The 57,671-nt window shown below is 36.0% G+C and carries 51 protein-coding genes, 2 tRNA genes, 7 pseudogenes and 1 riboswitch (1 of these 61 running past the window's edge); of the genes and pseudogenes, 18 read left to right on the top strand and 42 right to left on the bottom strand.

Annotated elements, in window-relative coordinates; genetic code table 11:
* From HUB92_RS00285 to HUB92_RS00275, 3 genes are all read right to left on the bottom strand, one after another.
* Positions 1–2,024, bottom strand: the 5' portion of a protein-coding gene (locus HUB92_RS00285) for a hypothetical protein (RefSeq protein WP_209472823.1). The gene continues 655 nt to the left of window position 1, outside the view; 2,024 of the gene's 2,679 nt are visible here — the first part of the coding sequence; its start codon is at positions 2,022–2,024; the stop codon falls past the left edge of the window.
* Positions 2,025–2,176: 152 nt separating this feature from the next.
* Positions 2,177–2,335, bottom strand: coding sequence for a hypothetical protein (locus HUB92_RS00280; protein WP_153296804.1), 159 nt, complete (start codon positions 2,333–2,335; stop codon positions 2,177–2,179).
* A gap of 35 nt (positions 2,336–2,370) precedes the next feature.
* A complete protein-coding gene (locus tag HUB92_RS00275) occupies positions 2,371–3,714 on the bottom strand; it encodes an alanine:cation symporter family protein (RefSeq protein ID WP_038198671.1) in 1,344 nt (447 codons plus the stop codon).
* Between the two features lie 375 nt (positions 3,715–4,089).
* Here HUB92_RS00275 and HUB92_RS00270 point away from each other — a divergent pair, with 375 nt between their 5' ends.
* The gene (locus HUB92_RS00270; RefSeq protein WP_209472821.1) at positions 4,090–5,046 is read left to right on the top strand and encodes an IS5 family transposase; all 957 of its coding nucleotides are present in this window, start codon (positions 4,090–4,092) and stop codon (positions 5,044–5,046) included.
* A gap of 643 nt (positions 5,047–5,689) precedes the next feature.
* Here HUB92_RS00270 and lepA read toward each other — a convergent pair.
* The 5 genes and pseudogenes from lepA to HUB92_RS00245 form a co-directional block, all read right to left on the bottom strand.
* Positions 5,690–7,486: a translation elongation factor 4 gene (lepA, locus tag HUB92_RS00265; protein ID WP_209472819.1), complete on the bottom strand. Its 1,797-nt coding sequence runs from the start codon at positions 7,484–7,486 to the stop codon at positions 5,690–5,692.
* 75 nt (positions 7,487–7,561) lie between these two features.
* A complete protein-coding gene (locus HUB92_RS00260; protein ID WP_209472817.1) occupies positions 7,562–8,956 on the bottom strand; it encodes a malonyl-CoA decarboxylase in 1,395 nt (464 codons plus the stop codon).
* 1,247 nt (positions 8,957–10,203) lie between these two features.
* Entirely contained in the window at positions 10,204–10,896 is a 693-nt protein-coding gene (locus HUB92_RS00255) for a thiamine diphosphokinase (protein WP_209472815.1), read from the bottom strand.
* Complete coding sequence (locus tag HUB92_RS00250; protein WP_006280002.1) at positions 10,877–11,152, bottom strand: SWEET family sugar transporter; 276 nt, start codon at positions 11,150–11,152, stop codon at positions 10,877–10,879. The genes HUB92_RS00255 and HUB92_RS00250 overlap by 20 nt, the downstream gene beginning before the upstream one ends.
* Positions 11,141–11,243: riboswitch (TPP riboswitch) on the bottom strand. It overlaps the preceding gene by 12 nt.
* A gap of 34 nt (positions 11,244–11,277) precedes the next feature.
* Positions 11,278–11,553 (bottom strand): annotated as a pseudogene (locus HUB92_RS00245) (hypothetical protein); the annotation flags it as partial.
* A gap of 63 nt (positions 11,554–11,616) precedes the next feature.
* On the opposite strand from HUB92_RS00245, the gene HUB92_RS00240 reads away from it, so the two are divergent.
* Positions 11,617–12,383, top strand: a protein-coding gene (locus tag HUB92_RS00240; RefSeq protein WP_410543339.1) for an IS5 family transposase whose coding sequence is annotated in 2 segments (ribosomal slippage) — positions 11,617–11,944 and positions 11,944–12,383 — 768 coding nt in all. Because the reading frame shifts where the segments join, the coding sequence is not laid out codon by codon here.
* An 18-nt stretch (positions 12,384–12,401) separates the two neighbouring features.
* On the opposite strand, the pseudogene HUB92_RS00235 reads toward HUB92_RS00240, so the two are convergent.
* The 6 genes and pseudogenes from HUB92_RS00235 to pgsA all read right to left on the bottom strand — a co-directional run.
* A pseudogene (locus HUB92_RS00235) lies at positions 12,402–13,085 on the bottom strand (SPFH domain-containing protein); the annotation flags it as partial.
* 7 nt (positions 13,086–13,092) lie between these two features.
* A complete protein-coding gene (locus tag HUB92_RS00230; RefSeq protein ID WP_209473325.1) occupies positions 13,093–14,031 on the bottom strand; it encodes a M23 family metallopeptidase in 939 nt (312 codons plus the stop codon).
* Positions 14,032–14,034: 3 nt separating this feature from the next.
* Positions 14,035–14,769 (bottom strand): YebC/PmpR family DNA-binding transcriptional regulator, encoded by a 735-nt coding sequence (locus HUB92_RS00225; protein WP_209472813.1) that lies wholly within the window; start codon positions 14,767–14,769, stop codon positions 14,035–14,037.
* A gap of 60 nt (positions 14,770–14,829) precedes the next feature.
* A complete protein-coding gene (bamD, locus tag HUB92_RS00220; RefSeq protein WP_209472811.1) occupies positions 14,830–15,537 on the bottom strand; it encodes an outer membrane protein assembly factor BamD in 708 nt (235 codons plus the stop codon).
* Positions 15,538–15,597: 60 nt separating this feature from the next.
* Positions 15,598–16,539 carry a hypothetical protein gene (locus HUB92_RS00215; RefSeq protein ID WP_209472809.1) on the bottom strand — a complete coding sequence of 314 codons (942 nt, stop codon included), beginning with the start codon at positions 16,537–16,539 and terminating at the stop codon, positions 15,598–15,600.
* 120 nt (positions 16,540–16,659) lie between these two features.
* A complete protein-coding gene (gene pgsA / locus HUB92_RS00210; RefSeq protein WP_209472807.1) occupies positions 16,660–17,193 on the bottom strand; it encodes a CDP-diacylglycerol--glycerol-3-phosphate 3-phosphatidyltransferase in 534 nt (177 codons plus the stop codon).
* A gap of 134 nt (positions 17,194–17,327) precedes the next feature.
* On the opposite strand from pgsA, the gene HUB92_RS00205 reads away from it, so the two are divergent.
* Positions 17,328–18,650, top strand: a complete 1,323-nt coding sequence (locus tag HUB92_RS00205; RefSeq protein WP_077188090.1) for a malic enzyme-like NAD(P)-binding protein — start codon at positions 17,328–17,330, stop codon at positions 18,648–18,650.
* Positions 18,651–18,664: 14 nt separating this feature from the next.
* Here HUB92_RS00205 and HUB92_RS00200 read toward each other — a convergent pair whose 3' ends face one another.
* Positions 18,665–19,573 (bottom strand): P44/Msp2 family outer membrane protein, encoded by a 909-nt coding sequence (locus HUB92_RS00200; RefSeq protein WP_244663070.1) that lies wholly within the window; start codon positions 19,571–19,573, stop codon positions 18,665–18,667.
* A 129-nt stretch (positions 19,574–19,702) separates the two neighbouring features.
* On the opposite strand from HUB92_RS00200, the gene HUB92_RS00195 reads away from it, so the two are divergent.
* Positions 19,703–19,921 (top strand): BolA/IbaG family iron-sulfur metabolism protein, encoded by a 219-nt coding sequence (locus HUB92_RS00195; protein ID WP_006280012.1) that lies wholly within the window; start codon positions 19,703–19,705, stop codon positions 19,919–19,921.
* Between the two features lie 15 nt (positions 19,922–19,936).
* Positions 19,937–20,260 (top strand): Grx4 family monothiol glutaredoxin, encoded by a 324-nt coding sequence (grxD, locus tag HUB92_RS00190; protein ID WP_006280013.1) that lies wholly within the window; start codon positions 19,937–19,939, stop codon positions 20,258–20,260.
* Positions 20,261–20,454: 194 nt separating this feature from the next.
* On the opposite strand, the gene fumC is transcribed toward grxD, so the two are convergent.
* From fumC to murC, 5 genes are all read right to left on the bottom strand, one after another.
* Positions 20,455–21,849 (bottom strand): class II fumarate hydratase, encoded by a 1,395-nt coding sequence (fumC, locus tag HUB92_RS00185; RefSeq protein WP_209472803.1) that lies wholly within the window; start codon positions 21,847–21,849, stop codon positions 20,455–20,457.
* A gap of 426 nt (positions 21,850–22,275) precedes the next feature.
* On the bottom strand, positions 22,276–23,226 hold the full coding sequence (locus HUB92_RS00180; protein WP_209472420.1) for an IS481 family transposase: 951 nt from the start codon (positions 23,224–23,226) through the stop codon (positions 22,276–22,278).
* 45 nt (positions 23,227–23,271) lie between these two features.
* Positions 23,272–24,282: an Obg family GTPase CgtA gene (gene cgtA / locus HUB92_RS00175; protein WP_209472801.1), complete on the bottom strand. Its 1,011-nt coding sequence runs from the start codon at positions 24,280–24,282 to the stop codon at positions 23,272–23,274.
* Positions 24,270–25,544, bottom strand: coding sequence for a phosphopyruvate hydratase (eno, locus tag HUB92_RS00170; RefSeq protein WP_010082238.1), 1,275 nt, complete (start codon positions 25,542–25,544; stop codon positions 24,270–24,272). The genes cgtA and eno overlap by 13 nt, the downstream gene beginning before the upstream one ends.
* A gap of 4 nt (positions 25,545–25,548) precedes the next feature.
* Entirely contained in the window at positions 25,549–27,045 is a 1,497-nt protein-coding gene (gene murC, locus HUB92_RS00165; protein WP_038250394.1) for a UDP-N-acetylmuramate--L-alanine ligase, read from the bottom strand.
* A 26-nt stretch (positions 27,046–27,071) separates the two neighbouring features.
* Between murC and HUB92_RS00160 the strand changes: the two genes are divergently transcribed.
* The 3 genes from HUB92_RS00160 to HUB92_RS00150 all read left to right on the top strand — a co-directional run bounded on the left by HUB92_RS00160 (position 27,072) and on the right by HUB92_RS00150 (position 31,564).
* A complete protein-coding gene (locus HUB92_RS00160) occupies positions 27,072–27,746 on the top strand; it encodes a septal ring lytic transglycosylase RlpA family protein (protein ID WP_209472799.1) in 675 nt (224 codons plus the stop codon).
* A gap of 831 nt (positions 27,747–28,577) precedes the next feature.
* Entirely contained in the window at positions 28,578–29,942 is a 1,365-nt protein-coding gene (locus HUB92_RS00155) for an ankyrin repeat domain-containing protein (RefSeq protein WP_209472797.1), read from the top strand.
* 119 nt (positions 29,943–30,061) lie between these two features.
* Positions 30,062–31,564, top strand: a complete 1,503-nt coding sequence (locus HUB92_RS00150) for a type II secretion system protein GspD (protein ID WP_209472795.1) — start codon at positions 30,062–30,064, stop codon at positions 31,562–31,564.
* 7 nt (positions 31,565–31,571) lie between these two features.
* Here HUB92_RS00150 and HUB92_RS00145 read toward each other — a convergent pair whose 3' ends face one another.
* From HUB92_RS00145 to HUB92_RS06900, 4 genes are all read right to left on the bottom strand, one after another.
* Positions 31,572–32,483, bottom strand: a complete 912-nt coding sequence (locus tag HUB92_RS00145) for a P44/Msp2 family outer membrane protein (RefSeq protein WP_209472793.1) — start codon at positions 32,481–32,483, stop codon at positions 31,572–31,574.
* 66 nt (positions 32,484–32,549) lie between these two features.
* A complete protein-coding gene (gene mtaB / locus HUB92_RS00140; protein ID WP_010082135.1) occupies positions 32,550–33,776 on the bottom strand; it encodes a tRNA (N(6)-L-threonylcarbamoyladenosine(37)-C(2))-methylthiotransferase MtaB in 1,227 nt (408 codons plus the stop codon).
* A 240-nt stretch (positions 33,777–34,016) separates the two neighbouring features.
* Positions 34,017–35,330, bottom strand: a complete 1,314-nt coding sequence (gene ltrA, locus HUB92_RS00135; protein WP_006280268.1) for a group II intron reverse transcriptase/maturase — start codon at positions 35,328–35,330, stop codon at positions 34,017–34,019.
* Positions 35,293–35,421, bottom strand: coding sequence for a hypothetical protein (locus HUB92_RS06900; protein ID WP_255324786.1), 129 nt, complete (start codon positions 35,419–35,421; stop codon positions 35,293–35,295). The genes ltrA (HUB92_RS00135) and HUB92_RS06900 overlap by 38 nt, the downstream gene beginning before the upstream one ends.
* 661 nt (positions 35,422–36,082) lie before the next feature.
* Between HUB92_RS06900 and gatA the strand changes: the two genes are divergently transcribed.
* A complete protein-coding gene (gene gatA, locus HUB92_RS00130) occupies positions 36,083–37,552 on the top strand; it encodes an Asp-tRNA(Asn)/Glu-tRNA(Gln) amidotransferase subunit GatA (protein ID WP_010962643.1) in 1,470 nt (489 codons plus the stop codon).
* 361 nt (positions 37,553–37,913) lie between these two features.
* Here gatA and ltrA (HUB92_RS00125) read toward each other — a convergent pair whose 3' ends face one another.
* The 6 genes from ltrA (HUB92_RS00125) to HUB92_RS06885 all read right to left on the bottom strand — a co-directional run bounded on the left by ltrA (HUB92_RS00125) (position 37,914) and on the right by HUB92_RS06885 (position 43,152).
* Positions 37,914–39,227, bottom strand: a complete 1,314-nt coding sequence (ltrA, locus tag HUB92_RS00125) for a group II intron reverse transcriptase/maturase (RefSeq protein WP_006280268.1) — start codon at positions 39,225–39,227, stop codon at positions 37,914–37,916.
* Positions 39,190–39,318, bottom strand: a complete 129-nt coding sequence (locus HUB92_RS06895; RefSeq protein WP_255324786.1) for a hypothetical protein — start codon at positions 39,316–39,318, stop codon at positions 39,190–39,192. The genes ltrA (HUB92_RS00125) and HUB92_RS06895 overlap by 38 nt, the downstream gene beginning before the upstream one ends.
* Positions 39,319–39,830: 512 nt before the next feature.
* Positions 39,831–41,144, bottom strand: a complete 1,314-nt coding sequence (gene ltrA / locus HUB92_RS00120) for a group II intron reverse transcriptase/maturase (RefSeq protein ID WP_006280268.1) — start codon at positions 41,142–41,144, stop codon at positions 39,831–39,833.
* The gene (locus tag HUB92_RS06890; RefSeq protein WP_255324786.1) at positions 41,107–41,235 is read right to left on the bottom strand and encodes a hypothetical protein; all 129 of its coding nucleotides are present in this window, start codon (positions 41,233–41,235) and stop codon (positions 41,107–41,109) included. The genes ltrA (HUB92_RS00120) and HUB92_RS06890 overlap by 38 nt, the downstream gene beginning before the upstream one ends.
* Positions 41,236–41,747: 512 nt before the next feature.
* Positions 41,748–43,061: a group II intron reverse transcriptase/maturase gene (gene ltrA / locus HUB92_RS00115; RefSeq protein WP_006280268.1), complete on the bottom strand. Its 1,314-nt coding sequence runs from the start codon at positions 43,059–43,061 to the stop codon at positions 41,748–41,750.
* Positions 43,024–43,152: a hypothetical protein gene (locus HUB92_RS06885; RefSeq protein WP_255324786.1), complete on the bottom strand. Its 129-nt coding sequence runs from the start codon at positions 43,150–43,152 to the stop codon at positions 43,024–43,026. Before HUB92_RS06885 ends, ltrA (HUB92_RS00115) begins: the two co-directional genes overlap by 38 nt.
* 650 nt (positions 43,153–43,802) lie before the next feature.
* Between HUB92_RS06885 and HUB92_RS00110 the strand changes: the two genes are divergently transcribed.
* Positions 43,803–44,629, top strand: a protein-coding gene (locus HUB92_RS00110; protein WP_209472530.1) for an IS5 family transposase whose coding sequence is annotated in 2 segments (ribosomal slippage) — positions 43,803–44,190 and positions 44,190–44,629 — 828 coding nt in all. Because the reading frame shifts where the segments join, the coding sequence is not laid out codon by codon here.
* Here the strand turns inward: HUB92_RS00110 and HUB92_RS00105 are convergent.
* Positions 44,622–44,978, bottom strand: a complete 357-nt coding sequence (locus tag HUB92_RS00105; RefSeq protein ID WP_244663068.1) for a hypothetical protein — start codon at positions 44,976–44,978, stop codon at positions 44,622–44,624. The genes HUB92_RS00110 and HUB92_RS00105 overlap by 8 nt on opposite strands.
* 85 nt (positions 44,979–45,063) lie before the next feature.
* On the opposite strand from HUB92_RS00105, the gene HUB92_RS00100 reads away from it, so the two are divergent.
* Positions 45,064–45,348: a transposase gene (locus HUB92_RS00100; RefSeq protein ID WP_038198869.1), complete on the top strand. Its 285-nt coding sequence runs from the start codon at positions 45,064–45,066 to the stop codon at positions 45,346–45,348.
* Positions 45,349–45,504: 156 nt separating this feature from the next.
* Here the strand turns inward: HUB92_RS00100 and HUB92_RS00095 are convergent.
* Positions 45,505–46,337 (bottom strand): annotated as a pseudogene (locus HUB92_RS00095) (IS5 family transposase).
* A 50-nt stretch (positions 46,338–46,387) separates the two neighbouring features.
* Here HUB92_RS00095 and HUB92_RS07200 point away from each other — a divergent pair.
* Positions 46,388–47,076 (top strand): annotated as a pseudogene (locus HUB92_RS07200) (IS3 family transposase); the annotation flags it as partial.
* Between the two features lie 46 nt (positions 47,077–47,122).
* On the opposite strand, the pseudogene HUB92_RS00080 reads toward HUB92_RS07200, so the two are convergent.
* The 3 genes and pseudogenes from HUB92_RS00080 to HUB92_RS00070 all read right to left on the bottom strand — a co-directional run.
* Positions 47,123–47,501 (bottom strand): annotated as a pseudogene (locus HUB92_RS00080) (IS4-like element ISWosp8 family transposase); the annotation flags it as partial.
* Between the two features lie 221 nt (positions 47,502–47,722).
* Positions 47,723–48,586 (bottom strand): gamma-glutamyl-gamma-aminobutyrate hydrolase family protein, encoded by an 864-nt coding sequence (locus tag HUB92_RS00075; protein ID WP_209472789.1) that lies wholly within the window; start codon positions 48,584–48,586, stop codon positions 47,723–47,725.
* A gap of 218 nt (positions 48,587–48,804) precedes the next feature.
* Positions 48,805–48,877, bottom strand: a tRNA-Phe gene (locus HUB92_RS00070).
* A 79-nt stretch (positions 48,878–48,956) separates the two neighbouring features.
* Here HUB92_RS00070 and coaD point away from each other — a divergent pair.
* Together coaD and HUB92_RS00060 are read left to right on the top strand one after the other, a co-directional pair.
* Positions 48,957–49,463 (top strand): pantetheine-phosphate adenylyltransferase, encoded by a 507-nt coding sequence (coaD, locus tag HUB92_RS00065; protein WP_006279325.1) that lies wholly within the window; start codon positions 48,957–48,959, stop codon positions 49,461–49,463.
* Positions 49,464–49,531: 68 nt separating this feature from the next.
* Positions 49,532–49,723, top strand: a complete 192-nt coding sequence (locus tag HUB92_RS00060; protein ID WP_209472782.1) for a zinc-finger domain-containing protein — start codon at positions 49,532–49,534, stop codon at positions 49,721–49,723.
* A gap of 16 nt (positions 49,724–49,739) precedes the next feature.
* Here HUB92_RS00060 and HUB92_RS00055 read toward each other — a convergent pair whose 3' ends face one another.
* From HUB92_RS00055 to rpsB, 7 genes are read right to left on the bottom strand one after another with little or no spacing between them, the layout of a single operon-like run.
* Positions 49,740–50,366 carry a phosphatidate cytidylyltransferase gene (locus HUB92_RS00055; protein WP_209472786.1) on the bottom strand — a complete coding sequence of 209 codons (627 nt, stop codon included), beginning with the start codon at positions 50,364–50,366 and terminating at the stop codon, positions 49,740–49,742.
* Positions 50,356–51,051 carry a polyprenyl diphosphate synthase gene (gene uppS, locus HUB92_RS00050; RefSeq protein WP_006279327.1) on the bottom strand — a complete coding sequence of 232 codons (696 nt, stop codon included), beginning with the start codon at positions 51,049–51,051 and terminating at the stop codon, positions 50,356–50,358. The genes HUB92_RS00055 and uppS overlap by 11 nt, the downstream gene beginning before the upstream one ends.
* Positions 51,052–51,057: 6 nt before the next feature.
* A complete protein-coding gene (locus HUB92_RS06675) occupies positions 51,058–51,321 on the bottom strand; it encodes a hypothetical protein (RefSeq protein WP_010962657.1) in 264 nt (87 codons plus the stop codon).
* Positions 51,322–51,326: 5 nt separating this feature from the next.
* Positions 51,327–51,884 carry a ribosome recycling factor gene (gene frr, locus HUB92_RS00040; RefSeq protein WP_209472780.1) on the bottom strand — a complete coding sequence of 186 codons (558 nt, stop codon included), beginning with the start codon at positions 51,882–51,884 and terminating at the stop codon, positions 51,327–51,329.
* Between the two features lie 7 nt (positions 51,885–51,891).
* On the bottom strand, positions 51,892–52,629 hold the full coding sequence (gene pyrH / locus HUB92_RS00035) for a UMP kinase (protein ID WP_369800793.1): 738 nt from the start codon (positions 52,627–52,629) through the stop codon (positions 51,892–51,894).
* Between the two features lie 16 nt (positions 52,630–52,645).
* A complete protein-coding gene (gene tsf, locus HUB92_RS00030; protein ID WP_070356839.1) occupies positions 52,646–53,506 on the bottom strand; it encodes a translation elongation factor Ts in 861 nt (286 codons plus the stop codon).
* Positions 53,487–54,335, bottom strand: a complete 849-nt coding sequence (rpsB, locus tag HUB92_RS00025; RefSeq protein WP_010962661.1) for a 30S ribosomal protein S2 — start codon at positions 54,333–54,335, stop codon at positions 53,487–53,489. The genes tsf and rpsB overlap by 20 nt, the downstream gene beginning before the upstream one ends.
* A gap of 191 nt (positions 54,336–54,526) precedes the next feature.
* Here rpsB and HUB92_RS00020 point away from each other — a divergent pair.
* From HUB92_RS00020 to HUB92_RS00005, 4 genes and pseudogenes are all read left to right on the top strand, one after another.
* A tRNA-Asp gene (locus HUB92_RS00020) sits at positions 54,527–54,603 on the top strand.
* 137 nt (positions 54,604–54,740) lie between these two features.
* Complete coding sequence (gene yajC, locus HUB92_RS00015; protein ID WP_010081840.1) at positions 54,741–55,112, top strand: preprotein translocase subunit YajC; 372 nt, start codon at positions 54,741–54,743, stop codon at positions 55,110–55,112.
* Positions 55,113–55,192: 80 nt separating this feature from the next.
* Positions 55,193–57,011: pseudogene (gene glmS / locus HUB92_RS00010) on the top strand (glutamine--fructose-6-phosphate transaminase (isomerizing)).
* Between the two features lie 307 nt (positions 57,012–57,318).
* Positions 57,319–57,669: pseudogene (locus HUB92_RS00005) on the top strand (Rpn family recombination-promoting nuclease/putative transposase); the annotation flags it as partial.
* Positions 57,670–57,671: the final 2 nt, after the last annotated feature.

The following is a 57,671-nucleotide window of genomic DNA, read 5'->3' as shown; positions in this document are numbered from 1 at the left end:
AATGTATTTTTAAGTTCTTCAAATAGAGTTAGATTACTTTGTCTAATATGTTCTTCTAATTTCCTTCCTACCTGTTTTAAATCTGTTTGAGATTTACTATCACTATTAGTTGGAGATATATAGCCTGAATCACTTATACTATTTGGTGTTGAAGCAGAGACACTAATAGTTGGACCTTCCACTATTTTTACATCTGCTAAATCGTCTTTTTGCAATCCATCTTCTTTATCTTGTGACAGTTTATCAGTAGGATCAACTTGCCTTAATCCTCTATTATCCTGCTGTGATCTATCTCTGATTTCTTTAAGAAGATTTTCAGGTGGAGTTTGATCACTTTGTTCAATGTTCTCTAAGCTCTTCTTTAACTGTTCAGGATTTACTTGAGATTGTTCATTATTGTCATGAGTTGGAGATGAATAGCCCGAGTCACTTTTATTATTGAGTGCTGTAGCAGAGAGCGGCTGTTCACTTTCTTTCCACTTAGCATCACTAGCATCTTGGTTATCACTGTTATCTGGAGAAGATGAATAAGGAATTATGTCCTTTAATGTCTCTAACGGTGATGGGTTATTTTTTCTACTTCCTGCAATTGATGCTTTTCTATCATCAACATCAATGTGCCGTAAGTTGTTTTTCTTGAAATTTCTGATGTCTTGTAACAGATCGCCTTTGCTATTTCCTTCTTGTTGCTGGGTTTTAGGTTGTTGCTGATCATTAGGTGTTTGCTCACTTCTATCTGGTTTTTGGCTTCCAGGTACAGCATGTCCAAATGTAGGATTGTCATACCGTTCATCTTCTTGCCTATTATCTTGATTGTGGCTTACAGACTTGGTGAAAGTAGAACTATCTGAAGAATCAGAAGTTGCACCTTTTTGCTGATTATTAGGTGTTTGCTCATTTTCGCGCAAGTCATCTGGTTTTTGGCTTCCAGATTTGGCTCCCCCTTGCTCATCGAAAACACCTTTTTTAGGTGGTAGTGAACTAGTTCTAGGTGGAAGTGGCGGAGGAGTTTTTTTGTTCTGAGGATTCTCCTCAAAAAGCGATTGTAGGTTATAAACTTGACCTCCCGAATTTGCTTCTCGTGCTGCTTGTCTAAGCTCACGCTTTTCTTTAGCCTCCTGAGAATTAATTTTATCGTCAAAATCTTTTCCAATTCCGCTATCGTAAGACTGCCTTCTGCTGTTAGATTGTAGTCCAAAATGTGAATGGTGGTCTTCTTTTTTTTGAGTTATATCAGTAGCTTGAACGCTAACACCTCTATTAACATCAATTCTTGTTGTAGTTTCAGATGATAGCTCGTTACTGTCTTTATTATGTTGCATCTCATTCGCTTTTCCTTGTCCTTTCTCCCTGAATTGTATTTCATGCAAGAATAAACCACCTATTTTTACATCTCTGTTTACTTCTAACCGTTCTAGAGAAAAATCATCACCTTTAACAAGGTCTACACCGTTAGCATCAATCTTAATTTTGATCTTACATTCCTTCCCCTCCGCATACCACTTTAAAGTCATTTCATATGAACCATCAGTTACGACATAATGTCTTATTTTTTTCCCTTCTTCCTCGGCAACAAAACCATGCATTCCGCTCTTTCCATCACTATGCAATGTTGAAAATCCCGAGATTTCATTCTTCTCACAAAAATCACTGTTTAAAAATTCGCTGATTTTAAACTCTTTTTTGTTATTTCCCAGCGTAATACTTGCGTGATTACCGTATATTGAAACTCCTGCAACATCATCAACATACTCTTTCAACCTTTCTTTAACTTCACTTTCAAGGTCTTGTCCAGCTTTTTTTGTCTTGTCGCATTTCTGAAGAATAACTCCATATGCTTTATCTTTGTTTTCTTCTTCGTCCCAATTCCAGTTGGCGTGTTTTGTTAAAAACTTTACTGTGTTAAAATCAACTCTAGCATTATAAATTGGGTCGTCTTCCTTTTTTATTTTATCAAATAAAGGAAAAATTTCTTGAATGCGCTCATTATAAATGTGTTCTTGTTGTGTATCGTTAGTGCCCATATATCCCTCACTAATAACCCTCTGCCTTTAGTTCTAGCTAATACTAGCTAATATAATTATCACAAGCATTGGTTGAATTTTTATTAAGGAAGGTTGTGTTACTAATGTGATGACACAAGCTATTTTATGGTAACATCAAACGATTTAAGTTGTCATTCCAGTCTGGAATCCAGCCTTTCACGAACCCCATCAAAAATGTTGTGTTTTAACATAAGATTAGCTACTTTTATGCTCACTAACTTAGTGCCAATCAAGATTCCTGGATCCCAGTGTCTGGGCACTGGGATGACATCCTTCTTGGCGGAAATCACTCTTATATCACAACAGCTGCATAGCCTAAATTGCTTTAGCTATAGCTCTGTTTTTGCAACTTCAAATATCTGCTACTCATAGTAAACACTTCTGGATCTTGAGAGGTTAGCTTGAGTATAGCGAGTATGTTGATAAATAACAAAGCAGCAATCGAGATATCAGCAACATCCCATAGCAACCGGACTTTACCTATCGCACCAAGCGGAATGATCATGGTAAAAATTACAATCCAGATTTTAGTGTATTTATTATCCATAGACACATAGCGTATTGTCTGTTTTGAGCAAAAAAACCAAGTAAAAATAGTAGTAAAGGCAAAACAAAACATTATGGCCATAATTAAATAGTCAATATAGGGCCAATTCATAGCTTTTCTAAAAGCAAATATGCACATGTTAGTACTCTCTAAATCAGTGACCCAAGAATCTGTGACAAGCAGTACCATTGTTGTAATAAACACTATGAATGCAACTATAAAAGGCGATATTATTGTGATTAGGCTCTGTTCAATAATAAATTTATTATTATTTTTCTTAGGAACAATTGAAGAATGTACGATTCCTTCGAGGCCAAGCCCTATATCTGTTGCAAAAATACCTCGCAAAGTTCCAACTTGAATAATAGTCAACATTTCTAAAATCAAACCTAGAGATAAACCAGAGTTAAAGCTACTAGTTGTAAAAAAACTGCTTGTTATTAGTTTTAGAGAAGGAAGAATATTTTCACTAAATTTAAATAATATGATACCGCAAAGTGTGAGGTAACTTACCGTCATTATCGGTATCATAGCCGATATAAAAATTTTAATTTTTTTTAAGCTGAGAGCTGCAACAACAAAAAATATTATGGCCATTACAATGCCACCAACAACTACAGGCACATCTATCATATTAAGTGGTATTGATAGAGAATTTACCTGAACAAGGTTACCAACTGTTATTGAAACCATCATCATGATAACTAGAAAGACAATTGTGGCCTTCCTAGAGTTAAAAGCATCAGTCATGTAGGCTACAGGGCCACCTATAAACCGTTCGTTCTTTTCCTTTCTGGTTTTTATACTTAGATAACAAGTGACATATTTTATCACAGAAGTGATAACAATAATTATTGCCATCCATAAAATAGAGCCCGGTCCTCCGGTTTTTAGAGCAACAGCAGTTCCTGAAATATTTCCTACTCCTAAATTTCCCCCTAAAATTGTAAACAGAGCGGCTATAGAAGAAAATTTATTTTCTCCTTTTTTAGCTCCAAGGAGTGAAAGGGCGTATGGTAATCTAAATACCTGTAGCCATTTTAGTTTAATCGATAGGTAAACACCAGCAACTAGCATGAGTAATATTGTTGGCAGTAATAAAACAAACTTTACTGTATCCATCTGTAAAAGTGAGATTTTTATTTGAGTATACAACAAAAATTGAAAATACCTAACCTATTTTCTATGTATGACTTCGTTTCCGTCATTCTAGAAACCTTTTCTTGTCATCCAAGTAGCGTGACACATAACTGTACGAACATTGTAATATGGTACAATGTTAAGACGATGTCATTCCAGTGCTTGACACTGGAATCCAGCTTTTAATGCAACCCCTCACCAAAAATATTGTGTTTTAACATAAGGTTAGCTACTTTTATACTCACCAACTTAGTGTCCAATCTGGATCCCAGTGAGCTTTGTTGCATAGCAGCAGAAAAATTAGTGATTACTGACAAAATTCATTATAAATAGCGATTTAACTATTGAAGAAAAAATATGCCACAAAAAATGAGGGTCAGTAACCATAGCGAATATAACAAATTTCTAGAAAAAAGAGGAAATATTTTTCATTATATCAACGAAGCCATAGAAAAGTGGTACGAGAATGGTCCAAAAATACCAGGTGGCAACAATATTTATAGCAATAAAGTTGTAATTTTGGTGCACATAATAGCTTGTTTATTTAGAATAGGCCTGAGGCAAACAGTTGGGTTTATAGCAGGATACCTTGAGCAAATTGGGAAAAATTTGCAAGTTATCAGCTATTCACAATCATCAAGAAGGTTTAAGAAACTCAATATTAAGATCAATGATTGCAGAATTGATAAAAATAATATGGAAGATATCGAAATTGCTATAGACAGTACAGGAATTAGTATATACAACAACACTCCTGGTCATAGCAAAGAAAATAGCGAAGATAGAAAGTATCGCAGCTATGAACAGACAAGAAAATTGCATGTAATGTTGAATACAAACAGCAAAAAAGCCATAGCTGTAAAATACAGTAACGGTGTCTACTCTGATCACTATGGAGCTTGTGATTTGCTAAAAGAAGTCGATTTTCAGTATGTCATAAAAGTACTATATGCAGATAGGGCATATGACAGAGAAAAGCTCTATAAGCTGTGTAATCAATATGGTATAAAAACGAAAATTCCTCCGAAAAACAACGCAACAGAGCATCCAAAGTTAGACTATATGGCTGAGAGAAATTCTGCAGTCAAGCTCATAAAGTCATATGATGAAGATGGTATAAAGAAGTGGAAAAAAGAGATGAGTTATGGAAAAAGATCTTATATAGAAGGTTTTTTCTCGCGATTAAAAAAGACATTTGGATTTAGTTTTAGGAACAAATCTGAAATGAATCGTGAGAGGGAACTGCTACTCAAATGTTATTTGCTTAACAAATTTACTGAAATAGGCATGGCTAAATTTGAGATAGCTTCATAAATTTATTGTGCGTTACCTACTATCCGAAGAGCGATGCAACAAAGCCATCCCAGTGTCAAGCACTGGGATGACAGCAGTCCTACGTCATACCGCCGCGGTATCTCAGCCGCTAACAAGTAGCGGGATGACGGTTGTCGTTTAGCCATAAACATTAAGAAATTTACCAAATAAAAAAAAGGCAAAAGAAGCCCCGTGGTTGGCTAATTACTTACATTATACTTTCAAGTATGGCGTTTTTTTATTCTAAATGCTTAATAACCGCGATTCAGTTGCTTTTAAACCGCAACTAATCTAAATTAGAAACATTAAGAAATTTACTAAACAGAAAAAAAGGCAAAAGAAACCCTAGGGTAGCTAGTTATTCACTATCCATTTTTTAAGTTGGCGTTTTTTTATGTTTTAAACGCTTTATAAGCGCGTTTCAGCTTATGTAGGTAGAAGTTTGATAAAGACATAAGGTGCACATAGTGCAAAAAATTAAACATGAGACGCCAGATACGTGAGTTTTTTTGTCATTTAATCTGTACAGAGAAGATAAATAAATAGCTTCACTTTCATGATAAGGGGGCTGGCAGAGTTTGTCAAGTAAGTTTTTTCGTTTCTAACGGTTGTTGCCAAAAACTATACAAGAAGTCTTTTAAGATCAATCACTTATCTTCAAGGCTTGAATAAAAGCATTCTGTGGAATATTTACGTTCCCTATAGAATGTAACCTTTTTTTACCCTTCTTTTGCTTTTCAAGTAGTTTCATTCTTCGCGTTACATCCCCACCATAGAGTTTAGCTGTTACATCTTTTCTGTATGGGTTAATCGTTTCTCTGGCAATGATTTTTCCGCCCACTGCCGCTTGAATCGCGATTTTATATTGCTGACGTGGTATTAAATCCTTCAAGCGTGCACATATTTCACGCCCCCTTTTTTCTGCCCTACTTTTGTGAACGATACAAGCCAGTGCATCTACGGGCTCTCCATTAATTAAAAAGCTTAATTTATCTATTTGGCTTACCAGATAGCTGGAAATTTCCCAATCCAAACTTGCATATCCTTTGGAAATTGATTTTAATCGATCATAAAAGTCAAAAACAACTTCAGACAGTGGTAATTTATATCTTAACAATGCTGTTGTTGTGTTACCAATGCAAGATAAATCCTCCTGTTCTCCCCTCCTTTCTTCACATAGAGATAGAATATCACCTAAGTATTGATCAGGGACCATTATGGTTGCGGTAATCCACGGCTCTTCTACCATTTCAATCTTTGTTGGATCTGGCATATCACTTGGGTTATGAATATTCAAAACTTCACCACTTCGTGTTGTAACCCTATATATAACACTCGGTGCAGTTGCTGTTAGGTCTAAATCAAACTCTCTTTCGAGTCTTTCTTGAATAACTTCAAGATGCAACATTCCCAAAAAACCACAACGAAATCCATAGCCTAGTGCATTTGAAGTTTCAGCCTCGAAAGTAAAACTTGCATCATTTAAATGTAACTTTTCTAGAGCTTCTCTTAGATATTTAAAATCATCCGTTTTATGAGGAAAAATGCTACAAAATACCACAGGATGAACTTCTTTAAATCCAGGAAGTGCTTCACTACAAGGTCTCTTTTCCTCAGTGATAGTGTCCCCTACCTTGCAGTCTGCTACTTCCTTCATTGAAGCAGTTATAAAACCAACTTCACCCGCTGAAAGTTCACCCGTCATCACTTTTTTAGGGGTGAAAATACCGATATTATCTATCTGGTATGTAGCATTATTAGACATCATAACAATTCTCATGCCTTTTTTTAGCACTCCATTTTTAACTCGCACTAAAATTACTACTCCTAAGTAAGTGTCATACCAACTATCAACCAAAATTGCTTGCAATGGAGCATTTACATCACCTTGAGGAGCTGGAAGTTTTGCTACTATTGCTTCCAGTACATCTTTTATTCCAAGTCCAGTTTTTGCTGATATTAAAACTGACTCACTTGCATCAATACCGATTATTTCCTCAACCTGGAGTTTTACCTTTTCTGGATCTGCAGCAGGAAGATCAACTTTATTGAGCACAACTATTATTTCATGGTTGTTGTCAATAGCTTTATATACATTTGCAAGGGTTTGTGCTTCAACGCCCTGGCTACTATCTACCACTAAAAGTGAACCTTCACATGCGGCTAAGCTTCGGCTTACCTCGTAAGAAAAGTCAACGTGACCTGGGGTGTCCATGAGATTTAGGCAATATTGATTACCGTCGTTTGCCGTATAATTGAGTTTTACCGTCTGTGCCTTAATTGTAATCCCACGTTCGCGTTCTATATCCATTGAATCGAGTATTTGATTGATCATTTCTCTTGCTTCAAGGCCGTTACATTCCTCTATTAAACGGTCAGCAAGCGTTGACTTACCGTGGTCTATATGCGCTATTATTGCAAAATTTCTTATGTTGTTCATTTATGGCTATTTTACTTAAGTAGAACCATTTTACATTTTAAGTGTTGTGAGGGCAATCCTTTATTAAGAGACTATTTACTCCTTCAACATAGACGACACTTTTTTCGAGCAGGAAATCACTTTATTAACCATATAGTTTTCATGATTATTATCTATTTTAGGCAACTCATATAGATAATTTACCATCATCCCGGCTGACTGACTAATACCCTTTTCAGAAGTATCCGCCATCCAGTTTAATTGTTTTATTGATGCGCCATTGCTTAAATGAAAATGCGCCACCGGGTCATAAGTATTTCCATTACTATTATTCACTTTTAGTAAATAATATGCACATAGTTTAAGCATGTATTGTTTAGTTTCATTTGTACATTCAACATTAGTTTTTAATTGCTCTGCACTTTCTAAAATTTCTGCACTAGATTGTTTTATATTTAGTTTGCCCAATAAAGTGACATCTTGGTTTAGATTGTTTTTTAGCCATTTCGTAAAGCCAGGTATTGGAGAAAGAGTTGCATATGTTTTTATACTTTTAAACTCCTGTGATAGCTTTTCTACAACCCTTTTGATCAAAAAATTACCAAGGCTGATTCCAGATAACCCTGCTTGAGTGTTTGATATTGAATAGAATATAGCAGTGCTTGCATTACTCGGATCATTTGAAGGTACTGACTCATCTAAAAGGTGTTGAATGCTATCTGCAATCTTATCCACCAATGCAACCTCTACAAAAATTAGAGGTTCGTTTGGTATCTTGTAATGAAAAAAAGCAAAACAGAGACCCAGCCTGTTTTTTAAGTCATCCCAAGAGGAAATTTTATGCACAGCTTCATATTTTATAAGTTTTTCTAGCAATGATGCAGGTGAATCCCAGGTGATTTGACGAAGATCAAGTAGATCAACATCAACCCAAGTATAGAGTATATTTTTTAATTCGCTTTCTAGTGGATTCAAGCTTCTATATTGGTTCTTTAGCTTAAGCACGTCAGAACGCATATCAACAATAAACTTAAGGCCTTCTGGTAAAGAAATAAATTGTTTCAATATTTTAGAACGCGGTGATTCAAGAATTTTTATTAAATCCTGTTCAAATTTATAGTTTAACTCGGGATCTTGGTTTTTCTTATACTCTCTAATTTTCTCATCTATTTCCGCTTTATTCGGATTAAATTTTTCTGCCAGGGTTTGTAGAAATTTTATTTTACCTTTCTCTGATAAGCTCAAGTACAGGTTACCAAGAGATACAGCGTTCTTACGTGCTGAAACCTCCCCTCCCTTTGGGTTTAAGCACTCGTTCATCTTCAAGACTAAACTATCGATATCGCGACTGTTGCTTAAATCAGGACTGATGTTACCAATCCACGATCTTACAGCATCTGCCACTCCACCTAGTATTTTAAAAAAGCTTCTTACCGCCTTTTTGTCTTCAACTTTCACTATATCAGTTTTTACCAATGATTCTTTTGTCATAGATTCCCTTTATTATACATAGCTAATGCAAGTCAGGGTCATACCGCCGCGATATCTCTAGATCCCGCTAACAAGCAGCGGGATGACGGTTGTCGGTAAACCCAAGTTATTTTAGCTACATATAGCTTAAGTTAAAGGAAAATTTTAGCTACATAGCAGGCACTATTACTGAATTATTAATAATTCAGTAATACAATAGACTTCTTGCACTACCTCCCAAGCCACAACTGTCATTCAGTAGAAACGAAAAAACTTGCTTGACAAACTCCGCCAGCCCACTTATCATGAAACTGAAGCTATTGTATTTGCTTTCGCCAATCTGCAGATTAAAAGGTAAGGATTACTTAATGTATCGGCGTCTTATGTTCAATTTTTTGCAGTATATAGATACTGTATGTCTTTACAAAACTTCATCTACATCTAGATTTTTATCTAAATAAGCTGAACGCGCTTATAAAGCGTTACAAGACATCAAAAAATGCCAATACTCGACAGAGATAGTAAAAGACTAGCTAACTCGGGGATTCTTTGTCTTTTTTTCTGCTTAGTAAATTTCTTAAACATTTGCAGCGTAGGTTAGTTGCAATTAAAAGCGGCTGAATCTCGCTTGTCAAGCGTTTAAAACATAAAAAACGCCAATATTTTAAAGCGGATAATAACCTCAGGGCTTCTTTTGCCTTTTTTTTCATTTGGTAAATTTCTTAATGTTTGTGGCTGAACGACAACCGTCATCCCGCTACTTGTTAGCGGGATCTCTTGTTAGCGGCTGAGATACCGCGAATGAATCGCGGTATGACGTAGGACTGCTGTCATTCCAGCGCGTGACGCTGGAATCCAGCCTTTCACGCAATCCCATCAAGAACGTTGTATTTTACATAACACTTTTATGCTTACCAACTTAATAAAATTCCTGGATCCCAGTGTCTGGGCACTGGGATGACAGGCTAGCCTGACAACCGTCATCCCTGTAAAGATCAAGTATCCCACTACGTGTTAGCAGCCAAGAGATACCGCGAATGAATCGCGGTATGACGGTCTGTGGCGGTATGACGGTTCGTGGCGGTATGACGGTTAAGCAATTCGTCATCCCGCTGCTTGTTAGCGGCTAAGAGATACCGCGGCGGTATGACGTAGGACTGCTGTCATTCAAGTAGCTGAAACTGGAATGACACGTCATAAAGGAACCAGTGTCAGCTACTTGGATGATACCTTTTTTCTACTTAGTTTGGGTTATGCAAGAAGTCTATTTACTTCTTAACTTGACGCACATGATGTCTTGCAGCATCATCTACTGTCTCTAAATAAATCATTGCTAGACATATACCACTGTGTACTTCTACGGATACCTTATTGCCTAAACTTCGATTAAAGCAAGAATTTTTTCCCGGAAAAGCAAGATTACTAAGGTGCAGTTCCCATTTTAATCCTTTAGTTGATATTTGAGCTCTCGGTATACCAAGTAAAGATATTTTAGTATTTTTTGGCAAAGAAAAAAAATGGGTAATACCTTTTTGTAAAGTGTAACCTACCATGGGAGGTGAAGGTGTGTAAAAGATACTGCCCGTACTTAGAAAAATGTTAATATTCTGTAGTATGTGATCAATTGCTCCTCCAGTAATACCCGTTACTATTGATGGCAATAACTTTACTGTTTTTAAGTGAGCCATTACTTTAGAAAAGTCGCAATAATCTTGATCAGGTAGATATATCGTATTCAAATTAGCACGTAAATCCAGATTTACGCTATCCAAATCTCCTACTACAAGATCAGGTTTTACGCCAATTGATAGAAGCTTGTTTGCTCCTCCATCTACAGCAATAATAGGTATATCTCGTTTAAAAAACGATGAGCTCGGTATTTTTCCATTTAGCACTACAATAGAACGATATTGTTGTTGTGTACTGCGGTGCAGCACATGATCATGGTGCAGGTTTTGCATCGTAGTAACATTTTTGAATAATTGATATTATGCTAATCACTAATCCAGCAATATTGCTAAGCACCACAAAAATTGAGCTCTGGTAAAGACCATAGCCAATCCAAGACAATGAACAAATAAGATAGTTTACTAACATTAACATCGATACATCACGAGTAACTTTAGTGATATATGCTTTATATACTTGAGGTGATAATCCAATTAGAGATGCAATTAACGCAATGAAGCCGAAGCATTCTTCAATATTTATATACATACATTTTCCTACGCTTGCTTTAACAATATCAGGTTCAAAGGGTTGTACTTTATGTACTCTCAGCTTTTCTAGAGCACCCCTAATGCGTGTAATTTATAACATCATTTAGTCTATTAATCAAGAAATTAATAGTGACTTGCATTTATGAAACCCAATCGGCTTCTATGCGAATTATTATCTAAACTAATCGTCGGTTGTGCATCTTGCTCAGAGATTAGGGCAACCAACAAATTATTTATCAATTGAACCTTTTGCTTGCCATCTAATTGTAAGCTTTTGTTTTTTTCAAAATGAGCTATTACTTCCTCGACAATTCCTATTGCATTTTGCACTATATGCCTTCTTGCCGAAGTGATAGCATGTGCTTGTTGACGCCTTAACATTGCTTGTGCAATCTCAGAGCCTGTCTTGAAAAGAAATGAGAAAGAGAATATGATGAGATAAGTAAAAAATAGTAGGTAAAAATGTATCCAAGTGATATAAGTGACAAAGAATGGGAAATTTTGGAGCCAAGTGTTGCACAAGGTGCAGTAGGACGGCCAAGAAAGCACAATATTAGAACAATTATTAATGCAATAAGATACATAATGAAAGGTGGTTGCCAGTGGAGAATGCTGCCAAAAGATTTTCCGCCATGGAAAACGGTGTATGATTATTTTCTCAGGTGGCGTAATAGTGGCAAATTGGAAGAAATACACGATATGTTAGTAAAAAAGGTAAGAAAAATGGTTGGCAAAAATGAAATACCTTCGGTAGGAATAATTGACAGTCAATCAGTGAAAACCACTCAAAAAGGGGATCCAGAGGATATGATGCTGGCAAGAAAATAAAGGGTAGAAAACGTCACATCATTGTGGATACAATAGGCCTAATTATTACAGCTGATGTTCATAGTGCAGGCATTCAAGATCGTGATGGTGCTCTAAATCTTTTTACTCAAGCTAAACGAAAAGCTTCAACGCTACAAAGGTTTCTCGCTGATCAGGGATATATTGGTAAATTGCAAAATTACTGTTTATTGAAAACAGGATGTTTATTGACGATTACTAAAAAAGCAGCTGATGCTGTAGGATTTCAAGTTATTCCTAAACGGTGGATTGTTGAAAGAACTTTTGCTTGGCTTTCCAATTTTAGACGTATGAGCAAGGATTATGAGCATTCTCCTCTTACTTCAAAAACTAATATCTCCTTTAATATGATTACTATTATGCTTGCTAAATTAGCTGCTTAGTTCCTTTCAAGACAGGTTCTCAGACGAATACGCCAAATGCGATATTCTTGCTTCTGTAATCTCAATTCCTGCAATATCTAATCTTTGTTGTAACATTGACCGCAATTCATCTGAAATTTTATCAGAATTTTTACGTAAAGACTCCTCATCGCTTTCGCTATCATACGGATAATTGCTCGCCAATTCTCTAATTACCGAGTCACTTTGTACAAAAACAAATTCGTGATAGTTGTTAACATTATAATACGCCTTTGCAGGACTGCTCACTCTCCAAACAATTACTGCAGAAATCTCTATTGGACTTCCATTTGCATCATTCACTTTTATTTTTTCTGTGTTGATATTTTGAAATTTTAGAGAAATGACATGTTTGTTTGTAAATGGGATTGTGATAAACATTCCTGGTTTAAAATAAGTTCCAATATAATGACCAAAAAATTCTATCACTCTTGCTTCATTAGGATGATTGATAAAAAACCCTGTAGGTAAAATTATGAATAGGATCACGAATAGGATCACAAATGGGATTATTAATACTAAAGCAGTACCATCCATTGAAACCAGGCTATTGTGTATTAAAGCCAGAGTATCATACATCGCAAGTAGTGATAACGGTATTGCCATTAGTATTACCGCTAGTATTAATGCAGGAAAAAACCGAATTTGACTCAAATTTCTATCGTTTATCGTATTCTTATCCATATTGTCTTTAAACTTCTTTTTCACTTGAACCCTCTCTGTTGATCGTTTTATTTATCTTATTTACAAATAGTTTAAACTCTCTTAATTCATGATCAGGCAATTTTACTTTAGTTTTATGTGCTATCGTAAGCGGATCAATGTGTTTGCCATTATATATAACTTCGTAATGTAAATGGGGTCCTGTTGCAACACCAGTGCTACCAACATAAGCGATGATCTGCCCCTGCTTTACTTTAGAGCCTAACTTTATATCGCCACTAAATCTACTTATATGCGCGTAACAGGTTGAATATTCATTTTTGTGTTTTATTTTGATGTAATTTCCATAGCCACCATTCTTTCCTATATATTCTATCACACCCTCTGCAGCAGCGTATATGGGAGTGCCAAGTTTAGCTGCATAATCCACTCCTTTGTGAAAAGCAATTTTACCGCGAACAGGATGCTTTCTATTGCCAAATTTTGAGGATATGCGATAATCTCCATTTAAAGGATTTGCAAAAATTTCGCCATTTTTTAAGCTTATTCCTTCTTTATTAAAATACCTTTCTTTGCCGTCTTGCGATTTATAATGATATAAACTAATAGCTTTCTTGTTTATTGTCAGTGAAGCATATAAAATTTTTTCTTCAGTCTTCTGATTATTAGGCAATCTCTCAAAAAGAACCTCCAATTTACTCTTCGGCACAATGTCTTTTTTAAAATCAATACCGAAATCTTTATATATGTTGATCAATTTCACCACTGTATTTGGCGCCAACCCTTCCGTGGCAAAAAAGGAAGATTTTATGGTACTGGATATGAATAACAACTTTCTATCACTTTCTGTCGTCAAAGTAGCTTTTTTTTTTCTGATTCCATGCTGGAATGGCTGTGCAAGATCTGTTGATGTTTCAGCGGTATATAACGGTAAGATAAAGAGCAGCATAAATACAATCAGCTTCATCATTTAAACAGCATCAACAAAAGTAAAATTACCTTCCACATACTGTACATCATCATTATCTTCTAATTCTTCAACCAATGCAGATAATTTATCAATCAACTCTTTATCGCTAATTTCAATCAGATCTTTTGGCTGCCATGAAAGACGAGCAAGTTCTGGTTCTCCGAATTTTGCATAAAAGGCATCGCGTACTTTACCAAAATCTTTTATTTCACAAGTTATAACGTGTAATCCTTCTTTGTCATTTTCCTCAACATTCAATACTTCTAATTCGATTCCATGACTGAATAAATCATCAAAATTCACACCCTCTGCTTTATAGACGATTAAGCCTACATGATCGAAAAGGTAACTAACACTTCCTGTTTCTCCTAAATTTCCACCTTTACGAGAAAAGATATAACGTACCTCAGAAGCAGTACGGTTGCGGTTATTAGTCAAGGCATGGACAATGAGTGCAGTACCAGAAGGCCCATGACCTTCATATTGTATTTCCTCGTAATTTTCTCCAGCAACGTTACCAGTTGCATTTTTTATTGCTGTTTCTATTTTATCTTTTGGTAGATTTTCCTTGCGTGCAGCAAATATAGCAGAGCGAAGGCGCGGGTTGAGTTCGGGTAGCCCTTGCTTTGCAGCAACTGCTATTTCTCTAATCAGCTTCGTAAATTTTTGAGAGCGCTTTGCATCCTGAGCACCTTTCCGGTGTTTTATATTTGAAAATTGTGAATGACCAGCCATATTCAAATAGTTAAAAATCTAAATTATATATAAAAGCATAGAAAAAGCTAAAGCAAATTTTCAAGCCTCCGGCTTGGCATCTTGCAGGTTTTCTGCTAATAACATACTTTCATACTGCTCAGCTTCTAAGTCAAGGCCAATAGCTGAATGGGCTGCTATTAAATAGTTAATAGATTTAGAAAAATATTTAGAATCCTTATAGCTTGCCATATTCTGGAAACGCTTAATTGCTGCTAAATATTCACCACGCCTCAGGTAAAATTTACCGATAGAATACTCTTTTGTTGATATATGTTCTGTGATTAATTTTGCTCTTTCCTTTATCTCGTCTACATATTCGCTGCCTGGAAAGAGATTAATGTACTCAGTGGCTAGCTCTAAAGTTTTATATGCAGTTTGCTGTCCAAGTTGCACTTTATTAATTTGCATGTAATAAGATAATACTCTTAAGTAGTATACATATGGTAAATCTTCACCATTTGAATAAACATATATATAATCATCCATATCACTTGTAGCACTGCTATAGTTACCCATATTATAGTGAGAGACCCCAGATAATAATTTTGCTTTCATTGCCCAATAAGAAAAAGGATACAAATCCTCTATCTTATGAAATGCCCTAATAGCTTGTTTATATTTTTTCTGGTCAAAAAGTTCAACTGCTTCTTCATATAGTTCAGTTTCAGTTTTTTCAAGATCATCCGCATACGATTGTGTAAAGGAGCAAATTAGGAAAATAAAGCACGTGATTAAAGTCTTATACATAAGATTTTTTTCGATCAAAATAAAGTATAGACCTAAATATTACTTAAATAAATAAATTTCTTAGGCAACAGCCGGTCCTTCTTCTTTATAACTACGGTCAGAACTACCTGCATTTCTTGATTCACCTCGTCCTTCCACTTTTGGATCTTTCAGCGTCTTACTGTAGGAATGTATAGTTAAGACCTGTACAGCCATAAAAATTGCAATACCTACCAAGCCTAAAGTAGGTCCAACAGCAGGATTTAAGGACGATGCTAATGCTATTAACATTATCCTTCTTATTAAAAATACAGAAGAACCAGCAAGCGCCAATCCGGCTACAGATATATTGCTAGTTTTCTTGCTAGATTTCTCATCAAGATCAGACTTTTCTGTTTCCTTTTTCTTATTTTTTTCATGCTTATCAATATAAGAAACAAGAGTTGCAAGAAAAGCAATTGCATTGGCAAGAAATAAAATTGCATCCTCTGCTGCTTCAAGTGAAGATGTTTCACCCATTATCATACCTACAATAACCAGTGCAGTTGTTATAGCCTCAATATAGATCAAACACTGACCTATATCAGAAATATTGTGCTCTTTTTCCTTTACTTCCTCTCCATTTTCAATAATCTCCAACTCTCGTTCTTTTTGTGCTATCTTCCTATTATTGTAAATTAAATATAGCGTACAAATAAGAGATAAGACTGTAAAAGGTAATATAGTGTGGCTTAGCGCGCCACTTATCACGCCAAGTAATACCTGATCGCTATATGTTTTTTCCAGTTCAATCGCCATCAGCAATGTAAATGGGACCATTGTTGCCAATGATGCACATTTTCTATATAGCTCTCTTTTTTTTAGTGCTAATAGTTCTTGTTCTAGCCTTTCTCTTTTGACTTCTTTATCAACTGTTGGCCAAAAATCCCAAAAAAACTCTTCTAATGGTTCAAAATCTCTTTTTTTCTTATTCTTTCCTGGAACCTTTTTAGTAGAAGAAAATTTGCCACTAGGTATTTTCATAATATTAACCTAATGAGTAGTAAGTTAATACAATTATACACCTTTTTGCTTTCTGAGTCAATATCACTAAGATATTAACTACTCTTGTCTATTAACTATTTCCTAGGAGATTTAATCAATCTATTTGATGCCGGCTAGGATATAATTATAGCCTGACCACATAGTTATAATAGCTGCAACCCATAAACAAATCGCACTTGTATATTGAATCATATAATAATCGTTCATTATTAGCGCTACTACAGCAACCATCTGCAAAAATGTTTTAATTTTTCCAGCTTTGCTTACAGGTAGACTAACATTTGTAGCTATCAGAAACTCCCGTAAACCCGAGACTAATATCTCCCGACAGATGATGATAATCGATGGTACTATTGTAAAATCATTTATCTTATGCTTATAAACTAGCATAATTATCGTTGAAACCACTATTAATTTGTCAGCAATTGGATCAAATAGCTTGCCAAACTTTGATTGGACTTTCCACGCACGCGCCAGGTAACCATCAAAAAAATCCGTAATGCACGCAAACACAAAGATTGATATTGTTATCAGGCCTGCATATTTATTTTCTATATAAAAACTTAATATTATTGCTGGTATTGCAAGTGCACGAGAAATTGTAAGCAAATTAGGCACGTTTTTTTTAAGCATGTAATATCATCTTACGTAATAGGTAAACTTATACAGAAGTACAACAGAGTTCACAAGTTAATAATTTACAATTGAACATTTATAAAAACTCCATATACTTAAAAAATACAAGCTTAAAATATAAGGATGTAATGATGAACGATGATTTAGATAGTACCACAAAACAAGAAGCGCTTAAGTATCACAGCAGAGGTGGTAACCCTGGTAAAATTTCAATCATGCCAACAAAACCTTTATCTACCCAGTATGATTTGTCACTTGCTTATTCCCCTGGTGTTGCAGCTCCGTGCCTTGAAATAGCTAAAAATCCTGAGGTTGTTTATGATTATACAGCAAAAAGCAACTGTGTTGCTGTCATTTCAAATGGCACTGCAGTGCTTGGACTTGGTAATATCGGTCCTCTTGCTGCAAAACCTGTCATGGAAGGCAAAGCTGTTTTATTTAAGCGTTTTGCTGATATTGATGCAGTTGATATAGAAGTTGGTACAGAAAATATAGAAGATTTCATCAATGCAGTAAGGTATCTTGGGCCAAGTTGGGGGGGGATAAATTTAGAAGATATAAGATCTCCCGATTGTTTTATAATAGAGAAACGCCTGAATGAACTGATGGATATTCCAGTGTTCCATGATGACCAGCATGGAACTGCGGTGGTTGTTGCAGCTGGCATAGAAAATGCTCTTGATATTGTTGAAAAGAAATTAGAGGATGTTAAGATCATTATGAATGGTGCTGGAGCAGCCGGTATTGCATGTTTAGAAATACTAAAGTCCATGGGCGCTAAAAATATAGTGCTGTGTGATAAGCAAGGAGTAATATACAAAGGTAGAAACGAGGATATGAATGAGTGGAAGGAAAAGTATGCAATTGATACTTCCGAACGTTCTCTACTTGATACAATAAAAGGCGCTGATGTATTCATCGGACTATCTGCAAAAGATGTGTTAAATGAAGAGATGTTAAAGAGTATGGGCAAAGACCCGATTATTTTTGCTCTTGCCAATCCCGATCCAGAAGTAAGGCCTGAGTTTGCAAAATCTGTGAGGCCAGATGCAATAATTGCAACTGGTAGGTCAGATTACAACAACCAAGTCAACAACGTAATGGGTTTTCCTTATATATTTAGAGGGGCACTTGATGTACATGCAACAACAATAAATGATGAAATGAAAATTGCAGCTGCAGATGCAATAGCAAAGCTTGCCCGTGAGCCAGTACCAGGTGAGATATCTGCAGTCTATGGCGGTCGTAAAATGGGCTATGGACGTGAATATATAATACCTACTCCATTTGACCCAAGATTAATTTCTATAGTAGCTCCTGCTGTTGCAAAAGCCGCAGTTGATTCAGGTGTTGCAAGAAAGGCAATACAAGATTGGAGTAAATATGAAAATCAATTAAAATCTCGTCTTTCTAATGTTCTCAGCACGTTGAATTTACTATCTTCACATATGTAATTTATTGGATAAAGTTAAAAGTGATAAACCAACCCAAACTCTAAGCCATATATGCCAAACCTATTGGTAATGGTTGCAGTTGTTGATTCAACACGTGCAGTTTCATCAACTTTACTTCCTCCACCGGCAGGAATATATCCTTCACCAGCTAGTATCTTTATTCCTGGTACAATATCTTTAAATTGGTTATCAAGGATACCAAAATAGCGTAAACCAGCAAATGCTTGAGTTTGTGCTGTAAGTTGGTGATTGATACCAAGTTTTGCTTGGTAAGCCAAGGCATATCTGGTTTTTCCTAGAAATTTAACCCTAGTTACACCTGCACCAATACCAACATATGGGGTGAATGGCATTTTTGCTATATTAAAATCACGATATACATTGACCATTCCAGCTAAGTTATTAAAACCTTCATTTTTCATCTTAAATGCAGCTCTGAACTCTGCTTCAACACTACAATTTTCTTGAATGTGAATACCAACCTTTCCACTTCTCCAAGGTGAATTGCATTCCGCTCCAGTAGACGCATCATTGTGACGACGAAGTTCAATATATCTTGCTTTTTTCTTATCTGAATAATCTTCATCATATAAGTTAGTCTGAGAATATAAGCCTTCAAACTCAACTCTCATATTTTTGAATAAATACCCTATTGCAGCACTACCGGCAAACCCTGGAACATATTTAGGACTGTATCCAGCTTCAATTCGCTCCTTCTTATTACAACTAAAAACCCCCTCTGTTATATTGTCACCTGCATCTTCTTTTCCTTCTAGAGAACCTATTGCATTGAAGAATGCTCCAAAATAGTTAGCTTTGATGTAAACATTCTCTAAGTTATTTATTTTATCATCGTAAGATAAGCACCTAAATGAAAAAGTTAGCAAAACCAATAGATATGTGAATTTAAATCTTTCGCCCACCACAAAGCCTCCCTGCATAATTTGTCATTCCATTATTATAGTATGCTTCTATTTTTTATGATAGCAACTTTTTATTGCACTCAATCGTTTTAGATTTATAATGAAAGTATTGTAATTTAAAGCAAATCAATGACTATTGCAATTCACGAATTAGAGAGGATCATCAAACAATCGTTCCCCGACGCTGATATAAAGATTCATGATCTTGCTGGAGATGATGACCATTATCATTTAAAAATAAACTCCAAGTGTTTTCTTGGAAAGACAAAAATAGAACAGCATAAAATGGTATATAAAGCTCTGGAAGGTCAGTCTATACACGCCTTGCAACTGGAAACTAATACTTAAAAATAAGGTGAATTTATGAGCAATTTTGAACAAATAAAAAAAGATATAACAGAAAATGATGTGGTATTGTATATGAAAGGCACTTCTGATTTTCCTCAATGCGGATTCTCTGGACTCGTCGTGTCAATCCTAAAAAAATTGAACGTGAAGTTTAAGTATATTAACGTGTTGGAGAATGATGAAATACGTGAATCTATAAAAAAGTTTTCTGATTGGCCAACAATTCCACAATTATATATAAAGGAAGAGTTTATTGGTGGTTGCGACATCACTCGCGAGATGTACGAAAAAGGCGAACTGCAAAGTTTATTGAAGGAAAAAAAAATTATTGCGGAATAAGTACCAAGAAACCAGTGCCCAGACGCTGGATAACGTAGTATAGCTATGAAAAAGGATCTTATGTCTTAAACCGTATCCGTTCAGGGGAGCGGCAAAATAAGGTAGACAAAGCAAGATAATAATGTTGATGTTAACACTATTGTCAAGTTTACTGGCCTTTCTATTAGTGAGATTGAAGAATTAAGTGTGAGCGGTTACAAATAATTTACCATTTCTTCTGGTTTCACTATCCTTTCAAACTCTTCCTCAGTGAGCAGTTGAAGTTTTGCTGCTGCTTCTTTTAGAGTGATATTTTCTTTATAAGCAAGCTTCGCTATTTTTGCTGCATTGTCGTACCCTATATGCGTATTTAATATAGTGACCAACATCAACGACTGATTCAGTAAATCTTTTATCCTCTCTTCATTTGCTTTAATACCAATTACACATTTTTCTGTAAAATTTAAACTTGCATCAGCTAAAAGTCTTATAGACTGCAAAACATTGTAAATTATCACTGGCTTAAACACATTCAATTCAAAATGACCGTTTGAACCACTAATGGTTACAGCAACATGATTTCCCATAACTTGAGTGCATACCATAGTCACCGCTTCACACTGAGTTGGATTCACTTTACCTGGCATAATTGAAGAACCAGGCTCATTTTCCGGTAACATTATTTCCCCAATTCCGCATCTTGGACCAGAACCAAGCAACCTTATATCATTTGCAATTTTCATTAAACTGACTGCTACTGTATTGAGTGTTCCACTGAGCTCAACTAAAGCATCATTTGCTGCTAGCGCTTCAAATTTATTGCCTGCTGAAGTAAATGGAAGGTTAGTAATTCCTGCAACTTGCTTTGCAAAATCTTCAGCAAAACCCTTTTTAGTATTGAGTCCCGTGCCAACCGCAGTGCCACCTTGTGCAAGCTCGTATATACCACTTAAAGTTGATTTTACTCTCTCTATCCCCTTTTTAATCTGGACTGCATAGCCAGAGAACTCCTGTCCTAGTGTTAGGGGCGTTGCATCTTGCAGATGAGTACGTCCTACTTTTATTATATCTTTAAATTCCTGAACCTTATTATCCAGCACCTTATGCAATTTTTCAAGATTTGGAATAAGCAAGCAGTTTATTTGCTCTGCTGCTGCTATATGCATTGCTGTTGGAAAGGTGTCATTTGACGACTGACCATAATTCACATGATCATTTGGATGTATTGGAGATTTACTACCCAAATTACCACCTAAAATCTCTATTGCACGATTGCTGATCACTTCATTCATATTCATATTAGTCTGCGTTCCGGATCCGGTTTGCCAAACAACAAGCGGAAATTCATTATTAAATTTGCCATCTATTACTTCCCTCGCGGCTGTGCAAATTGCGTCCCCTACCCTATCATCTATAACACCATGTTTCATATTAACACGCGCTGCTGCAAGTTTTACTATTGCTAATGCTTTAATCAGAGGCTCTGGCATTTTTTCTGTGCCAATCTTAAAATTTTCTAAAGAACGCTGAGTCTGTGCTCCCCAGTAATGTTCACTTGGTACTTTTACTTCCCCTAAGCTGTCTGATTCTATTCTCATCTTTCTATCCATATTTTCCTCCTGGTGTTATGCAAACTGGTTCACTACATAATTTTTTCATGCCTACTTCTTGGTTAATTAAATCATACTAGATCCAAGTAGTCAAGTGTACGAACATTGCAATTTTCAGTTAACTTGCATGGTAGATGCAAGTAGCTGACACTGATTCACTTTATGATGGTGTCATTCCAGTCTGGAATCCAGCCTTTTCATAATCATCAAAACGTTGTATTTTAACATAAAACGGCTACTTTTATGCTTACCAACTTAATAAAATTCCTGGATCCCAGTGTCTGGGCACTGGGATGACACCCTTCTGGTGGACTCAAATCACGATGTTTGCACAGCTGTACGCTTAGTTCTGGTTGCACGCTACCATTCTTGTACATCCATAAATAGAAAATTTACGCTTTAAAAGGATCATATACATCGATTTCCTTAGATGTATGGTCCCAGAGTGTGATGGTGTGGATTTAGTATAAATAATTCTGGAGACTGTGTCCACTGATAACATATAAATTCATAAGGAGTAAGACCCTTAAGAGTTTTGAGTCTCTTTGCATAATTATAAGCCATAACAAAGTTATAAAGGTGTTCTTTAAGTTGCTGGTGCGATTGATAGTAATACTTCTTAACTGTAGCATCCTTTAAAGTTTTATTCATACGCTCGACTTGCCCATTCGTCCAAGGATGGCTAACTTTTGTCAAACGATGTTCAATAACATTCCCTTCGCAAACTCTATCAAATATATGTTGGAAAGCATACTTATGACGCTTCTGGTTTGTAAATTGTATACCGTTATCTGTCAAAATAGTATGGATTTTATACGGTAAAATTCTAATCAAATTACGTAAGAACTCAGCAGCTATGGGTTTTGTAGCACTGTTACGCAACTCAACATAGGTAAATTTGGATGTCCTATCAATAGCAACAAACAAATGTAATTTGCCCTCCTCAGTTCTAACTTCAGCAATATCAATATGAAAGTAACCGATAGGATATTGTTTGAATTTCTTTTTTGACTTAACTTCTCCATCAACAGTTGGTAATCTGCTAATGTTGTGTCTTTGTAAACAACGATGCAAGCTAGAGCGAGTCAAATGCGGAATTGTAGACTGCAGAGCGTAAAGGCAATCATCTAGTGGCAGTAGTGTATACTTGCGAAATGTAACTATTATAGCTTCCTCTTCTAGCGTTAAAACAGTCGATCTTGGACGCTTTGGACCCATATCAGCATCTTTCGTAAATGAACGTTTTCTCCACTTAATAATAGTTTTTGGATTAAGGTTATAATGCTTGGAGAGTTTTGCTATGCTCTCTTTTCTATTTTGTATTGCTCTACGAATCGTCTGTGTTGTTTTGGCGCACCCATGCAATATTTGTCCCATAACTCCTCCTTTGATGGTATTTTTTTCTCATATTTTATCATACCATCACACTCTGGGACTGTACATCTTAGAATTACTCTTTTTCAATTTTTCACTTAATAATCTTAAAATAGGCTGTAAATCACCATTAATTGATAAGCACAGCACTTCTTTATTGAGATAATTAGCTAGGTGATTCTTCTTTTCCAGAATTTCTGCTTCCCTCAATAAGTCGCATTTGTTTAATACTACAATCTCTTCTTTTTCAACAAGATCACTATTGTAAAGTTCCAATTCATTATGGATACAACTATAAGCCGAAACAACGTCATCGTGAGTTACATCGATTAAATGAAGTAAAATTTGACACCTTTCTATGTGCTTTAAAAATTTATGCCCGAGCCCAACTCCAAGGTGAGCATCAGTAATTATTCCAGGAATATCTGCTATTACAACTTCGCTATCATCCACTTTTACCATGCCTAAATGAGGTCTTACGGTGGTAAATGGATAATCGCCTACTTTTGTATCGGAATTTGAGCAGCGAGTCAAAAATTTTGATTTACCTGCGTTTGGCATGCCAATAATTCCAACATCTGATAAAACTTTTAGTTTTAATAATACATGTTTTTCTTCGCCAGGCTGACCGTAAGTAAAATGTCTTGGTGCCTTATTAGTAGAAGATTTAAAATTAGTATTTCCAAGTCCACCTTTTCCACCCTGTGCTACTTGAAATTCCATACCAGGCTTGTCAAGGTCTACTATTATCTCTTCACTTTCTTCATCAATTATTTGTGCACCGACTGGAACTTTAAGTATAACGTCTTTCCCTGCTGTGCCAGATCTATCCCTGCCTGCACCATTTTTTCCACTATCTGCTTTAATGTGTCTTCTATAACGAAAATGAAGCAAAGTGTTGAGATTAGCGTCGCTGATGAAAACTATGTTTCCACCCTTTCCTCCATTACCACCATTTGGACCACCAAATTCAACGAACTTTTCTCGACGAAAACTTGCACAGCCATCACCACCGTCACCAGCTTTTAAACACAATTTTACTTCGTCTATAAAACCCATGCTAACCCACGATAATATTTAGCATCCTTTCCTAATGCGCTTTCTATTCTGATTAGCTCGTTATACTTCGCGAGTCTATCAGAACGCGATAGCGACCCGGTTTTTATTTGCCCGCAATTTGACGCAACTGCTATATGAGATATTGTTGTGTCTTCTGTTTCACCTGAGCGATGAGAAACAACAGCTTTATAGCCATTTGATTTTGCCATTTCAATAGCAGCAAAAGTTTCTGTTAACGTCCCTATTTGATTTGGCTTGATCAGTACAGCATTTGCCATTTTTTCCTCTATTCCTTTGCATATCAGTTCACAATTTGTAACAAACAAATCATCCCCAACCAATTGAATTTTACTCCCCAATTTTGCAGTAAGTAATTTCCAACCTTCATAGTCGTCTTCACTCATTGCATCTTCTATAGAAATTATTGGATATCTTTCCACAAGATTACAATAATATTCAGTCAACTCTTCTGAAGTAAGATCTCTGTGTTCAAATTTGTAAATTCCATCTTCATAAAAAGTAGATGAAGCAACATCAAGGCCTAGTGCAAAATCACTTTGCGCTGAATAACCTGCTGATTCTATAGCGTATATGATCAAATCAAGTGCTTCTTCAGTACTTTCAATATTTGGTGCAAAACCACCTTCATCCCCTACATTTGTGCTATAACCTTTTTTCTTAAGAATGCTACGTAAGTTGTGGAATACCTCCGCAGATATTCTAATCGCTTCGCTGAAAGTCTCAGCACCGACCGGAAGAATCATGAATTCTTGGAAATCGAGCTTATTGTCTGCATGTACTCCACCATTAATTATGTTAATGAGTGGAACCGGCATAACACTCGTCTGCTTTCCTCCCAAATATCTATATAGCGGCATTTTGAAACTGTTTGCTGCTGCTTTTGCAACTGCAAGAGACACACCCAAAGTTGCATTTGCTCCAAGTTTTGATTTGTTTTTTGTTCCATCCAGTTCAATTAATGCTTTATCAATTGCATTTTGGTCCGCTGCATTCATTCCAATGATTTCATCTGCTATTATCCCATTTACAGCTTGAACAGCTTTCAGCACTCCCTTACCACAATACCTTTTCTCATCTTGGTCCCTGAGTTCCAAGGCTTCTAATTTACCGGTTGAAGCTCCAGAAGGTACAGATGCCCTGCCTATTGCACCATCACAGAGCTCAATTTCTACCTCAATAGTGGGGTAACCCCTGCTATCTAAAATTTCTCTTGCAAATACGTTATTGATTATCTTATTCATTACATTAAACCTTAACTTCCGCAATAAGTGCTGCAGTTTCCTTTGCCAATTTAGCTATATTACTACCAGCACCAATAAATAATACTATATCACTTGGACTTGTCGAATCACTAATAAAATGTGAAATGAGCAAAGCATCATTCATAATTTTTGTGTTATTAAATCCATTACTGATTAAAGCTTTTTGTATATCATCAATCCCACAACCAGGAATAGGCTTGTCTTCTGGGGGATGAACAGGAGTGAGGATGACATAATCAAACATCATGAAAATTCGTATGAATTCATCAAAAAAATTACGAATGCGGGCAAAACGAAGTGGTTCGATAATTCCTATTACTTTTCCTTTAGTAATCGAACGTGCAGCCGTTAAAGTTGCATATATTTCATTTGGATGATGGGCATAATCCTCAATTAACTTAACACCTTTAATATCGGCAATCAAAGAGAATCTTCTTGCTACTCCTTGAAATTCCAAAAGGCCTTTTTTAATATCTGCATCGCTAATTCCGAGCTTTATCGCAACTGATATTGCAGCTAGGGCGTTGCTTACTTTGTGAATTCCAATTGCATTTGATAGTACTATGTTTTTTAAAGGGCTGGATCCCAGTGTCACGCACTGGGATGACATCTCTGTACACTTTCCTTTTGTCATTCCAGCACGTAATGCTGGAATCCAGTTGTTCAACACATCAAATTCTATGCTGTTAGCATGCTGTTTAATGTTGCTGGCTCTTATGCTACCATTCTCAAACCCAAACGTTATAGAATTACCCGCATCATAATCGATGTCTACAGAATCAGGTAAAACTGCAGAACCTGCATTATTCACGAATTGGGAAAATGCATTTTTGATATTATCAAATGTGCCGTAATAATCTATGTGGTCATTGTTGATACTTGTTATGACAGCAATCTTTGCAGGGATTTTTAGCATAGTTCCATCAGACTCATCAGCCTCGATCAGAAAAGTGTCACTCCCTCCAAGTTTGAAGTTGCTCTTATAGGAATTTAATATCCCTCCTACAGTTACAGTCGCATCAATGCCAGAATGATCAAAAATGGAAGCAATCATAGCGGTTGTTGTTGTCTTTCCGCTTGAACCTGAAACCGCTATCACATATTTACCTTTCATAATTTCAGCAAGTATGTCTGATCTATGCAAAACGGTTTTATTGTTATTTTTTGCCGCAATTAACTCCACATTATCAGATTCTATTGCAGAAGAATGTACAACTATTTGAGCTTGGCTTATATTATTAGCATTGTGACCAATAAAAACCTCTATACCTAGCTTTTGTAACTTATTTATATTGTCGTTTGATTGTGCATCACTGCCTTGAACTTTGCAATTGGAATTGTGAAGAATTTCAGCAATGGCACTCATTCCGATTCCACCTATACCAATAATATGTATTATTCCTTTTTGAGTTTTGTTAATATTTAGCAGTAGATGTTTACTCATTACTAAATTTATTATAGTATAATTTAAAATCCTCATAGTATCGAACCCTCTTACCGAATACAATGATAAAAAACCTAACCTTTCTATGTCTAATATTTGTTTTGATAAGTAGCTGCAGTTTTAGCAACAGGTTTAACTGCACTGCAGGTCATTATAAAATTGGCAGCAGCTACACAATAAATGGTATAACTTATCACCCAAAAAACTGTAAACACTATGAAGAGATAGGGATAGCATCGTGGTATGGAATAGAAGATCATGGCACACTTACAGCAAATGGTGAAGCGTTTAACCGTCACTTGATCTCTGCAGCGCATAAGACTTTGCCCTTACCCTGCTTTGTTCTTGTCACTAATTTAGAAAATGGAAGAAAGCTTGTTACAAGGGTTAACGATAGAGGGCCTTTTATTGAAGGCAGAATAATAGACTTATCAGAAAAAGCAGCTCAAGTCTTAGGATTTCATAAATCTGGGCTTGCAAAAGTAAAAGTTCAATACCTAAGAAAGATGTCAGAACAATTGATACAAAATACTCCTCATTACAGAAAGCAATATGAAAAAGAAATGCAGAAACGTCACCCGAAACAAGACAGTGCAGAAAGTAAGGGATATGTTGCATTTTTTAAAAGTGCTCAGGCTGCTAAATCAGCTGCATCAAAGCTTCGCAATCAAGGAATAAAAAATGTTAGATTGCTTTTTAAGAACGATCAATATTGCGTGAAAGTGAGTTATAGGTAGTGGTGAGTGCAGAATTTGAAAGATTTGGTTAATGTAAGGAACGCTGGCTAACTATTGTAAGTTAAAAATGTGATATAAAAAAGATATCAACAATTTATAGCTATACCACCGCGATATCTCTTAGCCGCTAACAAGTAGCGAAATGACAGCAATCCTACGTCATGCCGCGATTCATTCGCGGTATCTCAGCCGCTAACAAGTAGCGGGATGACGAGCTTATCGTCATGCCACCGCGAACCGTCATACCGCGATTCATTCGCGGTATCTCAGCCGCTAACAAGTAGCAGAATGACAGCAATCCTACGTCATACCGTCACGGTATCTCTAGATCCCGCTAACAAGTAGCGGGATACTTGACCTTTACAGGAATGACAGTTGTCGTTTAGCTATAAATGTTAAGAAATTTACCAAATAAAAAAAAAGGCAAAGAAACCCTAGGGTAGCTAGTATTCAAATTCTCCCTTGTCTATTTGACGTCTTTTACTGTCTTAAACACTTTATAAGCGCGTTTCGGCTTGTATAGGTAGAAACCTAAAAGTTTTATAAAGACATGAGGTGCACATAGTGCAAAAAATTAAGCATGATTTACGCCAAATACATTAAGTTTTTTGTCATTAATCCACTGCAGAGATTGCGAAGATAAATAAATAGCTTCAGTTTCATGATAGGAGGGCTGGCGGAGTTTGTCAAGTAAGTTTTTCGTTTCATCCAATGCGCTGCCAAAAGTTTGTTATGCAAGAATGCACTAGCCATTTCTCACAGATTCATTTAAACTTAATCAAGTAGGAGTATTATTAACGCGAAAAGAGTTTAATTAGAGATTTAAGTGATATGGCGCGTGAGGAAGATATAAACCAATTAGTAGAAAATGGATTTGATATTAACTCAAAAGATGCAAGTGGAATCACTCTCTTGCATAAGTTCACAAAAGAAGGCGATTTAGTTGGAGTAAAGTCATTACTAGAGCACGAAGCTGATTTCAATGTCGTAGACAACGAAAATAGAAACCCTCTGCATTACGCCATTATGCATGGACACAAGAAAGTTGCTAAACTTTTTGTTAACCAACTGACAATTAATTCCAAGGATAAAAATGGATTCACTCCACTGCACCTTGCTGCACTACAAGATGACACGGAATTAATAGATTTTTTGATAACAAAAGGCGCAAAAATTAATGAAAAAGATGCCAAAGAGGGCTATACTCCTCTTCATATAGCTTCACTATACGGTTCTAAAAAAAGCGTCCAAATTTTAATTGATAGCGGAGCAAATCTCGAATGTGAAGATAACAATTTTCGTACTCCTTTGTTTTTAACCATTTATCAATGCACCGCACATTATGACAGCAGAGCAGAAATTATAGAATATCTGATAAAGAAAGGTGCAAATATAGAAGCCAAAGATGCAGAAAATAACACTACGCTTTTCCTAGCAGCGTATAACAACAAAATGCAAATAGTAAAACTTATTGCAAAAAAACAGCAAGCAAGTAACGATAAAATTAAACTTAAAGAGTTTTTTTGCACAAAAAACAACCATGGTTTTGATGCGTTAGATTGCGCTATTGAGCATAATAATAGAAAAATGGTAACATTTCTTATTTCAAAGGGAATAGAAGCAAACGATCAAGATTTTAATGGTAACGCTAGGCTGCATAAAGCTAGCCATAATGGTAACACTAAAACAGTTAAGCTCTTATTGAAGCTTAAGGTAAACGTTAATGCTGTTACTAAATGTAACAGAACTCCCTTGCTACTCGCAGTTAAAAAAGGCCATACACAAATTGTGAAAATGTTATTGGAAGTTAGAGCCAATATGAACATTTGTGAGCAACAAGGTTTTGCACCTCTACATCTTGCTGTTCAAAAGGATTATTTTGATATAGCTCAGTTGTTAACAGAAAAAGGTGCAGACCTTAACATTAAGTGCAATAACGGTCATACCGCAATAGATATGTTCATTAGCAAGGCTCATAGCAAAAAAAACATCGAAGAAAATTACAAAAAATTTTGTAGATTTTTGATGCTTTATCTGAAAGAGCTACATAGTAAACACAAAGCCTGTTGTATACTTTCAACCCTAGCTCTAAGCTTAACAATTATAGGCTTACCATTTATTTTCAAGCCTATTATTAAATACAGAGAAAGAAGTACAATATATAAAAAAATTAGGGCTATGCTGGTCTACATTTAAGTACAAGAAGAGTATACAAAAAATACATAGCCAAAGCTAATACACGACAATTATCTGCTCGATGAAAATGAGATTAAATACATTTTTAATATTTTTATAGAAATCTATTAGTATAGATTTTGTATGCTGTTCTAATGGCTATTTTTAAATGCTTAATACTCCTCTTCATTATTTCTTGCACACATCTACCTACCAAGCAATATCCTATTAACATAGACAATTATAAGCACGATTATCCGTTGCAACAATATAACACCTCTTTGGAGATTAATGAACCGTCAATACCAGAAATTATGCCTTTACCAATAGAGTTTCCCGATCTCACAATCAGTAATCAGCTTATTTCTATTAATGTTAGTGAAGAAGTATCAGTAAAGGATTTGCTGATTGAGATAGGAAAACTTTCTGACGTTAACTTGGATATGGACCCAAAAATATCAGGTAATATTATTTTAAAGCTAAAAGATAAGGATATAAACGAAGTAATTCAGAGTATAGCAAATAGCGCCAAACTGCGTTACTCAACAAGTAATGGTGTAATTAGAATTGAGCAGGACTTGCCATACGCACAAAATTATTACGTAGACTTCATCAATATTCAACATTCTGCTCAAAGCAGTTTCGTCATTAATAACAATATTACTAACAGTGATGGAAGTAACGTTGATAGGGACTATAACAATGTTATGAAGTCTCAATACAGTAGTGACTTATGGAATTCATTAGAAAAAGGCTTGAATGCAATAATGGATGTTAACGGGGTGGATGATGGCGAATTCCTTTCATCCAACAGAGAAGCTGGTGTTATTATTTTGAATGCTAGAAAAGATATCCACAAAGCTGTTGAAGAATATATTAATAAGGTTAAGAAGTTAGCGTCTTCTCAAGTAATGATAGAGGCAAAAATAGTTGAAGTTGTGCTAGATGACAAATACCTTTCTGGTATGAACTTAAATGACTTACAAGATGGAACTAAGTCTATAATAAATCAAGATAACTCCATTATTAACCTAGCAATGAACTTTGGTGCAAATGATCTAGGAGATTTAGTAAAAAATTTAGACAAATTTGGCACTTCAACTGTAATTTCAAGCCCCAGAGTACATGCTATAAATAATCAGCAAGCGATGATTTCATTTACTAAAAACCATATTTATTTTACCTCCGATATACAAAAAGATACTAGAAACTCTAATCAGACCTTAATTACCAAGATGAATAGCGTCCCAATAGGTGTTGTGCTAATAATCCACCCAAGCATTAACATTGATACTAGTGAAATATTCATGGATATACATCCAACTTTATCAAGAATTAACGGCTACACTAAAGATCCAGATATAGAGTACGTCGCACAGCAGAGTAAAATGAAATTAAATAGCGACATTCCAATTGTTGAAATCAGAGAAATGAACTCTATGTTAAAAATTAAGAGCGGTGAAATTATGGTAATCGGCGGGCTTATAGAACATAGAGAAGATAAGCAAAGCTTATTGCATCAGAAATCAAAAAGGCTAGCGAATAATATTAGAACAGTAGAAACTGTCATTTTTTTAAAAGCAACAATCGTACCAACATTTGGTTTGTTAGATAGAAAAGATAAGAATTTATATATATATTAAATTATCACTAAAAATTAAATATCAAACCAACTTCAATATTGTGAGTAGATATGTCATCTGCAACAGGTATCGGAACGCTAAAGTAACGATAGCCGAGAAAGGTTTTGATTTCTGGGATTATTGAATAATCAACACCAAGTTTTATTTGATAAGCAAACCAAGGAACATTCAGTGGCATTGAATTTTGGGGTGACCCATTAATCCTTTTTAATCTAAAAACTGTTGGTCCTATACCAAGACCGATGTACGGAGCAAATTGTGTATCCTGAACGCTGGGATTATAATAGAAGTTTAACAAAAACGCAAATATACTTGCTGATTTATCAAATACCGGAGGAGAATTACTATCTTCAATATTGGCTATAGAATACGCGGCTTCAAAATCAATTTTACCATTTTCTCCAGCATAGTAACCTAAAGACATGCTGCTAAACCACTGGAAATCAATTTTACCATCAAATTGCTGTATACTTTTAATTTCATCTGCCACTATATTTTTTATTATAAAACCATAATGACTTTCAACTAAAGTTAGGACTCTCCCCCCTATTGCCTTTATACCCTTTACAAATATTTCTGAATTATCATGGTATACCTTACCACCGTTAGCGCTAACATAAAAATCAAGTTTTTTTGATTTTTCTTTTGTAGGCTCAGCTTGATCTGCAATACGTGACCACATATTTTTCTGATCAGCTACTTGGAAAACAGAAGGTGGACTACTTTCAAGTTCTTGATATTTTATTGGTATTTCTTTTGCAGTAACCTCCTCAGAACGTATCACACTTTTATTATTGTCTGTTTCTAATTTTAAGGGTTGTACTTGCTCAATGTGTGTATCATTACTAATATAAGTAATAAAAAAATAGACACATGAAATGAAAATCAAAAATAAAGTAATAGATATTCTAGTTATCATAAATGAATTCACAATTATCATTTACAGTATAATTACTATATCGTATATTTCTTCAATGTACAAAAATTAAGAAAAAATATTTCCAATTAGATAATTATTTTCCACTCCTTTAACATTAACTTTCACAATACTCTTGGCTTGAGCTTTTGATTCAAGCTTTATTAATGCAAAATTTTCTGCTCTACCGACATTATTTTGCTCAACCAGAACACTTTGCTTAGTGTTGATCAAGGATTGACAAAAACTGCTCATAATTTCTTTATTTACTTCTCTTAAATTTTTTACTCGTTCTTTACGCACATTCTCTGGTACTTGTGGCATTCGTGCAGCAGGTGTATTTTTCCGCTCTGAATATGGAAAAGCATGTAGGTAAACTATATTTGTTTTTTTCAGTAAATCAACTGTATCCTGAAACATTTCATCAGTTTCTGTTGGAAATCCAGCAATAATATCAGCGCCAAATGCTATATTAGGCCTCAAGCTCTTCATTTTATGACAAAATTCTATCACTTGTTCTCTGTTGTGACGACGCTTCATTCTCTTTAGTATTAAATTATTACCAGATTGTAGACTCAAATGTAAATGAGGCATAAGTCTTGACTCATTAGCTATTAAATCCATTAATTCGTCGTCAACTTCAGCAACATCGATAGAGGAAAGTCTTAGCCTCTTCAACTCTGGTATATCCTTTAAAACTCTCCTAATCATTGAACCAAGTGATGGCTTACCCAACAAATCTGTACCAAAGTCAGTAATATCAACCCCTGTAAACACTACTTCTTGATATCCATTTTCTACAAAGATCCTGATTTGCTCTATAATACTGTTTATTGGCACAGATCGATTATTCCCTCTTGCCTCAGTAATTGAACAAAATGTGCAGCTATGATTACAACCATTTTGAATTTCAATAAATGCCCTTGACTTATCTTCAAATCCATTAATTAGAACAGGTTCTACTTGGTTATCACTGACCAAGATTTTATCGTCATTTAGTAAGTAATTTTCAGCTTTTAGCTTATCTTGATTACCGAGCACTTTACTTACACCAGGAATGCTACTGTAAACTTCTGGATCCAACTGAACAGCACAACCAACTACGATAATTTCTTTATTTGGATCATTTTTGTAAATCTTACGTATCTTTTGCTTTACCTGACGTTCTGCTTCGTTTGTCACTGCACAGCTATGCACCACAACAACATTTTCTCTCTTTGCTTTTTTTAATGCTTCTTTGATTAACTCGCTCTCGTAAAAATTTAGACGACAACCAAATGTTATCACTTCATTCATGTTAGTATTTTTTGCTTTAATAGACCTAAATTATATCAAATATCCAAGCAAAGTCTCTTGCATGACTATTTTTTTGTAAATAAATGCTATGCAAGCAGCAGACACTGGGATCTCAACGATTTTCACTCAGGTCTGGTAGAGACTCATGACCTTGAAACCAGCGATTTGGTCTCATAACCATAGTCTCCCCAAAAGAACCGTGCTTGCGGATTTCCCGCACACGGCTCCACAATACAGCGTTCACACTAGTGCTCCTGTGTATAAAGAAACATATACCTTTGGTTTTGGTAATGGATTTACTTTTAAATAGTGTATAAATTGTTCCCAATCCATACTTTTCTTTTGACTACGTCGGTTTATCCACTTAAATGCTAACTTTGTTACCGGTCGATAGAATTGAATCAAACACCGATAATTTCCGCTAACTCCGAAGTAGCTATAGTGTCCTGTTAGTTTGGCTTTAAGTTTCTGCCACCAATCTTTGAGACAGATACGACTTCGTACCATCTTCAACCATTCTTTGATTTCTTTAATCTTTCTGGCTAGGCTTATTTTTGAAGTTTTCTGCTTCATCATAAGTTTACCATTACGACTTTTTCCACAATAATGTGTAAATCCTAGAAAGTTGAAGCTAGCCGTCCTACGTTTCTCTCTTTCTGCTTGATACCATTCTTTCTTACCAAACTTTACTATTTTTGTTTTATTTTCAGCTATTTCCAACCCAAATTTACTTAGTCTTTGTTTCAGTAATTCTAGAAATTCTTTTGCGTCTTCTTCCCTCTCGCAGCCAACTACAAAATCGTCGCAAAACCTTATTAGCTGTAAATATCCTCTGGCTTTTGGCTTAAATTTCTTTTCAAACCATAAGTCCAGCACATAGTGTAAGTATATATTAGCTAATACAGGGCTTACTATACCACCTTGTGGTGTGCCTTGATCGGTTGCTTTATAACATCCAACTTCGACTATTCCTGCCTTTAGAAATCGTTTTATTAACCACAATAAATTTGGGTCAGCTATTCGTTCCCTTAGACAATTCATTAGCCATTTATGTTGAACATTATCAAAGAACTTCTTGATATCCACTTCTACAATATAGTTAATTGGTTTGTGCATAACTGCTTTATCTAGAGCGTTTATCGCCTGATGACAATTTCTTCCTGGTCGAAATCCATACGAGCTGTCCATAAAGTTTGCTTCATAAATATTTTCTAATATCTTCTTTAGCATTACCTGTACCAACTTATCTTCCGTTGATGGTATTCCGAGACCGCGCTTCTCTTTGCTCCCGGCTTTGGGTATGTATACCCTTTTCACTGGTAGCGGTTGATATTGTTTTCTCTTCATACTATCCACTAGTGTTTTAAGTTTCTCTTCTAGATTTTCTCCATAAGCTTCCACTGTCACACGATCTATACCACAAGCCTTGTTGCGTTTTAGTTCCTTATAACACTCTGCAAGATTCTCTTCATTAATCAAATGAACTAATGATGTAAATTTTACTCGCTTATCTTGCTTAGCCCTTACTGCTATCTGGTTTAGTTTTCCTTGCATACTCCTCCAATCTCTGTTGTATTGGTATAGCAATCCCTATACCAGTCACTATATTGCTAACCGCTTCCCCTTGTATGTGGCTTTCCCACACTCCGAGTACTATCAGTTAGTCCGACTTCCTTTGCATCTTCCTCCAGTCCTCGCCTTTATTGACTTGTTCCAGAGTACCCTTACAGGAATACAAAGGATCTCCCAAGTTCACGTAAGGTCCATCTCAACACATGACGCGGCCTTCGATCCCGATGAGGTGAGTAATATCTTGCCTTAGCGTTATTACCCATGTTGCCTTCCACCAAATGTAAAGTGTCAGCCCCCATGACGCGTGAATTACGGGACTCAATACCTTCACTTTCGTTGCACCCTATGTTGTCCATTCCATTAGCTTTACTACGCTCGTTACCTTACGCAGCATAACGGTTTGTTCCAGGTTGCCGGCTAAGCTTTACCCGTGTTGGATTTTCACCAACTGTTCCTTACGCACTTCTTGGCGCACACACAGTATCACTCCTTTGCTTATTATAGTCTTTTGACCTTTTTAAGATACAATCCGGATTGGATACTGAGTTGGTGAGTATAAAAGTATAGCTTCTACGTCATACCGCTGCGGTATCTCTTAGCCGCTAACAAGTAGCGGGATGACGATTGTCGGTGAATCTAAGTTACCTTAGCTACATTTCTAGCTGTAACTATAAATGTATGGATTTTTTATCGTGCCATGTTATAATTAACGTCTTGCTAAAAATTAAATATTGATGAATGAACTAAGAAAGTTAAGTATTACACAAATGCATGACGGGCTCAAAAAAAAGAGTTTTTCTGCCGTTGAACTCGTAGAGGCGCACATCAGTGCGGTTGAAAATGAGAAATTAAATGCATTTATAACAAAAACCCCAGAGATAGCAATGAAAGCTGCTAAAGCTGCAGATGAACATTTCTCTAGGCAAAAGGATGATTTAATCTCGCCGCTCATGGGTGTACCAGTTGGCATCAAAGATCTATTCTGTACAAAAGGAATAAAAACAACAGCATGCTCAAAAATGCTGGAAAATTTCGTTCCGACTTACGAATCTACGGTGTCTGACTTGCTTTTAAAAAGTGGAGCAGCCATGCTCGGTAAGCTTAATATGGATGAATTTGCTATGGGTTCTGCGAACACAAACAGCTATTTTGGCCCTGTCGAAAATGTGTGGATTAGAAAAAGTGATGGGGAAAAAGTTGTTCCTGGTGGATCATCTGGTGGATCTGCAGCATCGGTGGCTGGATTTTTATGCGCTGGAGCACTAGGGAGTGACACCGGTGGATCTGTGCGCCAACCAGCAGCTTATTGTGGAGTGGTTGGAATAAAGCCAACTTATGGAAGATGCTCGCGTTTTGGTATGATTGCATTTGCGAGTTCTCTAGATCAAGCAGGAGTCATTACTCGTTCTGTCTCTGATTCAGCATTAATGCTGGAAGCAATCTGTGGCTATGATACAAAAGATTCAATATCAAGCGAAAAGCCAGTGCCTAAATTTTCTAGCTTTATAAATGGTGATGTCAAGGGTAAGCGTATTGGTATACCAAAAGAATATAGGATGGATGGAATTTCAGAGGAAATAGTCCATAATTGGGAGAAAGTTGCTTCCTATTTAAAAGAAAATGGCGCTGAAGTTGTTGACGTTACTCTGCCACATACTAAATATGCAATACCAGTCTATTATTTAATTTGTTCTGCTGAAACTTCATCCAATCTTGCTCGTTATGACGGTGTGCGTTATGGGTTCAGGGTTGATGCTGATACCCTTGAAGAAATGTATTCACTAACAAGAGCAGAAGGTTTCGGTAAAGAGGTGAAAAGAAGAATTTTAATTGGCGCTTATGCGCTTTCCTCAGGTCATTACAATGAATATTACGAAAAAGCACAGTGTATCAGGGCATTAATCAGAAATGATTTTATAAAAGCGTTTGAAAAAATAGATTACATACTTGTGCCATCTGCTCCAACAGAAGCTTTTGGCTTAAATGAAAAGCCAGATCCGCTAATTATGTGCATCAATGATGTGTTTACTGTGCCGGCAAGTCTGGCAGGATTGCCTGCTATTTCTGTTCCTGTTGGGCTCTCCAATGAGGGTTTACCACTTGCCTTGCAAGTGATTGGAAATTATTATGATGAAGCTGGAATATTAAATGTGGCAAGTGTGATAGAGCAAAATTGCGGCAGAATAATTAGACCTCTTGCATAATCTATTTTTTGATAGTAATTTTTGCATTAAAATTTGCTTACGCTCCTCAACGTACTCTATGGTTCCATTTTTAGATGAATAGCAAAAACAGGGTATATTAATCTGTTTACAAAATTTTCGTGTAACAGTTCACACTTAATTAAACAGACTGAATTCTGTAATTTTGGGATGTTGAAAAATTTACCTCACGTTGTCATTCCAGCGCATAACGCTGAAATCCAGATTTATAGAAACGAAAAAACTTGCTTGACGTCTGGTAGAGACTCATGACCTTGAAACCAGCGATTTGGTCTCATAACCATAGTCTCCCCAAAAGAACCGTGCTTGCGGATTTCCCGCACACGGCTCCACAATACAGCGTTCACACTAGTGCTCCTGTGTATAAAGAAACATATACCTTTGGTTTTGGTAATGGATTTACTTTTAAATAGTGTATAAATTGTTCCCAATCCATACTTTTCTTTTGACTACGTCGGTTTATCCACTTAAATGCTAACTTTGTTACCGGTCGATAGAATTGAATCAAACACCGATAATTTCCGCTAACTCCGAAGTAGCTATAGTGTCCTGTTAGTTTGGCTTTAAGTTTCTGCCACCAATCTTTGAGACAGATACGACTTCGTACCATCTTCAACCATTCTTTGATTTCTTTAATCTTTCTGGCTAGGCTTATTTTTGAAGTTTTCTGCTTCATCATAAGTTTACCATTACGACTTTTTCCACAATAATGTGTAAATCCTAGAAAGTTGAAGCTAGCCGTCCTACGTTTCTCTCTTTCTGCTTGATACCATTCTTTCTTACCAAACTTTACTATTTTTGTTTTATTTTCAGCTATTTCCAACCCAAATTTACTTAGTCTTTGTTTCAGTAATTCTAGAAATTCTTTTGCGTCTTCTTCCCTCTCGCAGCCAACTACAAAATCGTCGCAAAACCTTATTAGCTGTAAATATCCTCTGGCTTTTGGCTTAAATTTCTTTTCAAACCATAAGTCCAGCACATAGTGTAAGTATATATTAGCTAATACAGGGCTTACTATACCACCTTGTGGTGTGCCTTGATCGGTTGCTTTATAACATCCAACTTCGACTATTCCTGCCTTTAGAAATCGTTTTATTAACCACAATAAATTTGGGTCAGCTATTCGTTCCCTTAGACAATTCATTAGCCATTTATGTTGAACATTATCAAAGAACTTCTTGATATCCACTTCTACAATATAGTTAATTGGTTTGTGCATAACTGCTTTATCTAGAGCGTTTATCGCCTGATGACAATTTCTTCCTGGTCGAAATCCATACGAGCTGTCCATAAAGTTTGCTTCATAAATATTTTCTAATATCTTCTTTAGCATTACCTGTACCAACTTATCTTCCGTTGATGGTATTCCGAGACCGCGCTTCTCTTTGCTCCCGGCTTTGGGTATGTATACCCTTTTCACTGGTAGCGGTTGATATTGTTTTCTCTTCATACTATCCACTAGTGTTTTAAGTTTCTCTTCTAGATTTTCTCCATAAGCTTCCACTGTCACACGATCTATACCACAAGCCTTGTTGCGTTTTAGTTCCTTATAACACTCTGCAAGATTCTCTTCATTAATCAAATGAACTAATGATGTAAATTTTACTCGCTTATCTTGCTTAGCCCTTACTGCTATCTGGTTTAGTTTTCCTTGCATACTCCTCCAATCTCTGTTGTATTGGTATAGCAATCCCTATACCAGTCACTATATTGCTAACCGCTTCCCCTTGTATGTGGCTTTCCCACACTCCGAGTACTATCAGTTAGTCCGACTTCCTTTGCATCTTCCTCCAGTCCTCGCCTTTATTGACTTGTTCCAGAGTACCCTTACAGGAATACAAAGGATCTCCCAAGTTCACGTAAGGTCCATCTCAACACATGACGCGGCCTTCGATCCCGATGAGGTGAGTAATATCTTGCCTTAGCGTTATTACCCATGTTGCCTTCCACCAAATGTAAAGTGTCAGCCCCCATGACGCGTGAATTACGGGACTCAATACCTTCACTTTCGTTGCACCCTATGTTGTCCATTCCATTAGCTTTACTACGCTCGTTACCTTACGCAGCATAACGGTTTGTTCCAGGTTGCCGGCTAAGCTTTACCCGTGTTGGATTTTCACCAACTGTTCCTTACGCACTTCTTGGCGCACGTCTGGTAGAGACTCATGACCTTGAAACCAGCGATTTGGTCTCATAACCATAGTCTCCCCAAAAGAACCGTGCTTGCGGATTTCCCGCACACGGCTCCACAATACAGCGTTCACACTAGTGCTCCTGTGTATAAAGAAACATATACCTTTGGTTTTGGTAATGGATTTACTTTTAAATAGTGTATAAATTGTTCCCAATCCATACTTTTCTTTTGACTACGTCGGTTTATCCACTTAAATGCTAACTTTGTTACCGGTCGATAGAATTGAATCAAACACCGATAATTTCCGCTAACTCCGAAGTAGCTATAGTGTCCTGTTAGTTTGGCTTTAAGTTTCTGCCACCAATCTTTGAGACAGATACGACTTCGTACCATCTTCAACCATTCTTTGATTTCTTTAATCTTTCTGGCTAGGCTTATTTTTGAAGTTTTCTGCTTCATCATAAGTTTACCATTACGACTTTTTCCACAATAATGTGTAAATCCTAGAAAGTTGAAGCTAGCCGTCCTACGTTTCTCTCTTTCTGCTTGATACCATTCTTTCTTACCAAACTTTACTATTTTTGTTTTATTTTCAGCTATTTCCAACCCAAATTTACTTAGTCTTTGTTTCAGTAATTCTAGAAATTCTTTTGCGTCTTCTTCCCTCTCGCAGCCAACTACAAAATCGTCGCAAAACCTTATTAGCTGTAAATATCCTCTGGCTTTTGGCTTAAATTTCTTTTCAAACCATAAGTCCAGCACATAGTGTAAGTATATATTAGCTAATACAGGGCTTACTATACCACCTTGTGGTGTGCCTTGATCGGTTGCTTTATAACATCCAACTTCGACTATTCCTGCCTTTAGAAATCGTTTTATTAACCACAATAAATTTGGGTCAGCTATTCGTTCCCTTAGACAATTCATTAGCCATTTATGTTGAACATTATCAAAGAACTTCTTGATATCCACTTCTACAATATAGTTAATTGGTTTGTGCATAACTGCTTTATCTAGAGCGTTTATCGCCTGATGACAATTTCTTCCTGGTCGAAATCCATACGAGCTGTCCATAAAGTTTGCTTCATAAATATTTTCTAATATCTTCTTTAGCATTACCTGTACCAACTTATCTTCCGTTGATGGTATTCCGAGACCGCGCTTCTCTTTGCTCCCGGCTTTGGGTATGTATACCCTTTTCACTGGTAGCGGTTGATATTGTTTTCTCTTCATACTATCCACTAGTGTTTTAAGTTTCTCTTCTAGATTTTCTCCATAAGCTTCCACTGTCACACGATCTATACCACAAGCCTTGTTGCGTTTTAGTTCCTTATAACACTCTGCAAGATTCTCTTCATTAATCAAATGAACTAATGATGTAAATTTTACTCGCTTATCTTGCTTAGCCCTTACTGCTATCTGGTTTAGTTTTCCTTGCATACTCCTCCAATCTCTGTTGTATTGGTATAGCAATCCCTATACCAGTCACTATATTGCTAACCGCTTCCCCTTGTATGTGGCTTTCCCACACTCCGAGTACTATCAGTTAGTCCGACTTCCTTTGCATCTTCCTCCAGTCCTCGCCTTTATTGACTTGTTCCAGAGTACCCTTACAGGAATACAAAGGATCTCCCAAGTTCACGTAAGGTCCATCTCAACACATGACGCGGCCTTCGATCCCGATGAGGTGAGTAATATCTTGCCTTAGCGTTATTACCCATGTTGCCTTCCACCAAATGTAAAGTGTCAGCCCCCATGACGCGTGAATTACGGGACTCAATACCTTCACTTTCGTTGCACCCTATGTTGTCCATTCCATTAGCTTTACTACGCTCGTTACCTTACGCAGCATAACGGTTTGTTCCAGGTTGCCGGCTAAGCTTTACCCGTGTTGGATTTTCACCAACTGTTCCTTACGCACTTCTTGGCGCACGTCTGGTAGAGACTCATGACCTTGAAACCAGCGATTTGGTCTCATAACCATAGTCTCCCCAAAAGAACCGTGCTTGCGGATTTCCCGCACACGGCTCCACAATACAGCGTTCACACTAGTGCTCCTGTGTATAAAGAAACATATACCTTTGGTTTTGGTAATGGATTTACTTTTAAATAGTGTATAAATTGTTCCCAATCCATACTTTTCTTTTGACTACGTCGGTTTATCCACTTAAATGCTAACTTTGTTACCGGTCGATAGAATTGAATCAAACACCGATAATTTCCGCTAACTCCGAAGTAGCTATAGTGTCCTGTTAGTTTGGCTTTAAGTTTCTGCCACCAATCTTTGAGACAGATACGACTTCGTACCATCTTCAACCATTCTTTGATTTCTTTAATCTTTCTGGCTAGGCTTATTTTTGAAGTTTTCTGCTTCATCATAAGTTTACCATTACGACTTTTTCCACAATAATGTGTAAATCCTAGAAAGTTGAAGCTAGCCGTCCTACGTTTCTCTCTTTCTGCTTGATACCATTCTTTCTTACCAAACTTTACTATTTTTGTTTTATTTTCAGCTATTTCCAACCCAAATTTACTTAGTCTTTGTTTCAGTAATTCTAGAAATTCTTTTGCGTCTTCTTCCCTCTCGCAGCCAACTACAAAATCGTCGCAAAACCTTATTAGCTGTAAATATCCTCTGGCTTTTGGCTTAAATTTCTTTTCAAACCATAAGTCCAGCACATAGTGTAAGTATATATTAGCTAATACAGGGCTTACTATACCACCTTGTGGTGTGCCTTGATCGGTTGCTTTATAACATCCAACTTCGACTATTCCTGCCTTTAGAAATCGTTTTATTAACCACAATAAATTTGGGTCAGCTATTCGTTCCCTTAGACAATTCATTAGCCATTTATGTTGAACATTATCAAAGAACTTCTTGATATCCACTTCTACAATATAGTTAATTGGTTTGTGCATAACTGCTTTATCTAGAGCGTTTATCGCCTGATGACAATTTCTTCCTGGTCGAAATCCATACGAGCTGTCCATAAAGTTTGCTTCATAAATATTTTCTAATATCTTCTTTAGCATTACCTGTACCAACTTATCTTCCGTTGATGGTATTCCGAGACCGCGCTTCTCTTTGCTCCCGGCTTTGGGTATGTATACCCTTTTCACTGGTAGCGGTTGATATTGTTTTCTCTTCATACTATCCACTAGTGTTTTAAGTTTCTCTTCTAGATTTTCTCCATAAGCTTCCACTGTCACACGATCTATACCACAAGCCTTGTTGCGTTTTAGTTCCTTATAACACTCTGCAAGATTCTCTTCATTAATCAAATGAACTAATGATGTAAATTTTACTCGCTTATCTTGCTTAGCCCTTACTGCTATCTGGTTTAGTTTTCCTTGCATACTCCTCCAATCTCTGTTGTATTGGTATAGCAATCCCTATACCAGTCACTATATTGCTAACCGCTTCCCCTTGTATGTGGCTTTCCCACACTCCGAGTACTATCAGTTAGTCCGACTTCCTTTGCATCTTCCTCCAGTCCTCGCCTTTATTGACTTGTTCCAGAGTACCCTTACAGGAATACAAAGGATCTCCCAAGTTCACGTAAGGTCCATCTCAACACATGACGCGGCCTTCGATCCCGATGAGGTGAGTAATATCTTGCCTTAGCGTTATTACCCATGTTGCCTTCCACCAAATGTAAAGTGTCAGCCCCCATGACGCGTGAATTACGGGACTCAATACCTTCACTTTCGTTGCACCCTATGTTGTCCATTCCATTAGCTTTACTACGCTCGTTACCTTACGCAGCATAACGGTTTGTTCCAGGTTGCCGGCTAAGCTTTACCCGTGTTGGATTTTCACCAACTGTTCCTTACGCACTTCTTGGCGCACACATTTTGTCAACCCCCTTATTATGTGTAGTACAATGATACAAATTAAGAATTCCCCCATCCTGTGCTGGTTCTTCGATCTAAAATCCTACTTCTACCTGATCACAACCAATGTTAATTTGTCCTATTAATGCTTTAATAATGCCGCGCTTAGTTTGCCAATCTAGCTGTTCCAGGTTCGATTTTACACTAGACTTCTTTCGAAACTAGGATAAAGTAGTAAAAATAGTAATTTTGAGGTAAGGAGAAATGAAGTATGAAATAGTGAAAGAGCTCGATAAAGGGGAGTTTCGTCGACTAACAGGAGTAAAGAGATCAACATTTAACAAAATGGTAGGGATTTTATGTGAAGAGAATAAAAAAAAGAAAGCCAAAGGAGGAAGGAAAAATAAGCTAAACGAGGAGAATATGCTGCTCATGGTATTAGAATACTTACGAGAATACCGTACATATTTTCACATAAGTCAAAGTTATGGAGTAAGTGAAAGTACGGCATATAAAACTGTAAAATGGGTAGAGGATACTCTAATACAACACCCAGATTTCGCATTGCCAGGACGAAAAGAACTCCTAAAAAGCGACGTGGAATATAAGATTCTGGTGATTGATGCAACGGAAACACCTGTAGAGAGACCAAAAAAAAGCAGAAAAGATTTTATTCAGGAAAGAAGAAAAAACATACGCTAAAAACCCAAATAATTGCAGAAAAGAAGAGCAAGAAAATTATTTGTACGTCATTTTCAAACGGGAGAAAGCATGACTTTCGGCTTTTCAAGGAGTCAAAAGTGCATGTATCAGAAGGTATAAAAGTTTTAGCCGATGCTGGCTATAGAGGTTTTCAGAAAATTCACAAAAATGTCGAGTTGCCACACAGAAGGATGAAAAAGAGTCCCTTAATTAAGGAAAAAAAGGTAGAAAATCGGGAGCTAGCAAGCAAAAGAGTAGTAGTTGAGAATGTAATTGGTCTGTTAAAAAGATTCAAAATTATTGCAGACAGATACCGCAATCGGAGAAAACGTTTTGGCTTAAGATTCAATTTTATAGCAGGAATTCACAATTTTGAGCTGTCTATATGAGTTTCGAAAGAGGTCTACTAGAATAAAAATTCTTTATGCTATTTATAATAAGACTTATTCCTTTTTCTACTGCCTTCTGATCAACTACCTTTTTTTTCTCTTCTTCTATCCCTTGTAAGCGTTCTTTCATTTTTCTCATTGTCTGTTTAAATTCTTCCTCGCTTATATATCCTTTCTCTCCTGCATTTTCTTGACTATAATAATCTTCCATTAATTTTTCGATACCTTCTTTTATTTGATTTTCTCTTCTTGCAAACTTTTTCTCTGATGATTCATCATTTTTATTTTCTAATACTCTACGTTGGTATTCCTTTTTTATCATCTCTGGGTTTTTTAGTACATCTTTCACCTTTTCCCATACTGACCTTACCCAGAAAAAGTGGAGAGAAAGAAAGGAGTTTTTTCGGGTAAAATAAAATTTTGGAGGATTAGAAATGGCAAGAGAATACACGGCAGAATTCAAATTGGAAGCTGTTAAGCTGGCAAATGAACAAAGAAAGGTAGGTCAACCAGTTGCAAAAGTAGCAAGAGATCTAGGAATAAGGGATAGTGTATTAGGAAAATGGATGAAGAAATATAACGAAAAAAAGTCAGCGGCAAATGCATTTCCAGATGTAGCACCTTATGACAAAGAGAGATTTGATTTACAGAAAGAGTTAGCAAAAGTAACAAGAGAAAGAGACATTTTAAAAAAAGCCCTGGCCAGTCAAAAAGAGTAAAATATTTTTTCATAAAAGAGCATAGTAAACACTATAAAGTGCAGGAATTATGTAGGGTTTTCTGCTAGTGGCTACTATAAGTGGACTACAAGGAAAATAAGCAGTAGAGAATCAGCAAATAAAGAGTTATTAGAGGTTGTCCGGAAACTAGTAAATTCAAGCATATTCCCTCTTTAACATAACCCTACTCATAGCTAGGTATATGAAATTCTCAGTGGATGTTGTGAGTAAATCATACTCCTTCGATAGCCTTCTATTCCTATTAACCCAAGCAAAAGTCCTTTCTACAACCCATCTTCTTGGCTGTACTTTAAACCCTTGTTCTCTTGTTGGTAGTAGCTCAGGTGGCGTATCTTTGTGCACCCAAAATCTACATGGAGGCCTTTTAACAATTTCAATATCTATGTCATATTCTTCCTTTATGTGATTCTTTAAATTTCTTCCTTGGTATCCCATGTCAGCCCACATTTTTTTAACTTTAGTATATTTTGTTCTCATATTGTTTAATGCTATTTTAATACCATCTCTATCATTTTCGTTAGCAGCGCCTACGTAACAACCTAGTATAAAACCCTGAGTGTCTGTAATTATATGCCTTTTTCTACCCTTTACTTTTTTACTTCCATCATAGCCTTTGATCCCCCCTTTTCTGTAGTCTTTACAGATTGACTATCTACTATACAGGCACTCGGCTGCTCATTCCTTCCTATTTTTCTTCTACTATATTTTGTAATTTCATAATTCATTTTCTCAAAAATTCCCTGCTTCTTCCATTGCCTGAACTGCTCATACACAGTCTTCCATAGCGGAAAATCATTTGGTAAATACCGCCATTGACACCCTGTACGCAATACATAGAAAATTGCTTCTAATATTTCTTTTTTGCTATACTTTGGCGGCCTTCCTCCTTTCTTGTATGATACTCTGAAGTGTTTTTCTATTCTTGCCCATTCCCTTTCGCTTAGATCTGTTGGATACTTTTTTCTCATCTTTACCCCGTACTAAAATTTCAGATATTATAGCCTTTTACTTGTTTCCGGACAACCTCTTAGCAGATATTCAAAAAATATATCAAGCTTCTAAATGTAGATATGGAGCTCCTAAAATTCATGCTGAATTAAAGGCTTTGGGTAAAAGTTGCAACTTAAAAACAGTGCAAAGTATTATGCAGAAAAATGGTATTCAGGCTATATTGAGAAGAAAATTTAAAATTAAGAAACAACAAACGGACAGTAGCTCCCAATATATTAGACCAAAACTTTATTGTCGATCAACCAAATAAAGTATGGGATTACTTATATAAAAACCAAAGAAGGATGGCTATATTTGGCAACAATAATCGATCTATATTCACGCATGGTAGTTAATGAGCAGTTCAATAAATAAACAATTGGTTATGGACTCTTTATTAATGGCCGTTAACAAGCGTAAACCTGCCAAAAATCTACTATTACATAGTGATCAAGGTTCACAATATACTTCGCAAGGTTATCAATATCTCTTATCCATAAAAAACATAGATGAGTCATAAAGGTTGTTGTTACGACAATTCTGTTGTGGAAAGCTTCTTTAGCTCATTGAAAAGAGAAATACTTATTGATACTTCACAACACTCTGCTCAACAAACTAGAACTGCAATATTTGAATACATAGAAATTTTTTATAACAAACAACGTCACTATTAACTATTGCATTCCTGAGCATTTTGATTCATCATTCTCTTTGTGAAAAACATTCCAAACTTTCTCTCCACTTTTTCTGGGTAAGGTCAGTTTCCATTTGGTTCAAACTCGGATACAATTTCCCCAGAGCTGGGTAATCTCATACCAGAACCATCTGCTGCAATAAGTCTATAGCCTCTCCAACTCAGGTTCATCCTGATAGGCTGTTTGGATGCTTAAATTCTTGAAAGCCTGTATGGCAAATCTTATACCTTGCTTTAGAAAAAGCTTGCTTTGAGGGTACATGTCAATGGCTCCATAAGTTCACATTCTATTCCCAAACTTTTTTTAACTAACTTTAAAATCATAGAAAATACTGTCGAAAAAGGAAGTTTTCTTGTTCGTGTAAAACTCAACACAATGGATTTTCTGAAAAGTTTTCGAGTATATTGCATTTTTAATTTGTAAGATAAGATCTTTTCCTTTTTGCATGCCTCACCTAAAAAAGACACATTTTAAACTTTTTTGTTGCAATAAAATAGAAACAAAAGTGCTGTCCCTTGCACTCTTTGGATAATTTAATGATAAAAAATTTGGAGAGAAATTTTATACACTATCGCTGATATTTTTCCTTAAGTTGACGCCATTGCCTGAACGGATACATGACAAATCTATCGTTTATCAAATCGTCGGTAAGCCTAAAGCTATAGCCATTAAGCACGATAAAGAAAATCATTCATAATCGCTATAGCAACTAGTGTAGACACTTGACGTTCCTTGTGATTTGATAAATAGAGGTTTTTATCTGACTTCACAACAAGGGCTTCTGGATGACTTTGAAAGTGAACATTACCATGCTTATCTTCAATAGCCTCTATTACCCCCTCACTGGAAAATGCTGCAACTTTATATCCAAGTGACTCCAATTTTCTTCTATTTTCTGGTGTATTACTTACTGCTCCTGAATGAGCATCTGGAAAATATGTTGAAAACCAGCCATTTTCATTAGGTATTAGGAATTTGGCTACTACTTCTGCTAAACGACTATTTGGAACGATCTTTATCTGCTGGAGAGGTACATCCTCTTTCTGTGGATTAGGTGCTGATTTTAAATGAGATCTTCGTTTCTCTTCATCACTCACAACACTCACTACTTCAATTCCCTTTGCATTCATTATGCCTTCACATATGCCAAGTAAATGAATTGCAGGGTTATCATCAACTATTTTTACAATTGCTTCAGTAACAAGCTGGCGATAAGGAGTGGGTGCTGAGTGTAAATTATCCGGAATAAATATTCTATTTATTTTGTGCTCTTTAACAAACTTTGCAACTTCAACTTTTATTCGGTCTAATGTTAGCTTCTTTGCCAATGTTTCATCTTGTTTTGCGAGATTAAGTGACTCTGTCTGAATTTTTTTAAGGCTAATTATCTTATTATAATCAATCAGTACAGTCTTAACCACAAAGTTATTAAACATCTCATAGATATTTTGAGATAGCCCAAGTTCATGTGCTTCTTCCGTTTTCAACAAACCAACAACTACGTCATTATTTACTGTATTTTCTGCCGTCAAGACAGTTGACGCTGGTTCTTCTTTTCTGGTTACATGTTGAGATGCCGGTTTTTCACTAACGCCAGCATAAGTAATATTGCTTAATAATAGAACTATAATTAATAAGATATTAAATAGTTTATTATAATATTTATATACTATGACTTGCCTCCCTAATATTTATATTACGATATAGAGTATTTTATAACAAAAAGGCAAGTTTGCCAAGAAAGAGAAGGTGGCCTGAGCAGGAATCGAACCAGCGACACAAGGATTTTCAGTCCTTTGCTCTACCAACTGAGCTATCAGGCCAACTGTATACTTTTATTTTTAGATAAAAAATGTTATTATGTCTATCAAAAGTTTTTAAAGTAGTTTATAAAAATAAAGGATGAACATTAATGACAAAATAGGAATCTACCCTGGCACATTTGACCCTATAACTTTTGGGCATCTTGACATAATCAAAAGAGCGTGTAAACTAGTCGATAAATTAATAATAGGAGTTGCAGAAAACGTTAATAAGCATACTGCCTTTGACACAAAGCTACGCACAAGCATGGCTGAAAATGAAATCAAAGGGCTAGGAATTGATGCAGATGTTATATCTTTTAATGGGTTGCTAGTGAAGTTTGCCAAAGAGCAGAATGCTTCTGTTATTATTAGGGGATTAAGAGCAGTATCGGATTTTGATTACGAGTTTCAAATGAGCTGGGTAAATTATAAACTTCTTCCTGAAATCGAAACCATATTTCTTCCTGCTTCTGAAGATACTCAATTTATCTCATCAAGCTTTGTAAAGGAAATAGCAAGATTAGGAGAAGATGTTAGCAAATTTGTATCAAAAGGTGTTCAAAACGAATTGATTAACCTGAATAGGATAAAAAATGGAGAATAGTGCTTGTTGTTTTTTATTTCTGAATGGGTATATTCAATATATAAAATGTTATAAGCTAAAGGAGCAGCATGTCAAAAGTGAGGGTTAATAATAGAAAAGTTTGTTGTTATGGTGATGAGAATGATGAGGGTTCCGGCCATCCATTAATATATTTAGATATGGGAGAAGAAGAGGAAATAGCCTGCCCTTATTGTGAAAAGACGTTTGTCCATGACTGCACTGTAGAAGCGGTTGGGGAGCTGACTAGGGATGAGCTCTAATGGCACTTCTGCAGACTTAGCTTATGTAAATAGCAATAAGAGGGGCAGTAAAAATGAAACTGTCCATACGGTCGAGCACTCCCCCATGGCCAGGTATCATATTTCCACTATCTTTAACACCGTAAGCTCTTTTAACAAGCGACTCAGTGAAATCGCCAAGTTGCGCTAGAATAGCAATTGCAAGGCCAATGATTGGAGAATAAAAAATTGAAAATAGACCAAAAAATATTGATCCAAAAATTGTGCACACTACTCCAGCTAAAATCGCACCAAGAAGTCCTGCCCAAGTTTTTCCAGGGCTAATAATTGGGCAAATTTTAGCTCCACCAAAATTCTTGCCAAACAGGTAGGCAGTAACGTCAATTCCCCAAATGGTTAAGACGAACCATACTAATGCGTATTTTCCCTGTGGTAGATTATATAAATATATTAATGAGGCACTTGGTAGTGCAATCAATAATAATGCAAAAACGTATAAAATTTTGTTTCCCTGGGTTAGATTATACCATTCAAAAGAAGATAAAACTGCTATCGAAAAAATCAATAGGTAAAACGATAAATCACTGAAATATGTAGCAAAAGAAAATATGAATAATATTACTATTGAGGACAATATTCTAACTATAAAATTATTATCTACCATATTTCTTCTCTCTTTTTGTATAATCTTCTAATGCTTTGCTCAAATCTTGACAAGAAAAATCAGGCCACAAAGTATCACAAAAATACAATTCAGCATAAGCTGCTTGCCATAATAAAAAGTTGCTTAACCTTTTTTCGCCACCAGTGCGAATTAATAAATCCAATTTTGGCAAATCTTTAGTATATAGAAACTTTTCAAATTCCTCTTCTGATACATAAGCAATATTTTCTTTTATAATATTGCTTATAGCTTGTGTAATTTCTTGCTTTGCTCCGTAACTGACTGCCACAGTGAGTAATAAACCATCGTTCTTATGTGTCATTTCTTCTGCTTTTTTAATTTGATCCAATATTTTACTGGGTAACAGACTTAAATTGCCAATAAAATTCAACTTAATGTTACAATTGTAAATGAAATTGACTTTATCTTCATTAGTTAAAACGGAGTAAAATAAATCAAATAGACAGTCAGTTTCGTTTTTAGGTCTAAGCCAATTCTCCATAGAGAATGCATACAAAGTTAAGTAGGGTATAGTTAAGTCCGTACAATACTTGGCAATATCGTATGCAACTTCACTGCCCTTTTTATAACCATCAATTTTTACCCTTCCTTGATTGTTCGCCCATCTACCATTACCATCCATAATAATTGCTAAATGTTTCGGTAAAGATTCTTGATTCAACATTTAAATTTAACCTAATTTTGACTTGAGTGAAATTTTTTGGATTTCAATGGACACCTGGAAGGTGTCAGCTACTTGCATGACAGGAAGAGAGTTACTGTAGTGACACCAATAGTTGATACTTGAATGCAAAATTGGTGTCATCCCAGTGCTCCGACACTGGGATCCAGGAAATTTGATTTCAAACAAGTGCATCAGATAGTTGTATAGTAAAGACTGGATTCCAGTGTCAAACACTGGAATGACATCATTTGCTATGTAAGCTTTCTCCATATCATTTAGTGATTCAGTATATCCTTTTCTTTGATGGACAATTCACCATCAATCTTTTTTATATTATCATCAGTAATATTTTGTATTTCCTTCTTAGCACCATGAAAATCATCTTCTGAGATTTCTTTATTTTCCTTCATTTTTTCTGTTTCTTCCATAATATCTCTACGTATATTTCTAATGGCAATCCGTGCATTTTCAGCAAACTGATGCAATAATTTCACTAATTTTTTACGGGTTTCTTGTGTCAAGTCCGGAAGAGCTATACGTATGGTGCTACCCTCGACAACAGGATTTAAATTCAGGTTAGCATTTAATATAGCGTTTTTCACTTCACCTACAACACTAATGTCCCAAACTTTAATTGATAGGGTTTTGTTATCTATAACCGAAACGCCTGCAACTTGATTTAACTTTTGATGCCCACCATAGATGTTTACAACTATACCATCAAGCAAAGATGCACTAGCTCTACCAGTGCGTACGCCTTTAATATCATCATGAAAGGACTGAATAGTTTTTAGCATTCTTTCTTTTGTTTTAGCTTTTATTTCATTTAACATAAATTACCTACTGTTTACAATCTGAAACTATAGTATAAGTACCTTGACCCTTAATAATATTGACTATTTTTTCTCCCTTCAAAGAAAAAACTATAATTGGAATAGAATTCTCACGAGCAAGTGAAATTGCTGATGCATCCATAACTTTTAAATCACGAGTCAATAAATCCGTGTAAGAAAGCCTATCATACATTACAGCATCCTCATTTTTTTTCGGATCAGCGGAGTATACACCATTTACTTGCGTACCCTTTAGAATAACATCACAATTCATTTCAACAGCACGTAAGGCTGCAGCTGTATCTGTAGTAAAAAATGGGTTGCCTGTGCCTGCTGCAAAAATTACCACTCTACCTTTTTCTAAATGACGAATAGCTTTCCTTCTGATGTAAGGTTCGCATACAGTGGCCATGGGTATTGCAGATAATACCCTAGAAGCTACTAAATTTTTTTCTAAAAAGTTTTGTAAAATTAAAGCATTGATTATAGTTGCAAGCATTCCAATATAATCACTGCTTGCTCTTTCACAACCACTTAAAGACGCAGATGTGCCACGAAAGATATTACCACCACCAACAACAATACATACCTGAACTCCAAGATTACAAACTTCAACTATGCCTTTAGATAACTCACCTATAGTCTCCATATCGTGACCAAATTGCTTTGATCCCATCAAAGCCTCACCAGAGATTTTAAATAACACCCTGGAATATTTTATTTCGCTTTTTTCATTTGTTGAAATAAACATTTTTTGCTATTTAATCTGCATCACCCAAAACAAGTAACTTGTAATTAGAGAGTTTAACAGCACTCAACTCGCTTGATTTTATAAAATCAGAAATCTTCATCTTATCATCCTTTATAAATTTTTGCTCCAGTAAAACAACTTCTTCATAGTACTTAGCCATTCGTCCATCTACTATTTTTTTTGCTACTTCTTCAGGTTTATTTAAGCTCCTCACTTGCTCTTCAATTATAGAACGTTCGTTGTTCAACTTCATTTGATCTAAATCATCTATAGACAAAGCTTCAGGCTTCATAGCAACTACATGCATAGCTATTTGTTTCCCAATCTCTTGTAGCTTCGCCTTATCACCAGATGATTGCAATGCAATTAAAGCACCAATCTTACCTAAGCCACACACATCACCATGTACGTAGCCAGCAATAACTCCATCCTTAGCTTCTAAGTAACAAAGCTTGCTTAACTCTAGCTTCTCACCAAGAACTGACGTACCATTCATAATAGCTTCCTGCACTGTGCCAATGCTTTCATACTTGGCATTTTTTAACTCATCAACGCTAGTACAGCGTTCTTGATGAGCAATTGATGCTAAATTTAAAACTAACTCTATAAATTTCTCATTCCTTGCGACAAAATCGGTTTCGCAATTGAGTTCAATCAATACACCACAATTTTCAGTCAAACACATAGCAACGAGCCCATCTGAAGCTACTCTATCAGATTTTTTGTCAGCTTTAGCAAGACCTATTGTACGTAACTTATCAACGGCTTTCTTAATGTCACCATCACATTCTTCTAATGCTTTTTTACAGTCACTTAAGCCAAGCCCTGTTCTATCACGTAATTCTCTTATATCATCTGGATTCATCTTCATTTGTTACTACCTCCCTTTCTTCTTCTTTGTAAACTTTACTACGTCTCCTTTTAGTTTGCACAATACCATCTTCTTTTTCTTGAATAAACTCATCACCCCTTATATCATCAATCTTAACTCCAGATTTTGCTAGACTAGACTCTATTCCAGCTAATATAGAGTCGGTAGCTAATTTACAATAGAGCTCTATTGATTTTCTTGAGTCATCATTTCCAGGTATTAGATAAGTAATACCATCTGGATCAGAATTAGTATCAAGTATTGCAACTATTGGAATTCCTAACTTCTTAGCCTCCTTAACCGCTATATGCTCTTTATTAGTATCAATGATGAATAAGATATCAGGAATTGCTCCCATTTCTCTAATACCGCCAAGCGCCTTATCAAGCTTTTGCTTTTTCTTTTCAATGTTTCCCAATTCTTTCTTTGTTAAAATGCTATCCTCGTCATTTAATATTTTCTCATATTGCATCAAGGTTTTTATCGAAGAAGAAACAGTGCCCCAATTAGTAAGCATACCACCAAGCCAACGATGATTCACATAATATTGACCACAACGAATCGCTTCACTTGCAATAATATCAAAAGCTTGAAACTTTGTACCAACAAATAGAATGCGACCACCTTGAAATGCAACGTCATATAAAGCCTTCATGGCCACCTGTAGCAATGGTAGTGTTTTTCGCAAATCAATTATATGTATACGATTTTCTTGATGCACTCCATATATGTATGGAGCCATTTTTGCGTTCCAGCGACTAATTTTGTGACCAAAATGTACACCAGATTCAGCTAAATCACGCACAGTGACTTTAGGCAAATTTGTCATATATCATTCCTCCAAATAGTTTATCTTCCATGGCATAACCCTAATGGGACTACTTGTATAAGCCATGTGTGAAATTAAATTATTTACATAGTAATAGAAAAGACAGCAAAGCGCAAACAAAAAATATTGACAAAGGGCAACATGTTTATTAGCTTTAAAGTTGAAGCCCGAAAATGCTAAAAAGAAATTAGGGGGGTGTAGCTCAGTTGGTTAGAGCGCATGCCTGTCACGCATGAGGTCGTGAGTTCAAGTCTCATCACTCCCGCCATATTAGTTTTAGCATAACTTAGAATTCGCAGTATTATTGCCGGTATTGAGAAACGCCTTCACCAAACTTGACATGGCATGGTATTGTAATTAATACTTAAATAGGTTTGTTTTTATCATTAACAATTAGGATTAAATATGCTCATTTCTGAAGTTTTTGCAGCAGATGCAACTAGCAATACATCAAGTATCGGCGCATCTTTTGCTAGTTTTATTCCACTGATTTTAATATTTGTGGTATTTTATTTTCTCATTATTCGCCCGCAACAAAAAAAACTAAAAGAACATAGAAAGATGATAGATCAAATAAAACGTGGTGATACAGTCATTACTTCTGGTGGAATAATAGGTGAAGTTAATAAAGTTGATGAGGCAAATGCACAATTTATAATAGAAATAGCACCAAAAGTTGAGATAAAAGTTCTAAAGTCCGCTATATCTGAGGTTTTAAGCAAAGAAACTCAAAAAGTAGCAGCTAAACCAATTAAAAAGGTAAAATCGAAAGAATGATAAAAAGAATATAAATCAACCAGTAATAAAGGCAAAAATGCTTAACATGTTTAGAAAAAAGTTTGTTTGGTGATCCATTTGTGTGCGGAATATTTGGTGTAGTAAGTAGCGGTGATTCAGTAATACCAACCTTACTAACTGGGTTACAAAAATTGGAATATAGGGGATATGATTCCTCAGGTATAGCAATCATAAATAATGAAGGCGAGATAGAAGTCAAAAAATCAGAAGGTAAAGTCGAAAGGTTATGTGAAGTTGTTGATGACAGCAAGATGTCTCACAGTACAGTTGGTATAGCACATACTCGCTGGGCTACACATGGAGTCCCAGGCCTTAAAATGCTCACCCCATTCGTACAAATAATGTTGTTGTTGCTCATAACGGCATAATTGAGAATTACAATCTGCTAAAAAAGGGTCTAGAAGAAAGGGGCATGTCATTCCATACTGACACTGACACAGAGATCATACCAAACATGCTAACCTTATATCTTGATGAAGGATTGTCGCCAATTGATTCTCTATTTAAGTGTTTTAAACAACTTACATGGCTCATTTGCCTTGGTCTTATTATTTGCAGAATATCCAGACGCCTTATTTGTTGCGAAGAGAAATTTGCCTTTAGCAATAGGCTATAACTGTAACACAGTGTTTGCTGCATCTGACTCTAATGCTTTAAGTGCATTTGTGGAAAGAATATCGCATTTGGAAGATGATGACATTGCAGTGATAAAATCTAGTGGAGTTAGTATATACAACAATGGTACACAAGTTAAACGCAGTATAGAAAATAGTAGTCTAAGTGATTTCTAATTAGCAAAAATGGTTACCCTAGCTTCATGTTAAAAGAGATTTTTGAGCAACCGCGTGCATTAAACAAAACAATAAATCAATTTTACAAGCAATATAAAGAGGTAATATTTGCTAACAAAAAATTGTTTTCTGAGCTGAGTTACATTACTATAGTTGGATGCGGGTCATCTTATTTTGCTGGGCTAATAGCAAAGTATTGGCTGGAAAATGTCGCTCAAGTTCGAGTATATCTAGAAATCTCATCAGAATTTAGGTATAGCAACGTCAAGCTGGAAGAAGGCAGCATTGGGTTATTTATCTCTCAATCTGGTGAAACTGCAGATACCATAGAAGCGCTGCGTTATGCAAAATCACAGAAGCAAACAATCATTAGTATAACTAATACATTTAGCAGCAGCATTGAAAAGATCTCAGATATTGTGTTACATACTCTTGCTGGGCCAGAAATTGGTGTTGCTTCAACAAAAACCTTTTCTGCGCAACTTGCAACTTTAGCATGCTTTGCCGTGGAGCTTGGGAAAATAAAAGGTGTACTGGGTGGAGAAAGAATAAAACAGCTAAGCAACGCTATTAACTCTATTCCCGAGTATGTTGAGCACGTTTTGAATGTGATGAAAATACAACATATATCGGGCAGTATATTAGAACACAATAACGTTATTTTAATCGGCAGAGGAAGTTCATACGGAGTTGCAATGGAAGGCGCATTGAAAATAAAGAGCTTTCATATATCAATACAACTGGTATTGCAGCGGGAGAAATGAAGCATGGTTCTATTGCTTTAATAGACTCTACTGTGCTTGTTATAGCAATTATCCCTTATGATGATTTATTCTTTAAAACGCTATCTAATATACAAGAGATTATTGCAAGAAAAGGCAAAGTAATTGCCTTCAGTGATAAACAAGGAGCGCCATTCCTAAGGGGAGTTTGCGCAGATGTGGTGCAACTTCCAGACACTGATAATTTTATCTCTCCAATCATCTACAGTGTTGCTATGCAATTCCTTGCTTACTTTACTGCAGCAAAAAAAGGGTTAGATGCAGATTGTCCAAGAAATTTAGCTAAGTCTGTCACGGTTGAGTAGTTCATTTAAAGTTAAAGCTAAACTTCTAATTAAGGTAACCAGACTGCATTCTGTGATTTTTAGCAAAACACGATACACAATCGTCATTCCGCTACTTGTTAGCGGAATCTATGCCGAGATACCGCGGCGGTATGACGGTTCGCGGTGGTATGACGGTTAAGTAATTCGTCATCCCGCTGCTTGTTAGCGGGATCTAGAGATACCGCGGCGGTATGACGGTTCGCGGCGGCATAGCTATCTTCAAAAATATGGTTGAATAATTGTTAATAATAGTGTATAATTATTAATATTTTTAAGCACTTTGGCTATGGCTTTATCTAAGTTTCTCGACCCTAAGCTGGATTTAACCTTCAAAAAAATATTTGGCACTGAAAAAAATAAGAATATTCTCATACATTTTTTGAATGATATTTTAGGGTTTACCGAGATAAATACTATACAAGAAGTGGAATTCCTCAGTACTATAATGGATCCTGAAATTGCCTCTGATAAGCAAAGTATAGTTGATGTTCTTTGCAGGGACTCTAGTGGGGCTAGGTATGTGATTGAAATGCAGCTCACTCGCGATAAAGGCTTCGAAAAACGAGCTCAACTATATGCTGCTAAGGCTTACTCAAGGCAAGCTGATAAATCTGGTAAGTACATTGATTTAAAGAGGTT

Origin of the sequence: Wolbachia endosymbiont of Wiebesia pumilae, from assembly GCF_017869285.1 — a bacterium.
Taxonomy (GTDB): domain Bacteria; phylum Pseudomonadota; class Alphaproteobacteria; order Rickettsiales; family Anaplasmataceae; genus Wolbachia; species Wolbachia pipientis.
This window is presented reverse-complemented; position numbering and strand designations above follow the sequence as displayed.

What these genes read in the sequence shown, in the direction of transcription:
- grxD (WP_006280013.1), top strand. Translation starts at nt 19,937, where the DNA reads ATGAGCAATTTTGAACAAATAAAAAAAGATATAACAGAAAATGATGTG.
- HUB92_RS00270 (WP_209472821.1), top strand. Translation starts at nt 4,090, where the DNA reads ATGCCACAAAAAATGAGGGTCAGTAACCATAGCGAATATAACAAATTT.
- HUB92_RS06675 (WP_010962657.1), bottom strand. Translation starts at nt 51,321, where the DNA reads ATGGAGAAAGCTTACATAGCAAATGATGTCATTCCAGTGTTTGACACT.
- ltrA (WP_006280268.1), bottom strand. Translation starts at nt 43,061, where the DNA reads ATGCAAGGAAAACTAAACCAGATAGCAGTAAGGGCTAAGCAAGATAAG.
- bamD (WP_209472811.1), bottom strand. Translation starts at nt 15,537, where the DNA reads ATGTATAAGACTTTAATCACGTGCTTTATTTTCCTAATTTGCTCCTTT.
- ltrA (WP_006280268.1), bottom strand. Translation starts at nt 35,330, where the DNA reads ATGCAAGGAAAACTAAACCAGATAGCAGTAAGGGCTAAGCAAGATAAG.
- lepA (WP_209472819.1), bottom strand. Translation starts at nt 7,486, where the DNA reads ATGAACAACATAAGAAATTTTGCAATAATAGCGCATATAGACCACGGT.
- HUB92_RS00260 (WP_209472817.1), bottom strand. Translation starts at nt 8,956, where the DNA reads ATGACAAAAGAATCATTGGTAAAAACTGATATAGTGAAAGTTGAAGAC.
- HUB92_RS00215 (WP_209472809.1), bottom strand. Translation starts at nt 16,539, where the DNA reads ATGAAAATACCTAGTGGCAAATTTTCTTCTACTAAAAAGGTTCCAGGA.
- HUB92_RS00055 (WP_209472786.1), bottom strand. Translation starts at nt 50,366, where the DNA reads ATGGTAGATAATAATTTTATAGTTAGAATATTGTCCTCAATAGTAATA.
- HUB92_RS00100 (WP_038198869.1), top strand. Translation starts at nt 45,064, where the DNA reads ATGGCAAGAGAATACACGGCAGAATTCAAATTGGAAGCTGTTAAGCTG.
- HUB92_RS00145 (WP_209472793.1), bottom strand. Translation starts at nt 32,483, where the DNA reads ATGATAACTAGAATATCTATTACTTTATTTTTGATTTTCATTTCATGT.
- frr (WP_209472780.1), bottom strand. Translation starts at nt 51,884, where the DNA reads ATGTTAAATGAAATAAAAGCTAAAACAAAAGAAAGAATGCTAAAAACT.
- yajC (WP_010081840.1), top strand. Translation starts at nt 54,741, where the DNA reads ATGCTCATTTCTGAAGTTTTTGCAGCAGATGCAACTAGCAATACATCA.
- eno (WP_010082238.1), bottom strand. Translation starts at nt 25,544, where the DNA reads ATGAATAAGATAATCAATAACGTATTTGCAAGAGAAATTTTAGATAGC.
- HUB92_RS00255 (WP_209472815.1), bottom strand. Translation starts at nt 10,896, where the DNA reads ATGCAAAACCTGCACCATGATCATGTGCTGCACCGCAGTACACAACAA.
- fumC (WP_209472803.1), bottom strand. Translation starts at nt 21,849, where the DNA reads ATGGATAGAAAGATGAGAATAGAATCAGACAGCTTAGGGGAAGTAAAA.
- murC (WP_038250394.1), bottom strand. Translation starts at nt 27,045, where the DNA reads ATGAGGATTTTAAATTATACTATAATAAATTTAGTAATGAGTAAACAT.
- HUB92_RS00225 (WP_209472813.1), bottom strand. Translation starts at nt 14,769, where the DNA reads ATGGCTGGTCATTCACAATTTTCAAATATAAAACACCGGAAAGGTGCT.
- HUB92_RS00275 (WP_038198671.1), bottom strand. Translation starts at nt 3,714, where the DNA reads ATGGATACAGTAAAGTTTGTTTTATTACTGCCAACAATATTACTCATG.
- rpsB (WP_010962661.1), bottom strand. Translation starts at nt 54,335, where the DNA reads ATGACAAATTTGCCTAAAGTCACTGTGCGTGATTTAGCTGAATCTGGT.
- cgtA (WP_209472801.1), bottom strand. Translation starts at nt 24,282, where the DNA reads ATGGGTTTTATAGACGAAGTAAAATTGTGTTTAAAAGCTGGTGACGGT.
- HUB92_RS00180 (WP_209472420.1), bottom strand. Translation starts at nt 23,226, where the DNA reads ATGGGACAAATATTGCATGGGTGCGCCAAAACAACACAGACGATTCGT.
- HUB92_RS00230 (WP_209473325.1), bottom strand. Translation starts at nt 14,031, where the DNA reads ATGAAGCTGATTGTATTTATGCTGCTCTTTATCTTACCGTTATATACC.
- HUB92_RS00250 (WP_006280002.1), bottom strand. Translation starts at nt 11,152, where the DNA reads ATGTATATAAATATTGAAGAATGCTTCGGCTTCATTGCGTTAATTGCA.
- HUB92_RS00195 (WP_006280012.1), top strand. Translation starts at nt 19,703, where the DNA reads ATGACTATTGCAATTCACGAATTAGAGAGGATCATCAAACAATCGTTC.
- HUB92_RS00205 (WP_077188090.1), top strand. Translation starts at nt 17,328, where the DNA reads ATGAACGATGATTTAGATAGTACCACAAAACAAGAAGCGCTTAAGTAT.
- pgsA (WP_209472807.1), bottom strand. Translation starts at nt 17,193, where the DNA reads ATGCTTAAAAAAAACGTGCCTAATTTGCTTACAATTTCTCGTGCACTT.
- ltrA (WP_006280268.1), bottom strand. Translation starts at nt 41,144, where the DNA reads ATGCAAGGAAAACTAAACCAGATAGCAGTAAGGGCTAAGCAAGATAAG.
- HUB92_RS00160 (WP_209472799.1), top strand. Translation starts at nt 27,072, where the DNA reads ATGATAAAAAACCTAACCTTTCTATGTCTAATATTTGTTTTGATAAGT.
- ltrA (WP_006280268.1), bottom strand. Translation starts at nt 39,227, where the DNA reads ATGCAAGGAAAACTAAACCAGATAGCAGTAAGGGCTAAGCAAGATAAG.
- coaD (WP_006279325.1), top strand. Translation starts at nt 48,957, where the DNA reads ATGAACATTAATGACAAAATAGGAATCTACCCTGGCACATTTGACCCT.
- HUB92_RS00060 (WP_209472782.1), top strand. Translation starts at nt 49,532, where the DNA reads ATGTCAAAAGTGAGGGTTAATAATAGAAAAGTTTGTTGTTATGGTGAT.
- tsf (WP_070356839.1), bottom strand. Translation starts at nt 53,506, where the DNA reads ATGAAGATGAATCCAGATGATATAAGAGAATTACGTGATAGAACAGGG.
- mtaB (WP_010082135.1), bottom strand. Translation starts at nt 33,776, where the DNA reads ATGAATGAAGTGATAACATTTGGTTGTCGTCTAAATTTTTACGAGAGC.
- uppS (WP_006279327.1), bottom strand. Translation starts at nt 51,051, where the DNA reads ATGTTGAATCAAGAATCTTTACCGAAACATTTAGCAATTATTATGGAT.
- HUB92_RS00155 (WP_209472797.1), top strand. Translation starts at nt 28,578, where the DNA reads ATGGCGCGTGAGGAAGATATAAACCAATTAGTAGAAAATGGATTTGAT.
- gatA (WP_010962643.1), top strand. Translation starts at nt 36,083, where the DNA reads ATGAATGAACTAAGAAAGTTAAGTATTACACAAATGCATGACGGGCTC.